The sequence below is a fragment of the Micromonospora sp. NPDC023633 genome, from assembly GCF_040640035.1.
Taxonomy (GTDB): domain Bacteria; phylum Actinomycetota; class Actinomycetes; order Mycobacteriales; family Micromonosporaceae; genus Micromonospora.
The window spans coordinates 1-57227 of record NZ_JBFABB010000033.1 but is presented as its reverse complement, the minus strand read 5'-3'; the positions used below and the strand labels follow the sequence as shown (position 1 = coordinate 57227).

The following is a 57227-nucleotide window of genomic DNA, read 5'->3' as shown; positions in this document are numbered from 1 at the left end:
TACTCCGCGGAGCTGGCGTGCACCTTGACCAGGGTGGTCCGGGAACCAGGCCTTCAGCAGCGGGTTCCACAGCTGTTCGGCCTTCGCCCGGTCGTACCCCTCCCGAGCCGTGCCCGAGACCGACACCCAGGCGTTGCGCCGGGAGTCGGAGAAGGAGACGTTGACCTCCGGGTTCACGCGGATCTGCCGGACCTTGGCGGAGTCGGCGTACGCGAAGAACCACAGGTCCCCGTCGAACTCCGCCTCCTGCAGGCCCATCGGACGGCTCACCATCCGGCCGTCCACCGCGGTCGTGGTCAGCATGCAGATCCGCGCCTCCCGGACCAGCTCGGTGACCCGGCCCCGGGCCTCGGCGGCGCTTGTCGGTTCGTTGCTCATGGGACGCTCCCTCACATCGGCTCGACGTCGCACCGGTGCCCGGGACAGAACCGACCAAACCTACGAACCGGTCATCGCCCGCCACCGGGCCAGGTTGTGTCGGGCGTCGACCAGCGCGTCGTGCCGCGCCGCGTCGGCGTCCGGCAGGGGCGGCCGGCCCCGGTCGTCCCAGAGCTGGCGCAGGTCCTTCGTGAACCGGGGGATCTCCCGGGGCAGCGCCGGCATGGCGCCCCACAGCTGCGCCAGGGCGACGTGGTCGTACGCGGCGTACCAGGCCCAGAGCTCCAGTTGCTCGCCCGGGCGGTCCCGGACCGGCTCGACGAGGAAGTCGTACAGCTCGTCGCGGATGCGCTCGCGGGAGCGCCAGGCACGGTTCGCCGGGGAGGGCAGCTTGTCGAGCACGTTGCGGCGCACCCAGGGCACGGCCCGCGAGTCGTCGAACTCGGTCGAGACGGCGTAGAACTCGCGGCCGTACTCGTCGACGACGCCGATCGACACCAGGTCGACGAGCCGGCCGTCCTCGATGAACTCGCAGTCGTAGAAATAGCGGTAGACCATCACCCGTCATCCTCGCCCACGCCCCCGGCGTCCCGGCGGGCGGGGCGGCCGGATCGCCTCCCACCACGCCGGTCGCCGCAGCTCGGGAGTGTCACGGAAGTGATTTGAGGGGTGTACAGCAAGCGACCGGAGCGTCATGATCTGATGTGTACCGCTACCGGACGCCGAACCGGTGTCAGTTCACCTCGTCGAGGGCCTTCAGGTTCACCCGGTGAGCGAGTTGTGGTCCTTGACCGGGGAGGGGTTGGGCCGTGGAGATGCGCCTACCGGAGCCGGGTGACGCGCTCACGGGTGTGGAGATGTTCGCCGGGCTGGAGCCGGAGGTCCGGCAACGGGTGATCGCCGCGGCGGTCCCCCGCACATACCGCAAGGGTCAGTTGCTCTTCGTCGAGAACGACCCCGGCGAGTCCCTCATCGTCCTGCGCCGGGGCGCGATCGCGGTCTTCCGCACCGCGCCGACCGGCGAGCGCGCCGTGCTGCACGTCATCCGTCCGCCCGACGTGCTGGGCGAGGTCTCCCTGCTCGACGCGTCCACCCGCTCGGCCTCGGCCGAGGCGATCGAGGACAGCGCGGCCCTCGCGCTGTCCCGGGGCGCGTTCATGGAGCTGGTGCATTCCAACCCGCGCATCCTCGACGCCGTGATGCGCTCGCTCGGCGGGCTGATCCGCCGGCTGACCGAGCAGAACGCCGACCACGTCTTCCTGGACCTGCCCGGCCGGGTGGCCAAGACCCTGGTGCGGCTGGCCGGCGAGAGCCAGGCCCCGATGATCACCATCGAGCTCAACCAGAGCCAGCTCGCGGAGATGGCCGGCGGCTCGCGGCAGAGCGTCAACCAGGCCATCGGGTCGTTCGCCAACCGGGGCTGGCTGCGCACGGAGGGCCGGCGGATCGTGGTCACCGACGTGGCGGCGCTGCGCCGCCGCGCCGGGATGAGCGAGCGCTGAGACGTACGCGAAGAAGGGGCCGGAGCGGTTGCTCCGGCCCCTTCCGCGTGTGGGGGTGTCAGGGAGTGGCGCTGCCCGGCCCGACCCAGTTGGTGGTGCTGCCCGGCCCGACCCACTCCGTGCCGTCCTTGCCGCCGCCGGACTGCTCGCTGACGATCCCCTGCGCCTGGAGCGCGGCCAGCGTGGCGGCGTCCACGTCGACGGAGTCGCCCGCGAGGTGGCTCACCCCGTTGCCGTCGGTCCAGTCGCTCTGCAACATCACGTACACCATCGGGAATCCCCCTGTGGTCAATGGTCGAAAATCAGCCGCCTGACTGTAACCGCAGGACCGGCCGGTGGACTGTCCACAAGCCAACAGCCCGGTACCCGACAACTGGACAGACAGCGATACTGACACCTGCACGGTGCCGATCCCGGCGCCGGCGGGATCGCCAGTGGAGGGTGTCATCGCCACGCAGTGTGACCGCTGTGGACGCACGGCCGCCGGGGGCGACCGCTTCTGCGGCGGCTGCGGCAACGAGCTGGGCGCGGTCTGTCCGCACTGCCTCCGCCCGCTCGCGCGGGACGTGGCGTTCTGCACCTCCTGCGGCGCGGCCCGGCCGGGCACCCAGCGGCAGCCGGCCCCGCAGGAGGACCGCCGCCGGGTCAGCGTGCTCTTCGTCGACCTGATCGACTTCACCCCGTACGTCGAGCGGGCGGACCCGGAACTGGTGCGCGGCATGCAGACCGGGTTCTTCTCGGCCGCCCGCCGGGTCGTCGGGCAGTACGGCGGGGTGGTGGAGAAGTACATCGGCGACGCGGTGATGGCCCTGTTCGGCGCGCCCGTGGCGACCGAGACCGACGCGCTGCGCTGCGTCCGGGCCGGCCTGGAGCTGCAACGGGTGCTGACCCGGTTCGCCCCCACCGGCGCGGACGCGCTGCGCTTCCGGGTCGGGGTGGCCACCGGCGAGGCGCTGGTCGACGTGGCCGCCGCCCGCGACGGCGGCCAGGCGATCGTGGCCGGCGACGTGGTCAACACGGCCTCCCGGATGCAGTCCGTCGCGCCGCCGGGCGGGGTGCTGGTCTGCGGCGTGACGCACGGCCTCACCCGGGACGCCATCCGCTACTCCGAACAGCCGCCGGTCACCCTGCGCGGGCGGTCGACGACGACCGAGGTGTGGCTGGCCCTGTCCCCGGTCCGCCGGCAGCCGACCGACCGGCAGCCGGACGTCACGCCGCTGATCGACCGCGAACACGAGCTGGGGATGCTGGTCAACGCCCTGCACCGGTCGCTGCGCGACCGGCGCCCGCAGGTGGTGACCGTCTTCGGCCGGGCCGGGCTGGGCAAGAGCCGGCTGGTGCGGGAGCTGTACCGGCACGTGGACCGGCTGGTCGACGAGCCGCTGACCTGGCGGATCGGGCGGTGCCCGCCGTTCGGCGAGAACGTGACGTTCGCGGCGCTGGCGGACATCGTCAAGTCCGAGGCCGGCATCCTGGACACCGACCCGGCGTCCAGCGCCGCCCAGCGGCTCGCCTCGGCCGTCGGCGAGCTGGTCGGCCCGGGCGAGCGGCAGCGCCTCGTCGACGCCCTGCGGCCGCTGGTGGGCCTGCCGGGGACCGCGCTGCCGGCCGAGGAGACCGAGTCGGCGTGGCGGCGCTTCCTGCTCGCCCTGGCCGCGCGCCGGCCGACCGTGCTGGTCTTCGAGGACCTGCACTGGGCCGACGACGCGATGCTGCGCTTCGTGGAGCTGCTCGGCACCGCCGCCCGGGACGTGCCGCTGCTGCTGCTCTGCACCGCCCGGCCCGAACTCATCGACCGGGACCCGAGCTGGGCGGGGACGATCACCGGCTCGGTGACCATCACCCTGCCCCCGCTGCGGGACACGGGCATCGCCGCGCTCTACGCCCACCTGTTCGGCCGGGCGGCCTTCTCCGCCGACATGCTCACCCCGCTGATCGAGGTCGCCGGCGGCAACCCGCTCTACGCCCACGAGTACGTCCGGATGCTCATCGAGCAGGGCGCGCTGCGTCAGTCCGGGCGGGGCTGGTCGCTGGAGAAGCACCTCGACCTGCCGATGCCGGAGAGCGTGCACGCCGTCATCGCCAACCGCATCGACCTGCTCGACGCCAAGGAACGCACGGTGCTGCTGGCCGCCGCCGTGGTCGGCGTGCAGTTCTGGCCGGGGGCCGTGGCCGCCGCGCTCGGGCAGCCCGTCGAGTCGGTGGAGCGCGCGCTGCGCCGGCTGGAGCAGCGCGACTTCGTGCACGAGCAGGCCGCCTCCACCATGGCCGGGCAGCCGGAGTACCGGTTCCGGCACGTGCTGGTGCGCGACGTCTGCTACCAGCGGCTGCCCCGCACCGAGCGGGTGGCGCGGCACGAGCGGACGGCGCAGTGGCTGGACATGCTCTCGCAGAGCCGGGACACCGACCTGGCCGAGGTGCTGGCCCACCACCGGTGGGCGGCCCACGAGATCGCCCGGACGCTGGGCGTGGAGATCAGTGGCTTCGCCAGCGCCGCCCGGGCCGCGCTGCACCGGGCGGCCCGCCGGGCGTACGCGCTGCACAGCCTCGACGTCGCGGCGAGCCACGCGGGCCGGGCGCTCGGACTGGCCGACGACTCCGACCCGGTCGGCCGGCTCCAGCTGGAGCTGCTCAGCACCGAGATCTCCTTCTACCGGGACGGCAACGGCTTCCTCTCCGGCGGCGGCCCCGAGCAGGTGCAGGCGCTCGCCGACCGGCTGCTGGCGCACGGCGACGACGCCTGCGCGGCACGCGCCTGGACGCTGCTCGGTCAGGCCGCGTGGCTGCGCGCCGACCGGGCCGCCGCCCTGGCCTGCCTGGACCGGGCCGTGCAGCTCTTCGCCCCGCTGCCGGACAGCCCCCAGAAGGCGGACGCCTACGCCGAGCTGGGCCGGCTGCACATGCTGAACTACGAGCGGGATCCGGCGGTGGCCGCGGCCGAACGGGCGGCGGAGATCGGCGAGCGGCTGGGGCTGACCGAGACCCGGACCAACGCCCAGATCACCTCGGCCATCGCCCGCTACCAGGCGGGCGACCGGTCCGGCCTGGACGAGCTGCACGCGATCGTGGAGGTCAGCCGCGCCAACCAGCTGATCGCCCTGCCCCGGGCCATCCAGAACCTCGTCTACGCCGTCTGCGAGGAGGGCGACTGGCTGCGCTCCGACGCGCTGCTCTCGTCGTTGCCGAAGCGCAAGGCCAGCGGGCAGACGCTGACCACGAGCTACTCGGCGGAGGCGATGCGCGCCTGGTTCGAGGGCGACTTCGACCGGCTGCTGGCCGCCGCCGAGGCCTTCGTGGACACCCCGACGGGCAGCTGGGACATGCAGGTCCGTGGCCTGCGTTCCTGCCTGCTGGTGCTGCGGGGCGGGCGGGTGCCGCCGGCCCGCGCCCAGGCCGGCGACGTCGGCGCGTTCCGCGACGACGTGGCGGCCGCGCTCGACGCCGCGCGGCGCAGCGGCTTCCACCGGTTGCACTGGACGATGCTGGGGATGGGCGCGCTCTGCCGGGCGTTGCAGGGGCACCGGGAGGAGGCGGCGGCGCTGATCGACGAACTGGCCGACTCCTGGTCGGCCGTGCCGGCCCTGGCCAGCGGCGAGTGGATCGCGGCGGCCGGGTACGCGGCCAGCCTCGCCGGGCGGGACTCGGCGGCCCGGGTGCGCATGATGCTGGACCAGGTGGGTCACCGCACGCCCTGGTCGGAGGCGGCGCGGCGGACGGTGACCGGCGCGCTGGCCGCCGCGGACGGCGACCACCGGCGGGCCGCGGAGCTGCACCTGGCCGGCGCCGAGATCTACGCCGGCATCCCGGACGTGACCGACCGGATGCTCGCGCTGACCTTCGCGACGGTGGAGCTGGAGCGGGCCGGCGAGCCGACGGCGGGCCGCCCGGAGCTGGCCGAGCTGCGCGCCTTCGCGCTGCGCAACGACGCCCCCGTCCTGCTGGGGCTGACCCGCCCCCCGACGACCTCCACCAACCCCGCCGGCACGGCCGTGGCCTGCTGACACGGCGACGCGGAGGGCAGGCCCGTCAGGCGGGGACCGGTTCGCGGGGGGTGGGGCCGGTGGGCGGGTTCTTGGCCTTCTGGGCGTACATGTCGACGTACTCTCGGCCGGAGAGTTCCATCAGCTCGTACATGATCTCGTCGGTCACCGCGCGCTCGACGAACCGGTCGCCGGCCATCCCCGCGTAGCGCGAGAAGTCCAGCGGCGGGCCGAACCGGATCCGCACCCGGGCGATCTTGGGGATCAGCTTGCCGGGCGGCTGGATCTCGTCGGCGTTGAGCATCGCCGTCGGGACCACCGGGGCGCCGCTCTCCAGGGCCAGCCGGGCCACGCCGGTCTTGCCCCGGTAGAGCCGCCCGTCCGGCGAGCGGGTGCCCTCGGGATAGATGCCGGCGATGCCGCCGCCGCGCAGCACCCGCAGCTGGGTGTCGAGGGCCGCCCGGGCCGCCCGGCCGCCCGAGCGGTCGACCGGGATGGTGCCGGAGCCGACGAAGAACATCTTGGTCAGCCAGCCCTTGACGCCCTTGCCGGTGAAGTACTCGGCCTTGGCGATGAACGTCACCCGCCGCTTCACGACCAGCGGCGTGAAGATCGAGTCGGAGAACGACAGGTGGTTGCTGGCGAGGATCACCGGCCCGGTGTCGGGCACGTGGTGCAGCCCCTCGACCTGCGGGCGGAAGACCAGCCTCAGCAGCGGGCCGAGGAGGACGTACTTCATCAGCCAGTACAGCACCGGCGTCCCTTCACAGAGGTGGTCGCGACGCCACGCGGTCGCCCGCGGGTCGGTCGTGGGCATGAGCCTACGAACCCGATGCCGGCCGCCACAACGTGATCCGGCCCGCGACGCGCTGCCGTCCACCCCGGACGCCGACGATCGGACACCTGGCGGCGAGCGACGGGCGACGGGCGGTGGGCGGCGGACGGCGAGCGACGGATGGCGGACGGCGGACGGCGGACAACGGGAGGCAGCGGCAGCGGCGGGCGGGTGTCGCCTGTCGACGTACCGCCGCCGGCCGTCTATACCGCACCGGGCGACGGCCGGTGGGGACGCCCGTCGGCTCCGCCGGGCGGCCGGCGGGACCTACGCTCGGGGGTGTGCGGGTGGCCGAGGCGCAGCGGGAAGCCGGGACGGCGGCGGGCGGGCTGGTCCGGCTGCGCCGGGCCACGGTGCTGGACCTGCTCATCGGCGTCGCCGTCTCGACCGTCGTGGCGCTGGCGATCACCGCGAACCTGGGCGGCGACCGGGGGCGCGACGTCCCCGCCTACCTGTTCGCCGTCGGGCTCGGCGCGCTCGTGCTCCTCCGCCGCCGCGCGCCGACCACCGTGCTGGTGGTCAGCGCCGCCGGCCTGGTCGCCTACTACGTGGCCGGCTACCCGCCGGTCGGGCTGGCCCTCCCCCTCGCCGCGGCGCTCTACTCGGCGGCCGAGGCCGGGCAGCTGCGCTGGGCGGTGCTCGTCGGGCTCGGCCTGCTCGTCGTCTCCACCGCGTTCCGCGCGATGGACGGCGCGAGCGTCGCGTACCTCATCGGCTTCGAGCTGGCCTCCAGCGTCGCCATCATGGCCGCCGCGATCGCCCTCGGCGACGGGGTCCGGTCCCGGCGGCTGCGGCGCCGCGAGCAACGGTGGCGGCTGCGGCAGCTGGAACGCGACCACGCCTGGGAGGCCGCCCGCCGGGTCGAGGAGGAACGGCTCCGGATCGCCCGGGACCTGCACGACGTGATCGCCCACCACATCTCCGTCATCTCGCTGCACGCCGGCGTGGCCGACGAGGCCCTCGACGACGACCCGGCCGCCGCCCGGGCCGCCCTGGGACACGTCCGCTCGGCCACCACCCAGGTCGCCCGGGAACTGCGCACCACCCTCGGTCTCCTGCGCGACCCGGCCGTGGCCGAGCCCCGGCAACCGGTGGCGGGGCTGGCCGGGCTGGACGCCCTGGCCGCCGGCGCGCGGGCCACCGGGCTGCGGATCGCCGTCCACCGGCGCGGCGAGCTGACCGGTCTGCCCGCCGCCGTCGACTCGACCGCCCACCGGCTGATCCAGGAGGCGCTGACCAACACCCTGCGCCACGCCGGCGCGAGCAGCGTCGAGATCGACGTCGTCCGCGGCCCCCGCACCCTCGCCGTCGCCGTCCGCGACGACGGCCGTGGGCAGCGCGAGGACGCCCCGCGCGGGTACGGGCTCGGCGGCATGCGGGAGCGCACCGCCCTGCTCGGGGGCACCGTCACCGCCGGCAACCGACCCGGCGGCGGGTTCGAGGTACGCGCCGAACTACCCCTGGGAGGGACCACGTGATCCGGGTGGGACTCGTCGACGACCAGCACCTGGTCCGCGCGGGGCTGCGTGCGCTGCTGAACCGGGCGCCGGACATCGAGGTCGTCGGCGAGGCGGGCGACGGCGACGCGGCGTACCGGCTGGCGGTCACCGAGCGGCCGGACGTCCTGCTGATGGACGTCCGGATGCCCGGCACGGACGGCATCGAGGCCACCCGCCGGATCGTCGCCGACGAGCGGCTCGCCGACGTGCGGGTCGTCGTGCTCACCACGTTCGACACCGACGAGTACGTCTTCGAGGCGATCCGGGCCGGCGCGGCCGGCTTCCTGCTCAAGGACACCGGCCCCGACGAGCTGCGGGGGGCGGTGCGCGTCGTCCGGGCCGGGGACGCCCTGCTCTCCCCCGCGGTGACCCGGCGGGTCATGGCCGCGGTGCGCTCCGGCGGCCGGGAGCCGGACCCGGCCCGGCTGGGGTCGCTGACCGCCCGGGAGCGGGAGGTGCTGGCCGAGGTCGCCGCCGGCCGGTCGAACGACGAGATCGGCGCGGTCCTGCACATCAGCCCGGCGACCGCCCGGACGTACGTGAGCCGGCTGCTGGCCAAGCTGCACGCGCGGGACCGGTCGCAGCTCGTCGTGGCGGCGTACGAGAGCGGCCTGGTGCGGCCGGGAGCGTCGCCCGCCCCGGACTGACCGGCGGTCGGCCCGCGCGCCGGCGTCCCGGGCGGCACCGCCGACGGGGCTCCGTTGAAAAGCATTCAGCAAGAACGGACATAAATCCCCTGTCGCCACCTGCGGCAGGGGCTCTGACTTCGTACGCCGCGCCACAAGGCACTCCCGGAACCGGGTCCGGACGTGTCACGATTCAAGGCACGGCGTGCGGGTCGGCGCCGAGGGGGCTCAGGCGGCCGCGCCGCGGGCGCGTGATGAGGAGGATGTCCGGTGTCAGCGGGTGGGGCCCGCCGGGGACGGCGGGACAACGGGCTCGACGCGAGCGAGTACGCCGTCGCCGGCGACGTGGATCCGCGCGTCGGTGAGCACCTGCTCGACGTCCTGGCCGCCGGCGGGATCGCCGCCTACCTCCAGCCCTCGGCCGACCTCAACCCGGTCACCCGCACCACCACCGTCCCGCCCCGCCCCGTCGACCGGCTCTACGTCGACCGGTCGCACCTGAGGACCGCGCGGGACTACCTGACCCAACTCGCGGACGAGACGGCCCCCGAGAAGCCCCGCGACGACGAGCCGGACATCGAGGCCGAGTGGGCCCGCATCGTCGCCGGCTTCCACACCACCGCTCCCCGCGGCGGTGACAACCCGTGGCCCGCCGCCGAGGACGTGGACGACACGCCCGGCCCCGCCGGCGGTCCGGTGACCCTCGGCACGGCCGACGAGCCCGCCGGACCGACCGCCACCGACGTGCGCCGGCTGCCCTACGCGGCCGACATCTCGGGCGTCTCCCTCTCCCCGGGCCGGCAGGACGAGCCGTCGCTGCTCGACGGGCTGGACACCTTCGGCGCGGACCTGCCCGACGACGAGTCGGAGGACGAGCGCTACACCCCGCCGCCACCCCCGCCCCTGCCCCGCTTCTCGAAGTACGCGGTGGTCGGCGTGCTGGCCATCGTGCTCGGCTTCGTGCTCTTCCTGTTCCCCTCGGTCTTCCCGGTGGCCGACCCCTCGGTGGTCAACCTGTTCGGCTTCACCGGCATCCTGGCCGGCTTCGTCGCGCTGATCTGGCGGCTGCGGCCCGGTGACGACGACGAGCGCGACCCGGACGACGGCGCGGTCGTCTGACCGGCGGTCCATCCACCGGCGTTCCTGCCCGCATCCCGGGACGACAGACGCCCCGCGCCGGGGGAGCGACACTGGTGTAACTTACTGTCAGTAGGAATACCGCTGTCCGTCACATCCCCTCGCTGACTGCCCGGTTGTTCCTCCGCTGCGGCGGTCACTCCCCTGCTGATCGGAATGCCCGAGATGCGACAGAGTTCCCTCGTGGTGGTAGCCAACCGCCTGCCCATCGACGACAGTGTGGCGCCCGACGGCGCCTGCGAATGGCGCCGCAGTCCCGGCGGCCTCGTCAGCGCCCTCCATCCCCTCCTGCGGCACACCCCGGCGACGTGGGTCGGGTGGGCCGGCGGCACCGGTCCGGCGCCCGCGCTGCCCGACGTGGACGGCGTCCGCATGCACACCGTCGCGCTGAGCGCCGACGACCTGCGCGACCACTACGAGGGGTTCGCCAACGCCACCCTCTGGCCGCTCTACCACGACTCGGTGGAGCAACCGGAGTACCACCGGCGCTGGTGGGAGGCGTACCAGCGGGTCAACCAGCGGTTCGCCGAGGCCACGGCCGACGTGGCCGAGCCCGGCGCGGTGGTCTGGGTGCAGGACTACCACCTGCAACTGGTGCCCGGCCTGCTCCGGGAGCTGCGGCCGGACCTTCGGATCGGCTTCTTCCTGCACGTGCCCTTCCCGCCACCCGAGCTGTTCATGCAGCTCCCGCGCCGCGCCGAGCTGCTGCGCGGGATGCTCGGCGCCGACCTGATCGGCTTCCAGCGCTCCCAGGCCGCGCACAACTTCGCCCAGCTCGTGGCGAAGGTGCTGGAGGTCCCCGCCACCGATCGGCGGATCGCCGTCGACGACCGGGTGGTCCGGATCGGCGCCTTCCCCGTCTCCATCGACACCGTGGAGATGGCCGCGCTGGCCACCCGGCCCGACGTGGTCGACCGGGCCGCCCGGCTGCGCCGCGACCTCGGCAGTCCCGAGCAGGTGGTCCTCAGCGTCGACCGGATGGACTACACCAAGGGCATCGAGCAGCGGCTCAAGGCGTACAGCGAGCTGCTCGCCGACGGGCACGTCAAGGTGCGCGACACCGTGCTCGTGCAGGTGGCGGTGCCCAGCCGGGAACGGGTCGGGCAGTACCAGATCCTCCGCGAGCGGGTGGAACGGGAGGTCGGGCGGATCAACGGCGAGTTCGGCCGGGTCGGCGAGCCGGCCATCCACTACCTGACCCAGCCGTTCGACCGCGCCGAGCTGGCCGCGCTCTACCGGGTCGCCGACGTGATGGCGGTGACCCCGCTGCGCGACGGGATGAACCTCGTCGCCAAGGAGTACGTGGCCGCCCGGGTCGACGGGACGGGCGCGCTGCTGCTCAGCGAGTTCGCCGGCGCCGCCGCCGAGCTGCCGCAGGCGTACCTGGTCAACCCGCACGACCTGGAGGGGCTCAAGCAGGGGCTGCTCGCCGCGCTGCGGGGCAGCCCCGACGACCTCGGCGCGCGGATGCGGACCATGCGGGCGCACCTGCACCGGCACGACATCCGGGCGTGGGCCCGCTCCTACCTCTCCGCCCTCGACGACAGCGGCTCCCTGCTGACCCGGCTGGGGGCCGCCGGCTGACGCCGGCGACGCGGCCCGGGTCGGTCAGGGCCGGCCGGTCGGTGCCGGGTCCTTCTCCAGCCAGTCCAGGATCGCGTCGACCGGCTCCCGCCACCGGGCGTCGAGCATCATGTCGTGCCCCATGCCGGGGAAGAGCAGCGGGGCCGAGCCGTACCGCCGGGCCGCCCGGGTCAGCGCCCCCGCCGGGACGACCCGGTCGTCGGGGCTGCCCAGCACCAGCACCGGCGGGTCGCCCACCGCCGGCTCCGCGGCCCGCCCGGTCAGCAGCTGCCACTGGGCCCGCCGGCCGGCCCGGCCCAGCCGGGCCACGTACCGCCGGGACTCCGCCTCGGGCAGCTCCCGGCTGAACAGCTGGCGGCGGTGCAGCCGCAGCGGCCCGCCGAACACCGCCGGCAGCGTGCCGAGCGGGTTGCGGCGCAGCGCCGCCCCGAACGTCGCCCAGCCGCCGAGCACCGGCGCGACCAGCACCGCGGCCCGGGCCGGGTAGCGGGCCAGGGCGTGGGCGACCACCAGGGCCCCGGCACCGTGCCCCACCAGCACCGCCTGGCGCGGCAGGCCCGCCGCCACCTGGGTCACGTCGTGGGCGTACGTCCGCAGCGTCGCCTCCGGCGCCGGCCCGCTGTCGCCGTGCCCCCGCAGGCTGAGCGCGTACGCCGGGAAGCCCCGGGACGCGGCGTGGCCGAGCCAGTGCTCGGCGAACGCCCAGGCGCCGTGCCCGAAACCCGGTACGAAGAGCAGCGGCGGACGCCCCTGTTCCACCTCGGGGGCCGCGCTGAGCACCTCACGCCGGACCGGGCGGACCGGGCGGGCCCACTCCCGCCCCCGCATGACCCGCACCTGACTCACTGTTCCGGCCTTTCGTTCGCGACTGCGGGGCTCCGCTGCGCTGCACTCCTCGCGCTCACCGGGCCCGGCCTTTCGTTCGCGACTGCGGGGCTCCGCTGCGCTGCACTCCTCGCGCTCACCGGGCCCGGCCTTTCGCTCGCGACTGCGGGGCTCCGCTGCGCTGCACTCCTCGCGCTCACCGGGAGCCCTCCAGGTCGTGCAGCGCGCGCTGCACGGCGCGCAGGTAGTCGGCGTGGCCCACCTCGAACCAGTGCCGGCTGCTGTCCTTGACGGGCCCGGCGTACCGCTCCCCCGCCTTCGCCGACACCCGGGCGGCGAAGGCGGCCGCCCGGTCGGGACGGGTCACGCGCAGCCGCAGCAGCCGGGCGAAGAGCACCGTCTGCCAGTGCGACAGGGGGAAGATGCCCGAGTCCGGCTGCACCAGCCCGGCCACGGCCAGCGTCGGGCGGTCGGGGACGAAGGCGTTCAGCCAGAGCCTCGGGCGGCCCTCCCCCGCGTCGTCGCCGAGCACCTTCGGGTCGAGGAACTCGAAGCGCGGCAGGTAACCGGTGGCGAAGACGACCAGATCCGGGTCGATCTCCCGGCCGTCGGAGAGCTCGACGGCGTACGGGTGGAAGCGGACGACGTCCGGCACCGGCGCGATCTCGCCGTGGCCCACGTAGTAGACGAGCTGGCTGTTGGCGATCGGGTGCGTCTCGTAGACCCGGTGGTCCGGCTTCGGCAGGCCGAAGCGGGTCAGGTCGCCGACGGTCAGCCGCAGCGTCCAGTGGTAGAGCCACTGCCGCACCCGCAGCGGCACGCGCAGCGCCAGCAGCGCGTCGTTGACCTGGTCGGCGGGGCGGCCGAGGACGTACTTCGGGGCGTACCAGTAGCCCCGGCGGGTGGAGTGCCAGCAGCGCGACGCCTGCTGGGCGGCCTCGACGGCGATGTCGCAGCCGGTGTTGCCGGCGCCCACCACCAGCACCCGCTTGCCGCGCAGCTGCGCCGGGTCCTTGTAGGACGAGGCGTGCATGACCTCGCCCCGGAACTCCTCCAGCCCTTCGTAGCGGGGCAGCTTCGGCGACCAGTTGTGGCCGTTGGCGACCACCACGGCCGCGTAGCGCGAGGTGCGTTCCGGGCCGTAGCCGCCGGTGCTGCGGGTGGTCACGTCCCAGCGGTCGCCCGCGACGGGCTCCACCCGGACGACCTCGGTGCCGAACCAGATGTGCCCGCGCAGGTCGAAGTGGTCGGCGTACCGCTCGAAGTACGACAGCAGCTGGCTGTGGTGCGGGTAGTCCGGCCAGTCGTCCGGCATCGGGAAGTCGGGGAACTGGGTGAACGGCCGCGACGAGATCAGGTGCGTGCTCGCGTACACCGGGCTGCGGTCGTGCCGCCAGTTCCAGGCGCCGCCGACGCCGGTCTCCCGCTCGTAGCAGTCGACGCCGAAGCCGTGCTCCCTGAGGTTCTTGATGGCCGTGAGACCGCTGGCCCCGGCCCCGACGACGCAGACGGTGTCGCCCCGGTCGGAGACCGGCCGGCCGTCGCGGGTCAGGGCGAGAGTGCTCGCCTCCGGGTCGGGCCGGCCGTGGTCGGTGGAGGTGGACACCGGGATCTCCTTTTGTGCGGCACGAGTGCCGGGTCGCGCAGCATCCTCTCCACAACGGAGCGGGTTGTCCAGCCCCGAACGCGGCGGACGGTCAGTCGGCGGCGGGCAGCAGCAGGTCGACCAGGACCGGGAAGTGGTCGCTGGCGCGACGGGTCTGCGGGGTGTCCACCACGTCGTAGTCGGCCACCGTGATCCGCGGGTCGACGAAGAGGGCGTCGATCCGCCGCCGGGGGTTCGCGCAGGAGTAGGTGAGCCGGTCGGCCCGGTCCATCGCCACGGCGGCGTCGGTCAGGCCGCGCGCCACGGTGGCCCACGCCGGCCCGTCCGGCCCCTCGTTCAGGTCGGCCGCGGCGACCACCGGCGTGCCGGCGGCGTCCAGCTCGCGCTTGAACAGCGCGGCCTGCGCGGGCCGCTCGGCCGGGTCGGTGGACAGGTGCGACCCGGCCAGGGTGAACCGGGCCGCGCCGGCCACCACGCACTCGGCGTACGCGGCGCCGCGCAGGTGCCGGCCGGGGGTGAGCGGAAAGCGCTGGCACCTCTCGGCCACCACCCGCACCCGCAGGCTGGTCAGCAGCAGGTTGCCCAGCGCGGGCAGCCCGCCGGCCGCCACCACCAGGCCGAACGACTCCGCCAGCGCCGCCGACTTCTGCCGCCATCGGAACCGGCGCGGCCCCTCCTGCACGATCACCACGTCCGGCCGGACGTCGCGGACCACCGCCGCCAGCGCGGCCGTGTCGTCCCGCTGGCTGTGGATGTTGTACGACACGACGCGCAGCGGCACGCCCGGGTTCTGCGTCACGGTCGCCGCCTCAGACCCGGCGGGCCAGATCGGCGGCGCCGATGACGCCGGCGGTGTTGCCCAACTCGGCCGGACGGATCTCGGCGACCGGGAGGCGGCTGCGCTGGGCGAGGGCGTCGGCGAACGACCGGCGCGTCGGGCCGAGCAGCAGGTCCCCGGCGTCGATCACCCCGCCGCCGACGACGAGCACCTGCGGGTCGAGAATCTGCGCCATGTCGGCCAGGCTGGTGCCGAGCCAGCGCCCGACCTGCGCGAACGCCTCGGTGGAGACCGGGTCGCCGGCCTGCGCGGCGGCGGTGACCATGGGTCCGGTGACGGCCTCGGCCTCGCCGCCGGCCAGTTCCAACAGGGCGCCGGCGCGGTGCGGCTCCTGCCGGGCGGCGGCGCGGGCGAACCGCACCAGGGCGCTGCCGCTGGCGTACTGCTCGATGCAGCCGAGCCGGCCGCAGCCGCACTGGTGGCCGTCCGGCACCGTCAGCATGTGGCCCAGTTCGGCGGCGATGCCGTTGGCGCCGCGCAGCAGTTCCCCGCCGAGCACGATGCCGCCGCCGACGCCGGTGCCGATGGTGAACATGACCATCGAGTCGTCGGCGTCGCGGGCCGCGCCGTGGCGGAACTCGGCCCAGGCCGCCACGTTGCCGTCGTTCTCCACGATCACCGGCAGGCCGGTCGCCGCGCTCACGTAGTCGCGCAGCGGCTCGTCCCGCCACGCCAGGTTCGGTGCGAACAGCACGGTCGAGCGGCTGGCGTCGATCCAGCCGGCCGCGCCGATGCCGACCGCCGCGACCGCGTGCCCCGCCGCCAGGTCGCGGACCAGTTCGGTGATGACGTCCCGGGTCTTGGCGACGTCGTCGGCGGGGGTGTCCCGTCGGGCCTGCACGAGGACCGTGCCGGCGGCGTCCACGACACCACCGGCCACCTTCGTGCCACCGACGTCGACTCCGATGGTCAGCGTCACCGCCGCCACTCCCCTCTGCTGTGCTGCCCGCACCGGCGCCGGCGGACGACCGGCGCGTGGTCGGGATGTGCGTTGGTCAGGCCCCGTCGCCCGGGGGTTGCTCGCCCTCGTCGCCGGGTGCCCGGGACGCGGGAACCACGGGCCCGTCGGTGGACGTCCGGACGGTCACCGCAGCGGCCGGCCCGGCGACGTCGACGGGCGGCACGGCGGCCGGGGCGGCCTCGTCCTCCGCCCGCGTGGCGGCGGACCAGACGTCCCGCTCCGGTGCCGGCTGAGAATCATGCCCGCTACGGGTGGCCTCGCGCCACACGTGGTCGTCCCCGCCATCCGGGCCGGGGGTCGTCGCCGGTCCGGCGGAGGCGTCGGCGGGGGCTTCGGCCGGGGCGAAGGCGCGCAGCAGGCTGGCCACCCCGGCGGCCAGGTCGCCCGCGCCGGTGGCGAGGCGCTCGGCGAATTCGGGACTCGGATCGCGCAGGGCCGCGATGCCCCGGCAGACCGGACAGACGCAGCACTCGGCCGCACCGGTGGCGAAACCGCCCACGGTCGGCCCGGCCGACCCGCCCGGGCTGCCGCTGTGACCGAGGACACTCGACACGATCCCACCGAGCGGACCCCACTGGCCGCCCTTCGAGCCGGCCGCGGCCAGCCGGGCGGCGGCCAGCGCCGTGGCGACCAGACGTTCGGCCTCTTCCCGGGCCGAACCCGGATCCGTTGCACCCACGTTCGGCTCCCCTACCCTGCCGCCGGAGGCGTCACTGCGCCGCACCGGATGCTTCTACCCGGCGCTTGAGCTGCTTCAACGCCGTATCCATGATCATTTTTTCGGCCTTGCGGCGGAACATGCCGAGCATCCCGACGGAGAGCTCGACCTCCAGGGTGTAGGTCACCGTCGTGCCGCCGTCCGGGTTGCCGTCCAGGTCGTACGAGCCGCGCTGGAACTTCTGCATCTTCGAGGGCGCCACCAGGTGCCACTCGATGCGGGAGAGGTCCTCGGCGTACTCGTAGGCCAGCACGTACTCGTCGGCCATCACGCCGGCGTCGATGGTGAACCGGACCTGGCTGGCGTAGCCGTCCTCGTACTCCTCGATCACCTCCACCCGGCGCACCGCCTCGGTCCACTCGGGGTAGCTCGGGAAGTCGCAGATGACCGCCGCCACCTGCTCCGGTGACGCGCCGATGACGATCGACTGGGTGGAGGTGTCCGCCATGGGGGGAGGCTACCCGGCACCGGCGGCGCGCACGCCGCGCCGCCCCCGGCACGCCGGATCGGGCGTCCGGCGGCGGGCCGCGGGCAGCCTGGACGGCCTGCCTTTTCACCCCCGGCACCGGGGCGGGTAGGTTCGACAGAGCCGACCAGTGGTGGCGGCCCGCCCGGCCAGTGAGCACGAGGGAGTGCAGGTGCGCGAGTTCTCCGTCCCGCCGATCGTCACCGTCGGCGACGCGGCCAACCTCACCGACCCGGTCTGGGACAACGCCGAGGCCGCCCCGGACGAGGTCCAGTTCGTCCGCCCCGCCGGCGGCGCCTGGGCCGACGTCACGTGCCGGCAGTTCCGCGACGAGGTCGTCGCGGCGGCCAGGGGCCTGGTCGCCGCCGGCGTCCAGCCCGGCGACCGGGTCGGCCTGATGAGCCGCACCCGCTACGAGTGGACCCTGCTGGACTACGCGATCTGGGCGGCCGGCGCGGTCACCGTGCCGATCTACGAGACCTCCAGCGCCGACCAGGCCGCCTGGATCCTGTCCGACTCCGGCGCGGTGGCCTGCGTGGTGGAGAGCAACGCGCACGCCACCCTGGTCGCCGGTGTCCGGGACCGCCTGCCCGACCTGCGCGACGTCTGGCAGATCGACCTGGACGCCGTGGCCGAGCTGGTCCGCTCCGGCGCGGCGGTCGACCCGGCGGAGATCGACCGGCGGCGGGCCGCCGTCCGCGCCGACGACCTCGCCACCATCATCTACACCAGCGGCACCACCGGCCGCCCCAAGGGCTGCGTGCTGACCCACCGCAACATGTACGCCGACATCGCCAACGCGGTGCCGGTGCTGCCGAACCTGTTCGGGCGGGGCGCCTCGACCCTGCTCTTCCTCCCGCTGGCGCACGCCTTCGCCCGGCTCATCCAGATCGGCGTGGTGCAGGCGCGGGCCACCATGCGGCACTGCGCGGACCCCAAGAACCTGGTCGCCGAGCTGCAGGAGTTCCGCCCCACCTTCGTGCTCTCGGTCCCCCGGGTGTTCGAGAAGGTCTACAACGGCGCCAAGCAGAAGGCCGAGGCCGACGGCAAGGGCAGGATCTTCGCCCGCGCGGAGCAGGTCGCCATCGCGTACAGCGAGGCGCTGGAGACCCGCGGCGGTCCCGGCCTGGCGCTGCGCGCCCAGCACGCGCTCTTCGACAAGCTGGTCTACCGCAAGCTGCGGGCGGCGCTCGGCGGCCGGTGCCGGGACGCCATCTCCGGCGGCGCCCCGCTCGGCGCCCGGCTGGGCCACTTCTTCCGCGGCATCGGCGTCAACGTGTGCGAGGGCTACGGCCTGACCGAGACCTCCCCCGCCGCCGCCGCGAACCTGCCCGACGCCACCCGGATCGGCTCGGTCGGCCGGCCGCTGCCGGGGGTCACCATCCGGATCGACGACGACGGCGAGATCCTGATCGCCGGCGACCTGATCTTCCAGGGCTACTGGCGCAACGAGGCGGCGACCGCCGAGGCGCTCAGCGCGGACGGCTGGTTCCGCACCGGCGACCTGGGGCAGCTCGACGGCGACGGCTTCCTCAGCATCACCGGCCGGAAGAAGGAGATCATCGTGACGGCCGGCGGCAAGAACGTCGCCCCCGCCGTGCTGGAGGACCAGGTCCGGGCCCACCCGCTGGTCAGCCAGTGCGTGGTGGTCGGCGACCGGGCGCCGTTCATCGCCGCGCTGGTCACCATCGACGAGGAGGCGCTGCCGCGCTGGCTCGCGTCGGCCGGCCTGCCGGCGGACACCCCCGTCGAGAAGCTGCGCGACCACGAAGGGTTGCGGGCCGAGATCCAGGGTGCCGTCGACGCCGCCAACCAGGCGGTCTCCAAGGCCGAGGCGATCAAGGTGTTCCGGATCCTGCCCCACGACTTCACCGAGGCGACCGGCGAGCTGACCCCGTCGCTGAAGGTCAAGCGGCAGGTGGTGCACACGTCGTACGCGGCGGAGATCGCCGACATCTACCGAGGCTGACTACCATCCGTCACGTGCCCGCCTCGACGCTCCCCCGGCCCCAGCCGCATCCCCTCGCCGCCGCCGCGCGCGTGGTCATGCTGGCGCTCGTCGCCGTGCTGACCCTGTTCGCCACGCACGACCCCGGCCAGCTCTGGTGGATCGCGCTGCTGGCGGTCGCCGGGCTGCCCGCCCTGCTGGCGCCCGAGCACCGGCCGATCGGCCCGCTCAGCCGGGTGGCCGAGGTGGTGGTGCTGGGGCTGGCCGCGAGCCAGGTCGCCGCCGTGTCCACCGTCGGCGGGGACGTCGGCGGGCTGGGCGCCTCGGCGGTGCTGCCCTACCTGGCGGTCCCGGTGACCGTCACCGCGCTACGCCGCCGGTTCCGCGAGGGCGTCGCCCTGCTCGCGGTCGCCGCGGCCACCCTGCTGGTGGCCGGTGCGCTCACCGAGGTCGACGGCGACCGGCAGATCGCCGAGCTCGGCTACCTCGCCGTCTGCGCCCAGTGGCTGATCCTGGCCGGGCTCGGGCTCACCGCCGCCAGCACCCTGCACCGCGTCATGCAGGTCCGCAACGAGGGCAAGCCCCAGCCGTACGCCGAGGCGACCCGGCTGCTCACCCAGCTGCGCACGGTGGCCCGGCAGCTGCCCGGGGCCACCCTGGACCCGGGCGGCATCTCCGAGCACCTGCTGGAGGAGCTGCGCACGGTGGCCCGGGCGGACCGGGCGGCCGTGCTGTCGGCCAGCGGCGGCGGCCGGCTGGTGGTGCTCGCCCAGGTGGGCGTGGAACGGGTCGACTGGGAGACGACGCTGGACGCGGACTCGGCCATCGCCGACGCGTGGGCCAGCCAGCAGCCGCACACCGCCGCCCGGTCGCAGGCCCGGTCGCACCGTGGCGGTGACGTCTCCGCCCTGATCGTGCCGCTGGTGGCCGGGGTGCGCACCGTCGGGCTGGTGGTGCTGGAGGCGGACGCGGCGCAGGCGTACCCGCCGCCGGTGGTGTCCCGGGTGACCGGGCTGACCCGGCCGGCCGCGCTGCGCCTGGAGGCGGCGCTGCTCTTCGACGAGGTCCGCTCGCTGGCCACCAACGAGGAACGCCAGCGGCTGGCCCGGGAGATCCACGACGGGGTGGCGCAGGAGCTGGTGATGGTCGGCTACGGCATCGACAACGCCCTGGCGTACGTCGACGAGGACCCGCAGGAGACCGCCGAGGCGCTGCGCACGCTGCGCGGCGAGGTGACCCGGGTGATCACCGAGCTGCGGCTGAGCCTCTTCGAGCTGCGCAGCGAGGTGGACCGGCACGGCGGCCTGGCCGCCGCGATCGCCGAGTACGCCCGCACGGTCGGCGCCTCCGGCGGGCTGCGGGTGCACCTGTCCCTGGACGAGTCCACCGCCCGGCTGCCCGCCGCCACCGAGGCCGAGTTGCTGCGCATCGCCCAGGAGGCGGTCACCAACGCGCGCAAGCACGCGGGCGCGTCGAATCTCTGGGTCACCTGTGAGGTCGACCCGCCGTACGCGCAGATCGAAGTGTCGGATGACGGTCAGGGGATCGCTGACCAGCGTTCCGACGGGCACTACGGTCTTGCGATCATGGCCGAGAGGGCGGAACGTATCCGAGGCCGGTTGGAGATCAGGCCGCGGCAACCGAGCGGCACGACCGTGGCGGTGGTGCTCGGCTCCTCGCCCCGGCGCGATAACGTGCGCGGTAGCGCAGCGGCAGCAGAAGGGGAGTAACCCGAGGATGACCACAAGTCCGACACCGGCCACCCGTACCAAGGTCCTCCTTGTCGACGATCACGACCTGATCCGCAAGGGCCTGCGGCACGCGTTCGAGCGCGACCGGCAGTTCGAGGTCGTCGGGGAGGCCGCCACGGCGGCGGAGGGCGTACGCCAGGCCGGTGCGCTTCAGCCGGACGTGGTGATCATGGACCTGCGGCTGCCCGACGGCAGCGGCCTGGAGGCCACCCGGGCGCTGCGCAAGTCGAGCGCCTCGATGGGCATCGTCGTGCTCACCATGTACGCCGGCGACGACCAGCTCTTCGGCGCCCTGGAGGCCGGGGCCAGCGCCTTCGTGCCGAAGACCGCCCCGGCCGACGAGGTGGTCGCCGCCGCCCGGCACGCCGCCTCCTCCCCCAGCGCCTTCACGGCCGCCGACCTGGCCGAGGCGATGAAGCGCCGGCTGGCCCCGTCCGGGCCGCAGCTCTCGCCCCGCGAGGGCCAGGTGCTGCGGCTGCTCGCCGACGGGATGAGCGTGGCGGGCATCGCCAAGCAGCTCTTCGTCAGCGAGTCCACCGCCAAGACACACATCTCGAAGCTCTACGAGAAGCTGGGCGCGGCCAACCGGGCCCAGGCGCTGATGACCGCGCTGCGGCTCGGTCTGCTCGAGGCTCCCGACGCCCCGAAGTTCTGACCGGCTCCCCCGGGAGCCCGACGACGTACCACCGACGGGTCCGCGACCGCCGACGGGCGGCGCGGGCCCGTCGTCGTCGCATCGAGCGGCGGCGGCGAAGGGTTCGCGGCGCGCTATGGTCTCCCGGGCGACAAGCCGGCAGAATACCGGCGCGGGCAACGGTTTCCCGCGCGCCGACAGGAGGGGTGAACGCATGCAGCGGCCGGACTGGGCACCCGACGAGATCGACATCGAGCGCCCCAGCGTGGCCCGCATGTACGACTACTACCTCGGCGGCTCGCACAACTTCGCGGTCGACCGGGCGGCGGCCCAGGCGATGGTGGCGGCGGTGCCGGAGGCCCCGCTGATGGCGCAGGCGAACCGGGCGTTCCTGCGCCGCGCGGTGCAGTTCCTCCTCGACGCCGGCGTCCGGCAGTTCCTGGACGTCGGCTCGGGCATCCCGACGGTCGGCAACGTGCACGAGATCGCCCAGCGCGACGCCCCCGACGCCCGGGTGGTCTACGTCGACGTGGATCCGGTGGCGGTGGCCCACAGCCGGGAGATCCTGGAGGGCAACGACCGCGCCGTGGTGGTGCAGGAGGACCTGCGCCACCCCGAGCGCATCATCGCCCACCCCGACGTCCGTCGGCTGCTCGACTTCGACCAGCCGATCGCCGTGATGATCGTGGCGGTGCTGCACTTCGTGCCGGACGACGACCGGCCGGCCGAACTGCTGCGGACGCTGCGCGAGGCGCTCGCGCCGGGCAGCTACCTGGTGCTCTCGCAGGCCAGCGGCGACGGCCGTGGCGACGACGAGCGCGCCGACGCCGAGCGGGTCTACCGGCGGACCGACAACCCGCTGTGGATCCGCAGCCGCGGCGAGCTGACCGCCCTCTTCGACGGTTTCGAGCTGGTCGACCCCGGCGTGGTCTGGGTGCCGCAGTGGCGTCCGGAGTCCCCCGACAGCGCCGAGGACGCCGAGCGGGCGGCCTTCATCGGCGGCGTCGGGCGACTCGGTGGGTGAGCCACCCGGGGCGACCGCGGTCGCCCCGACCGGCACCACCGAGGGGCACCCGTCCCGCCCGGGGACGTTCGCCCGGGCGTGGGCCAAGGCCGTCTCCGGCACCAGTTACCTGCCGATGACCCATGCCCAGCTCGAGGCCCTGCTGCAACGCCTCACCGAGGAACTCGCGGCGGCGCTGCTGGCCGAGCCCATCGACCTGCGGGTGGGGCACCGGGTCGGCACCGAACTGGTGGCCGCCCACATCGCCTCGGCCGAGGCGCTGGGCCGCACGGTCGAGGTCGTCCAGCTCCGGCTGACCCGCGACCTCGGGCTGGTCGAGGAGGAGGTCGAGGACCGGCTGGCCCGGCTGCTGGCCGCCGTGACAACCGGGTACGCCCGCGCGCTGCGGGACCGGACGCTGGACGAGCAGGAGACGATCCGCCGGGCCGCGATGACCGCCCGGGCGGAGGCGGAGCGGGCGCTGCGCAGCAGCGAGGCGCGCTTCCGCCACCAGGCCACCCACGACCCGCTGACCGACCTGCCCAACCGGACGCTGTTGACGGAGCGCCTCCGCGCGGCCATCGACTCGCCCACCGGGGGCACGGCGCGCCTCGGCGTCTGCTTCCTCGACCTCGACCGGTTCAAGGTGGTCAACGACTCGCACGGGCACCAGGTCGGCGACGGGCTGCTGGTGGCCGTGGCGGACCGGCTCCGGCGGGCCCTCGACGGGCACCTGGTCGCCCGGCTCGGCGGGGACGAGTTCGTCGTCCTGGTCGAGGGCACCACCGGCACCGACGACGCCGTCGCCGTGGCCGAGGCCGCACTCGCGGCGGTACGCGAGCCGGTGCTGGTGGACGGGCACGAGCTGAGCGTCTCGGCGAGCATCGGCATCGTCGAGCGGGAGGTGGCCGGCACCTCCCCCGGTGACCTGATGCGGGCGGCCGACAGCACGCTGCACTGGGCGAAGGCCGCCGGTGGCGACCGCTGGGCGCTCTACGACGCCGACCGGGACCGCCAGGACCTCGCCCGGTACGCGCTCTCCGCGGCCATCCCCGCGGCGCTGGAGCGGGGCGAGTTCTATCTCGACTTCCAGCCGCTGACGTCGCTGCGCGACGGCCGGGTGCTGGGCATGGAGGCCCTGGTGCGCTGGCGGCACCCGCAGCTGGGCGTCCTGCGGCCCGACAGCTTCATCGGGCTGGCCGAGGAGACCGGGCTGATCGTCCCGCTGGGCGGGTGGGTGCTGGCCGAGGCGTGCCGGCAGGCCGAGAGCTGGTCCGTCGACGCCGGGCCGGCCCCGTTCGTCAGCGTCAACCTGGCCGTGCGGCAGGTGCGCCGCGCGGGCCTCGTCCAGGAGGTACGCGCGCTGCTGCGGCACACCGGGCTGTCGCCGGAGCGGCTCCAACTGGAGATCACCGAGAGCACCATGATGAGCACCGCCGAGGAGCCGGTCCGGGCGCTGCGGGTGCTCGCCGACCTCGGCGTCCGGATCGCCATCGACGACTTCGGCACCGGCTACTGCAACCTGGCGTACCTGCGGGACCTGCCGGTGACCGAGCTGAAGGTGGCCGGGCAGTTCGTGGCCGGGCTGCGGGCACCGGAGGCCCGGGCCGACGAGCGGATCCTGGCCTCGCTCGTCTCGCTGGCGCACGCGCTGGACCTGACCGTCACCGCCGAGGGCGTGGAAACGGCCGGGCAGGCGGAGCGGCTGCGGGCGATCGGCTGCGACGCCGGCCAGGGCTGGCACTTCGGCCGCCCGGACTCCGCCGAGCGCGTCCTGGCCCGCCTGCGCTGACCCCTCGCCCGCCGCCGCCCGAGCTACTTCCACCCGGCTACGCAGGACGATGTCAGCCGGCGAGCAGGGCGGCCATCCGCTGCGCCTGCGCCTCCCAGCGCCACTCCCGCTCCACCCACGCGCGACCGGCCGCGCCGAACTGGCGGGCCAGGTCCCGGTCGGCGAGCAGTGTGGCCACCCGGTCGGCGAGCTGGGCGACGTCCCGGCCCCGGACCACGAACCCCGTCTCGCCCTCGCGCACCGCGTCCGGCGCCCCGCCGGAGTCGCCGGCGACCACCGGCAGGCCGGTGGCGGAGGCCTCCAGGTAGACGATCCCGAGCCCTTCGACGTCCAGACCCCGGTTGCGGGTGCGGCAGGGCATCGCGTAGACGTCGCCGGCGGCGTAGTGGGCCGGCAGCTCGGCCGACGGCACCGAGCCGGTGAAGACCACGTCCCGCTCGACGCCCGCCTGCCGGGCCAGCTTCTCCAGCGTGGCCCGGTAGGGCCCGCCCCCGACCACCAGGAGCGCGGCGTCGGGGACCCGGCGACGGATCTCGGGCAGCGCCCGGATCAGCATGTCCTGCCCCTTGCGCGGCACCAGCCGGGACACGCAGACCACCACCGGGCGGTCGGCCAGCCCGAGCCGGAGCCGGACCGGTTCGCCGTCGACCGACGGGTGGTAGGCGTCCACGTCCACCCCGGGGGCGAGCCGGTGCAGCTCGGTCACCCCGTGCAGCGCCCGCTCCAGCCGCACCCGGGTGTACTCGCCCAGGTAGGTCGTCACGTCGACGCCGCGCCCGATACGCCGCAGCGCGGCCCGGGCGGCCGGCAGCGCGGCCCAGCCGACCTCGTGCCCGTGGGTCTGCGCCACCGCCCGACGGATGCCCGTCCGGCGGCGCAGGCCCGCGGCGAGCAGGCCGAGGGGGGCCGCCGCGCCGAACCACACCGTGTCGCAGTCGTACGCGCGCGCCAGGCGGGCGGCACGGCGGGCCACGAGCGGGGTGGGCAGCAGCACCCGGGTACGTTCCCGGACCACCTCGAACGGCTGGTCGGCGTCGAACTTCTCCGCGCCCCGCCACGTCGAGGCGTAGACGACCACGGACCCGGCGGGCTGGCGCACCGCGAGGTTGTGCACGAAGGACTGGATCCCGCCGGGGCGGGGCGGGAAGTCGTTGGTGATCAGCAGCGTGCGGCTCATCGGCCGGCCTCCCTGGCGTGGGCGCGGGCGGCGGCCATCCGCTCGACCGTGGACGGGTGCGTGGCGGAGTAGAGGTACTCCCAGCGTGGTGGATCCGGGTCGGCGAGGTTGATGCCGGCGAGCCGCCGCTGCATCGCCTCGAAGGCGGCCGGGTCGCCGGTCAACGCGAGCGCGTGCGCGTCGGCGCGCGCCTCCACCCGCCGCGACATCAGCGCCTGCGCCGGTGCCGAGACCAGCCCGGCCACCGTTACCAGGGCGACCAGCAGGGGGAACGCGCGCGGCTGGGCGACGGAGTCGACGCCGGCCAGCCGCAGCAGCGGGCCGGAGGAGCCGAGCAGGTAGAGCGCGACCACCGCGGCGGCGGCGCCCAGCGCCCCGGTCAGCGTGCCGACCGCGACGTCCCGGTCCCTGGCGTGCCCCAACTCGTGCGCCACCACGGCGGTCACCTCGGCCGGCGTCGCCTCGCGCAGCAGCGTGTCGTAGACCACCACCCGCCGGGTCGGCCCGAGCCCCGAGACGTAGGCGTTGACCGCCCGGGTGCGTCGCGACGCGTCGGCGACCAGCACGTCGCGCACCGGGACGCCGTCGCGGGCCGCCATCTGCATCAGCTGGGTGCGCAGCGGTCCCTGCTCCAGCGGGGTGAACCGGTTGAAGACCGGCTCCACGAGCACCGGCAGCACGAAGGAGAGCAGCACCACCAGGGTCGCCGCACCGGCCGCGCCGAACGCCCACCACCAGCGCGGCGACAGCCGGATGACGGTGTAGAAGCCGAGCAGCGCCACCGCGCCGATCACCGCGCTGACCGCGTACGACTTGAGCAGGTCGGCCGCCCAGCCGCTCCAGCCGTTGGTGCTCAGCCCGTAGCGGGTGAGCACGGCCTGCCGCCAGGCGGCGAACGGGAGGGTCACCAGGTCGGCGACGAGCACCACGGCGAGCCCGCCGAGGACGGCCTGGGCGGCCCAGTGGCCCCCGAACGGGCGGCCGGCCAGCTCGACGAGCCGGCTGCCCAGCGGGGTCAGGCCGAGCAGCAGGGCCACCAGCAGGCCGATCGCGATCGCGGCCCAGCCGGCGGGGCGCAGCGCGGAACGGAACTCCCGGCTGCGGGCCACCTGGTCGGCGGGGAGGTCGCCCAGCGCGGCGAGCTGGTCTGCCCGGGGAGCCGGCGGCCGGTGCCACGGGATCAGCAGCGCCGCCGCGACGAGGAGGGCGAGGGTCAGCCCGGCGAGGGTCAGCAGCGCCCAGCCGCGCGGGCTCACCGCAGCCGTCCTGACGCCGCGTGGCCACCGATCGCGGCCGGGCTGTCGCCACCGCGCCGTACCCGCGTCATGCCGCCGCTCCCTCCGCCGTGACCGCCCATCCTATTGCCCGCCGCGCCGCCGCCCGCGCGGTGCCGGCCGCCGCCGTCCCGGCGACCGCTCCGCCCCTCCTGACATCACCTGTCGCCACTATGACCAGCCCTTCACCCCCATCATCGAGACCCTGCGCGGCCCGTTGACCGGCGGGCCGGTGGGGACGAACGCCGCTCTCGCGGTGGCCTGGTGCGCCGCCATCGCGCTGGTCGGCTATCTCTGGGCGAAGAAGCTGTTCAACCGGGACCCGTCCCGCTGACCGTCGTCCCCCGGCGCCCGTTCCCCGAGCCACCGGCCCGGGGAACGGGCGCCGTCGGGGCAGCGGCCACGGCCCGTCACGCGACGCGGCGGCGCCGGGTGAGCCGCCCGGCCGGCCGGGGCGCGGGCAGCACCTCCACCTCGAACCCGGCCCGGGCGAACACCTCGATCGCCCGGGCCTCGGGGCCACCCAGCCCGGCGGCCGGGGAGGAGTCGTCGAACAGCGCGGTCACCAGGCAGTCGGCGCAGCCGTCGCCCCGGGCACCGCACCCGTCGCAGTCGATGAGCATCTCGCCTCCTGATGCGCTGCGGCGGCGGGCGGGGAACCTCCGTCGCCGCCCGACCACCATCGGTCACCACGACGTTAGGCTCGGGGTACGACAGAAAAGGGACAACCGGGTCGCGGACGGCCCGAAAGCGATCAAGCGCCCCGATCAGGACCGGGAGAGCCGGCGCAGCAGCGAGTCGGCGCCGAGCGGGTACGCGCCGTGCCGGCGTACGCCGTCGGCGACCTCGCGGTCCGAGGAGACCACCACCACCGGGCGGCCCGACGGCTCGGCGCGCACCAGGCGCCGGATCAGCTCGTCGGCGGTCTCCCCCTTGCGGGAGAAGAGCACCCGCACGCCGCGCGGCGAGGGCGGCAGCCCGTGCATCCGCTCGGCGCCGTCGAAGACCACCGTGACCTCGTCGCCGGTCTGCGCGGCGATCCCGCCCAGGCCCGTGATCAGCCGCTTGCGCTGCTGCTCCAGGGACATCTCGCCGAAGCCGCGCTTGGTCACGTTGTAGCCGTCGACCACGAGGTGCGCCCGGGGCAGGGCGAGCAGCTGGTCGAGGCGGGCCGGGTCGTCGGTGTCCCGGGCCCGGGCGGCGGTGCCGGCCGCCGTGGTGCCGGACTGGTCGGCGAAGGCGTCGGCCACGAAGTCCGCGGGCAGCTTGTCGACCGGATCGAGCGCCAGCTCGCGACGCAGCCCGACGGCGGCCTGCCCGATGGTCTCCAGCAGCAGCCAGAGCCGGGCGTCGTCGACCGAGCGGGCCTCCTTGGCGCTGGCCCGGGCGACCCCCGCCGCCGCCTCGGCCTCGGCCAGCCGGGCCCGGACCCGGCGCAGCTCGGCGTCGGCGTCCGCCGCCGCCCGGGCGGCCCGGCCCCGCTCGGTCGCGAGCAGCTCCGTGGCCTTGCGCTCGCGGGCCTGCGTCTCGCGCAGCGACCGGGTCAGCTGCCGGCTCTCCTCGCGCAGCTGGCCGAGCTCCTCGCGGACCCGGGCCAGCTCGTCGCGGAGCTTCTCCGCCTCGACCCGGGCCACCGCCCGGTCGTGCTCGGCGCGGGTGGCCCGCTGCTCGGCCTCGCGGACCAGCTCGGCGACCACCGCGCTGTCGGCCTCGGCGCGGACCGCCGCGCCGCTGGCCTCGATCAGGTCCCGCCAGCCCCGGGGCCGGGCCAGGTAGGCCAGCGCGGCCACCTCGACCGGGTCGGCGGCGGCCGGCGCGGTGCCCTCCAGCACCGCGGCGCCCAGGTCGCCGCTGTCGGCGAGGACCCGGGCGGTGATCCGCTGGCGGAACAGCGGGTCCGCCGTGAGCTGGGCGGCGATCGCGGGGGCACCGAGCCGCGCCCGGCGGTTGGGGGCGAACTTGGCGACCCGGCGCAGCGGCACCGGCACCTCGTCGGCGGGCAGCCCGGGCAGCACCGTCGCGGTGAGCGTCACGATGCGCTGCCGGACCGGCTCGGGCAGCACGGGCTCCGGCTCGGACACCGCCGCCTCCGCCTCGGGCCCGGACGTCGCAGCCGCGGGCTGGCCGGCCTCGTCGGGGGCGCCCTCACCGGCGTCGCGCGCAGCGTCGACCGGATCCTCCTGCCGGAGGCGGTCGTCGTGCGGCTCGGTGAGGGGCATGTGGCAAGTCTCCCACCGCGACCGGGCCCACCGCCCGGTGAGTGAGCCGATCTCTCATCCTAGACCGGTGGTGACGTCTGGTGCCGATGGGACGGGAGTGTCGGACCGGACCGCTAGCGTGCCGCCGATGGCAGAGACCGAGTACGTCCAGGAGCCGCTGGCCGGTTTCGACCCGGGCGCGGGCGGGATCGACCCGGCGCTGCCGCTGTACGCGACGACGTTCGTGGTGGTCGACCTGGAGACCACCGGCGGCGCGCCGGACGGCGGCGGCATCACCGAGATCGGCGCGGTGAAGGTGCGCGGCGGCGAGGAGCTGGGCGTGCTGGCCACCCTGGTCAACCCCGGCGTGCCCATCCCGCCGTTCATCACCGTGCTCACCGGCATCACCCAGGCCATGCTGGTGCCGGCCCCGCCGATCGAGCAGGTGCTGCCGAGCTTCCTGGAGTTCATCACCGACGCCGTGCTGGTCGCCCACAACGCCCCCTACGACGTGGGCTTCCTCAAGGCCGCGTGCGCGAAGCACGGCTACCGCTGGCCCAACCCGCGGGTGCTCGACACCGCCGCGCTGGCCCGCCGGGTGCTGACCCGCGACGAGGTGCCCAACCGCAAGCTCGGCACCCTCGCGGCCTACTTCCGCACCGCCACCCAGCCGACCCACCGGGCGCTCGACGACGCCAAGGCCACCGTCGACGTGCTGCACGGGCTGATCGCCCGCCTGGCCGGGCACCGGGTCGACACCGTCGGCGACGCCATCGAGTTCGCCCGGGCGGTCACCCCCACCCAGCGGCGCAAGCGGCACCTGGCCGAGGGGCTGCCGAAGGCGCCGGGGGTCTACATCTTCCGGGCCGCCGACGACCGGCCGCTCTACGTCGGCACCTCCGGCGACATCGCCACCCGGGTGCGCAGCTACTTCACAGCGGCGGAGAAGCGGGCCCGGATCTCCGAGATGCTCGCCGCGGCGGAGCGGGTGGAGGCGCTGGAGTGCGCCCACTCGCTGGAGGCGGAGGTCCGCGAGCTGCGGCTGATCGGGGCGCACGCCCCGCCGTACAACCGGCGGTCGAAGTTCCCGGAGCGGGTGCTCTGGCTGAAGCTGACCGACGGACCGTACCCCCGGCTGTCGGTGGTCCGGGCCATCTCCCCCGGCGACGCCGCCTACCTCGGGCCGTTCAGCTCGCGTCGGGCGGCGGAGCTGGCCGCCGCCGGCTTCCACGACGCCGTGCCGCTGCGCCAGTGCACCCACCGGCTCTCGCTGCGCACGGTCACGCCGGCCTGCGCGCTGGCCGAGCTGGGTCGCTGCCCGGCGCCCTGCGAGCACCGGATCTCCCCCGAGGAGTACGACGCCCGCGCGGTCGCGCCGTTCCGCACCGCCACCGCCAACGATCCCCAACCGGTGGTCGACGCCCTGCTCGCCCGGATCGACGCGCTCTCGGGCGCCCAACGCTACGAGGAGGCGGCGGTGGCCCGGTCCCGGCTCGCGGCGGTGCTGCGGGCGACCGTGCGGATGCAGCGGCTGACGGCGCTGACCGGGATCGCCGAGCTGGCCGCCGCCCGCCCGGCGGCCCGCGGCGGCTGGGAGCTGGCGCTGGTGCGCCACGGCCGGCTGGCCGGGGCGGGCGTCTCACCCCCCGGTGTCCACCCCCGACCGACGATCGCCGCGATCCGGGCGACCGCCGAGACCGTCCTGCCCGGCCACGGCCCGGTCCCGCGCGCCTCGGCCGAGGAGACCGAACGCATCCTGTCCTGGTTGGAACGACCGGAGACCCGGCTGGTGGAGATGACGTCCGGTTGGGCGTCCCCGGTGGCCGGCGCGGCCCGCTTCCGCGACCTGCTGGGCAAGGCCGAGAACGCCGCGTCCCACCAAAGCTCGACCGAACGCCCATGACCAAGTGACCGATCGGACTACCTCGACTCCCTTAGGCTGTTAGAGAAGTGCAGTCCTGCCCGTTTCGTGGGCCTGCTCCCGGTTGCCGGGTGTCGGCGGCCGTGGAGCCGGGGTGAGGAGGTGTCCCACGTGGACGTCGACGCCGGACGCGGCGCCGCCCTGGGGGGCGCCCTGCCGACCCAACCGGGCGAGCTACCGCTGGCCCGCCGGCTGCGCTCGCTGCTGAGCTGGCCCACCGCCGACACCGACCCGGTCAGCCAGCTCGTCCGCACCCACCGGACGATCCACCCCGGCACCGAGCCCTCCGTGCTGCGCCGGGCCTACACCATCGCGGAGAACATGCACCGCGGGCAGTTCCGCAAGAGCGGCGAGCCCTACATCACCCACCCGCTGGCGGTGGCGCAGATCTGCGCCGAGATCGGCATGGACGCCATCACCCTGGTCGCCGCGCTGCTGCACGACACCGTGGAGGACACCCGCTACACCCTCCAGGCCCTCGCGGAGGACTTCGGGCCGGAGGTGGCGCACCTGGTCGACGGGGTGACCAAGTTCGACAAGGCGTTCTACGGCAAGGCCGCCGAGGCCGAGACGATCCGCAAGATGATCATCGCGGCCGGCAAGGACGTCCGGGTCCTGATCATCAAGCTGGCCGACCGGCTGCACAACATGCGCACCCTGGGCGTCCGGTCCGCCGCGTCGCGCGAGCGGATCGCCCGCAAGACGCAGGAGGTCCTGGTCCCGCTCTGCGACCGGCTGGGCATCCAGACGCTCAAGCGCGAGCTCGACGACGTGGTGCTGCTGCACCTGGAGCCGGAGGAGCACGCCCGGATCGCCCGGCACGTGCACGACCGGCCGGGCTGGGACGCGTACCTCGACGAGGTGGTCACCCGGGCGAAGTCGGCCCTGCGCCGCAGCCGGGTGGACGCGGCGGTGACCCCCCGCCCCCGGCACCTCTACTCGATCTGGAAGGACACCGTGGCCGGTGGCCACAGCGCCCCCTTCGACCTGCCCCGCATCGCGATCGTGGTGGACGGCCCGGCAACGGACTGTTACGCGGCCCTCGGCGCGATCCACGGCCTGTGGCGGCCGATCCCCGGCCGGTTCAAGGACTTCATCGCCTCGCCCAAGAACAACCTCTACCGCTCCCTGCACACCAGCGTCTGCGGGCCGAAGGACCGCACCGTCGAGGTGCTGATCCGCACCGAGGAGATGCACCGCTCGGCGGAGTACGGGGTCGCCGCCGACTTCCGCTTCCCGCGCTCCGGCGCCGGCACGGCCGCGGCCCGCGCGGAGCAGCTCGACTGGCTGCGCCGGGTGCTCGACTGGGAGCAGGACACGGCCGATCCGGCCCAGTTCCTCGAATCGCTGCGCTGCGACCTCGCCGAGGCGCAGATCCAGGTCTTCGCCGACGGGCGACAGATCGTGCTGCCCGCCGGGGCGACCCCGGTCGACCTCGCGTACGAGCTGGGCACCGAGCGGGGCGACCACTGTCTCGCGGCGCGGATCAACGGCCGGCTGGCCCCGCTCTCCTCCGAGCTGGACGAGGGCGACGTGGTGGAGATCTTCACCGAGACCGACGCGGCGAACGGCTTCGACGCCGACGTCGCCCCGCGCGGTCCCCGCCGGGAGTGGCTCGGCTTCGTCAAGTCCCCGCAGGCGCAGATGCAGATCAGCCGGTGGTTCGCCGAGCACACCGAGCCCGGCATCTCCATCACCGACAAGGTCCGCCTCGGCCGGGCCACCATCGGGCTGGCCCTGCGCAAGCACGACCGGGGCCTCGCCAGCGACCTGCCGCTGCTGCGGCTGTCGGAGGAACTCGGCTACCCCGACCTGGAGACCCTGCTGGTCGCGGTCTTCGACCGGGTGATCCAACCCGACACGGTCGTACGCCAGCTCATCGACCTGGTGGACCATCGGCAGTGACCGCTCCGGCCCGGGTGGTCCGAGCCTTCCTCGCGGCCACTAGCCTGGACGCATGATCCCCCGCTCCCGCGCCACCGGCCGGGCCATCGCCTACCAGGTCTTCTATCGGCTGCCGTTGCCGGTACGCCGCCGCCTGGTCCGGCTGGCCGTGCCGAAGTACATCGTCGGCGCGGTCACCCTGGTCCGGGACAGCGAGGCCGAGGGGGCGGGCCGGCTGCTGCTGCTGCGCCAGCCGCCCGGCAAGGGCTGGGGACTGCCCGCCGGCCTGTTGCAGAAGGGCGAGGCACCGGTGGTGGGCGCCGCCCGGGAGCTGCACGAGGAGTCCGGCATCCGGCTCTCGCCCCGGCAGCTGAGCCCCGCGGTCCCGAACGCGGTGGTGCACGCCAAGGGCTGGGTGGACGTCGTGTTCACCGCCGAGGTGCCGGCGTCGACCACCGAGCTGAAGGTCGACGGGGCCGAGGTCTTCGAGGCCGCCTGGCACCCGCTGGACGACCTGCCCAAGCTGACCTGGCCGACGGCCCGGCTGCTCGCGTACTACGACATCGGGCCGCTGGCCGGGCAGTTCCCGCCACCGGTGCCCGACACGACGCCGTGAGCGCCGGTCGCGCCGCCGACGGCGGGACCGACGCCGCCCGTACCGGCCGCGGCGCGACCGTGGACGCCGCCCGGGCCGGGGTCTGCGCGGTGGTGCTCGCCGCCGGGGAGGGCACCCGGCTGCGGCCGCTGACCGAGCGGCTGCCCAAGGCGCTCTGCCCGGTGGGCAACGTGCCGCTGCTCGACCGGGCGCTGCACCGGCTGGCCGGACTCGGCCTGGTCGGGCCCGGCCGGGTCGCCGTCAACGCCTGCTACCTCGGCGACCAGGTCGTCGCGCACGTCGGGGACCGCGCCCACCTCTCGGTGGAGCCGGGCGACCCGCTCGGCACCGCCGGCGGGGTGGCGAACCTGCGGGAGTGGATCGCCGGGCGCGGGGTCCTGGTCGGCAACGCCGACGCCTACCTCGCCGACCCGGCGCGGCCCCCGGGCCCCGACATCGCCGCGCTGCTGCGCGACTGGGACGGCGACTCCGTACGCCTGCTCGGCCAGCCCGCCGCCGACCCGGCGGCACCGGGCACCTTCGACGGCCACGTCTTCACCGGCTTCTCGCTGCTGCCGTGGCGGCTGGTGCGGGAGCTGCCGGTCGGGTTCGGCGACCTCGTCCGGGCGCTCTGGCGCCCGGCGGAGGCGGCCGGCGCGCTGACCGTCGTGCCGTACGCCGGCACGTTCTTCGACACCGGCACCCCGGCCGACTACCTGGCGGCCAACCTGCACGCCGCCGGCGGCGGCAACCTGGTGGACCCGACGGCCACGGTGACCGGCCGCTGCCGGGCGGCGGTGATCGGCGCGGGCGCGGTCGTCCACGGCGACGTGGAGCGGGCGGTCGTCTGGCCCGGCGCCACCGTCGTCCCCGGCGAGCGCCTGCGCGACGCGGTGCGCGCCGGCACCGCCCTCACCGTCCCCGGCACACCACCGGCCCCGGGCCGGGGAAACCTCTAGCATGGGCGACGACGCCGACGAACGGAGAAATGTCCCGTGATCACCGCGATCGTGCTGATCGACTGTGCCACCGACTCGATCCCCGAGGTGGCCGAGAACCTGGCCAACCTGCCCGGCGTCAGCGAGGTCTACTCGGTGGCCGGCCACGTCGACCTGATCGCGATGGTCCGGGTCCGGGAGTTCGAGCAGATCGCCCAGGTGATCGCCGGCAGCATCTCGAAGGTGCCCGGGGTGCTCAACACCGAGTCGCACATCGCCTTCCGGGCGTACTCCCAGCACGATCTGGAGGAGGCGTTCGCGATCGGCCTCGCCAACGCCGACTGACGCGGACGCCGGGCCGCGGGTCGCGGCCCGGCACGCACGCGAGCGGCCGGCCCACCCCTGGGGATGGACCGGCCGTCGTGGTGCGCGGACGTCAGCTCTGCGTGGGAGCCGGCGTCTCGAAGGTGCCGCCCGGAGCCGGCGACTCGGTCGTGCCGCCCGGAGCCGGGGTCCCGGTGGTGCCACCCGGAGCCGGCGTCGTGCCGCCCGGGCTCGGGGTGCCGCTGGCGCTGGTCTGCGGCACCGGGATGCCCAGCTGCTCCGCCAGCTGCACCAGCGCGTCGTAGTGCGCCTGCAGGGTCGGCAGGGCGGTCTGGGCCAGCTGGACCACCGACTGTTCGGAGCCCTGCGAGATCTCCGTCTGGGTGGCCTGGATGGCCTGGACGTGGCCGGCCAGCTCGCTGGTCACCCAGAGCCGGTCGAACTCCTCGCCGCTGGCGTTGTTGAGCTGGTCGATGACGGACTGCTGATCCGCGGTGGGCTCACTCGGCAGCTCCACACCGAGCTGCGACGCGGTCTGCTGCACCGTCTGGTCGAGCTGGGTGTGGTCCGTCTTGAACCGGGCACCCAGGTCCTTGACCCCCTGGTTCTGGCCCTTCTGCTGGGCCAGGTCACCCGCGGTGATCTCGAACAGGTTGACCTGGTGCACGGCCTGCAGGTACTGCGTGTCCTGCGCCGACGGCTGCACCGCGGCCTGTGCCGCCGCGGCCGGCGCGACCCCCACCAGCACCAGCGCGGCCAGCAGGCCGAGGCGTTTGATACCCAACATGCTTCCCCCCCTTGAGACGTTGGATCGCACGGATACCCGGCTGACCGGGGTTATTCCTGCGATCCCCCGTCGGGGAGGCGACCGACCGACACGCCCGTGTCGACCCGTCGGAGGGCGGAAACGGACGTGGCGCCCGCCGGAGGACTCCGGCGGGCGCCACGTCGAGGTGTCGCGGGGTCAGCGGCGGCTCTCGCCGCTGGCGATCTCCTCCCGCTCCGGTCGGGCCTCGACCGGCGGGTGCCCCGGCGAGACCGGCGCCTCGGCCGGCTTCTCGATCGGGTAGAAGAAGCCCCGGATGGCCGGGCCGAGGGCGCCGAGCCGGTTCATCTTCTTCGGCACGACCCAGCCGGCGTACGGCAACGCGCCGTGGCCGTCGCCGTGCCCGTCCGCCGCCGCGAGCGGCTGGTGCACCTCTTCGAACCGGCCGTCCGGCAGGCGTCGGATGATGCCGGTCTCGACGCCGTGCGCGAGCACCTCCCGGTCGTGCTGCTGGAGACCCAGGCAGATCCGGTAGGTGACGTAGTACGCCAACGGCGGCACGACGAGCAGACCGATCCGGCCGGCCCAGGTCATCGCGTTCAGGCTGATCTGGAACTTGTCGGCGATGACGTCGTTGGCGCCGGAGAGGGTCAGCACGATGAAGAACGCGACCGCCATGGCGCCCAGGGCGGTCCGGGCCGGCACGTCCCGGGGCCGCTGGAGCAGGTTGTGGCTCCTGGTGTCCTTGAGACGCCGGGCCTCCAGGAACGGGTAGAGCGTCGACAGGCCGACCAGGATGCCCGGCAGCACGACCGTCGGCCAGAACAGCGGCGGGATCACGTACCCGTCGCCGATCGGGATGTTGATCTCCCAGGCGGGCATCAGGCGGGTCGAGCCGTCGAGGAACATGACGTACCAGTCGGGCTGGCTGGCGGCCGAGACCACCCACGCCTCGTACGGGCCGAACAGCCAGATCGGGTTGATCTGGAACAGGCCGCCCATCAGCGCGATCACGCCGAAGACGACCATGAAGAAGCCGCCCTGCTTGATGGCGTAGCGGGGGAACATCCGCTCGCCGACCACGTTGCCGTTGGTCCGGCCGGGGCCGGGCCACTGGGTGTGCTTCTGCTTGAAGACCAGGCCCAGGTGGGCGCCGATCAGCGCGAGCAGCAGGCCCGGGACGAGCAGCACGTGGGCGATGTAGAACCGGCTGATGATGATCGTGCCCGGGAACTCTCCGCCGAAGATCGACGAGGTCACCCAGGAGCCGATCACCGGGATGGAGAGCATGATCGCCGAGGCGATCCGCAGGCCGGTGCCGGAGAGGCCGTCGTCCGGCAGCGAGTAGCCGGTGAAGCCGGCGAGGAAGCCGACCCAGAACAGCAGCGAACCGATGATCCAGTTGGTCTCACGCGGCTTGCGGAACGCGCCGGTGAAGAAGACCCGGAGCATGTGCACCACGATGGCCGCCATGAACAGCAGCGCCGACCAGTGGTGCATCTGCCGCATGATCAGGCCACCGCGGACGTCGAACGAGATGTCCAGGCTGGAGGCGTACGCGGCCGACATCGGCGTGCCCCGCAGCGGGGCGTAGCTGCCGTTGTAGACCACCTCGGTCATCGCCGGCTCGTAGAAGAACGTCAGGAAGACGCCGGTCAGCAGCAGGACGACGAACGAGAAGAGCGCGATCTCGCCGAGCAGGAAGGACCAGTGGTCCGGGAAGACCTTGTTCAGCAGCCGGCGCAGCGGGGTGGCGACCTGGAAGCGGTCGTCCACTCCCCGGGCGACGTTCCCCGGGACTGCTGCCTTGTCAAACTTGCGCCGCTTCACGGCCGCTCCCAGAAGTCGGGCCCGACGGTCTCGGTGTAGTCGGACTTGGCCACGAAGTAGCCCTCGGAGTCCACCTCGATCGGCAGCTGCGGCAGCCGTCGGCTGGCCGGGCCGAAGATGGGCCGGGCGTTGTCGGTGATCAGGAACTGCGACTGGTGGCACGGGCAGAGCAGGCGGTTGGTCTGCTGCTCGTAAAGGCTCGCCGGGCAGCCGGCGTGCGTGCAGATCTTCGAGTAGGCGGCGTAGTTGCCCCACATGTAGTCGCCGTGCCCGACCCGCTCGTTGGCCCGGCGCGACTCCTGCGCGTCGGAGTCCCGCAGGTGGATCAGCAGGGTCGGCGAGTCCGCGTGCAGGTTGCTCACGCCGTGGTCGATGCCGGGGAAGACGGTGATCTGGCCGCCCGCGCTGACGTCCGCCGGGCGCACCGGCCGGCCGTCCTCGCGGACCAGCCGGACCTTCTCGCCGCCCTCGGCCGGGGCGAACCCGGTCGTGAACATCTGGTTGTTCTTGTGCGGCTGGGAGATCAGGCCGCCGACCAGGGGTGCCGCGGCGACCGCGCCGACCGGCGCGAGACCGGCCAGCAGCGAAATGCCGAGCAGCGGCCGGCGCTTCACGCCCAGCTCGTCGGCCATGTAGAGCATCGTCTGGCCGGTGATGATCCGGTCGTCGGAGGCGACGGCACCCTCGTGCCGGTCCTGGATCGAGACCTCCTTCGGCAGCAGCTTCTTGCCCCAGGTCAGGATGCCGAAGCCGATGCCGAGCAGGGCCACGCCGAGGGTGACGCCGAGCAGCGGGGTGTACCACTTGTCGCCGCCGCTGCCGGGGGCGTACTTCCACGGCCACCAGATGTAGACGACCAGGAAGGCGGTCGCCGCCAGGCCGGTCAGCAGGAAGAACGACGCGACGGTACGGGTCAGCCGGCGCTCGGCCTTGCTGCCCGGCGCCACCTGCGGCTCGTAGTGGACGATCTCGATGTCGTCCCGGCGCGCGCCCTCGCGGACGATGTCGAACTGGCTGAGCCCGGGGGTGTTCACGTCGAGCGGCTCCCGGCCCTGCTGGACCTGGTGCTCGGTGTGCGTGGTCATGCCGTCACCTCGCTACGGGCGGTGCCGCGCTGCGGCACCACGGCACTGAATCGGATGAGCCGCCCGGTCACGACTTGCCCGCGATCCACAGGCTCGCGAAGACGAGCGCGACGATGCCCACCAGGAAGATGGCCAGGCCCTCGGTGGACGGCCCGTACCGACCGAGGTTGAAGCCGCCCGGGTCCTGGTCGTGCTTCAGGGTCTCCTGGATGTAGGCGATGAGGTCCGCCTTCTGGTCCGGGGAGATCTGGTTGTCGCCGAAGACCGGCATGTTCTGCGGGCCGCTCAGCATGGCGGCGTAGATCTGCCGGTCGGTGGCCGGGCGCAGGCTCGGCGCGTACTTGCCGGAGGAGAGGGCGCCGCCGCCACCGCCGAAGGCGTGGCACTGCGCGCAGTTGATCCGGAACAGCTCGCCACCGGCGGCGATGTTGCCGTCGGAGTGCAGGTCGTCACCGTTGGGCACCACCGGGCCGCCGCCGAGCTCCTGGACGTACTGCGCGAGCTGGCGGACCTCCTCGTCGGTGAAGAGCTCCGGCTTGCGCTGGGCCTGGGCCTCCTGCCGGGCCATCGGCATGCGGCCGGAGCCGACCTGGAACTCGACCGAGGCCGCGCCGACGCCGATCAGGCTCGGCCCGCGTCCCTCGACGCCCTGGGCGTTGCGACCGTGACAGGTCACACAGCTCACGTCGAACAGCGCCTTGCCCTCCGCGGCGGCACCGGTGAGCGGGGTGTCCTGCGCCTGCACGCCGGGGGCGAAGACGGTGTAGGCGCCGCCGGCCAGCATCAGCGCGGCGAACAGCCGGACCGCGGCACCCAGCCGGCGGCGGCCCCTGCTGCGCGCCGCGGGCCGCTCGCGCAGCCGCGCGAGCAGACCGCGTCGGCGGTCGTTGTCAGAAGTCATGACCTGTGTCCTTAACCGGTTGGACCTTGTCTCGGGGGACGGAGCAGCGGCGCGGTTCGTGACGCGCCAAGATCACTGAAGCCAGTAGATCATGGCGTAGAGCCCGATCCACACGACGTCGACGAAGTGCCAGTAGTAGGACACGACGATCGCCGACGTGGCCTGCGCCGGCGTGAACCGGCCCATGGTGGTGCGGATCATGAAGATGACGAAGGCGACCAGACCGCCGGCCACGTGCAGGCCGTGGAAGCCGGTGGTCAGGTAGAACATCGACCCGTAACCGTCTTCGTTGATCTTGATGCCCTCGTGCACCAGCTCGCGGTACTCGTTGAGCTGGCCGAGGACGAAGATCAGGCCCATCACGAAGGTGATCGTGAACCAGCGCCGCAGCGCGTGGACGTCACCCTTCTCGGCGGCGAACACACCGAGCTGGCAGGTCACCGAGGACAACACCAGGATCACCGTGAAGGTGGTCGCGTAGGGGATGTTGAGGTGCTCGGTGTGCTTCGCCCACTGCTCCGGCGCCGCCGCGCGGATGGAGAAGTACATCGCGAACAGCGCCGCGAAGAACATGAGTTCGCTGGAGAGCCACACGATCGTCCCGACGCTGACCATGTTGGGTCGGGTCAGGGAGTGGATCCGGCTCTTGTCAATGGCTGGGGCCGCAGTCACGCGGTCATTATTGCCCTTGACCGGGGCCGGCGATCAGCGGGGGGCCAAACCCGTGGCATCCACAGCCCGATCGGGGCAGTCCGGTTCGCCTGACCTAGGCTGAAAAGCGTGCTGCACGCCGATCCGATCTCCGCCGCAGCCGCCGTCGCCGCACCGGCGGTGACCGCGGCCACCCCGCCGCCGTTCACCGTGACCTCGGTGTTCACCGAGACGAAGCTGGACAGCTGGCTCGCCGTCGGCCTGGTGCTGGCCGCCGGCGTCTACCTCTACGGGGTGCACCGGCTGCGGGTCCGGGGCGACCGGTGGCCGGTGGCCAGGACCGTCTTCTTCCTCGGCCCCGGCCTCGGCGGCATCGCGGCGGTCACCGTCAGCGGCCTGCACGCGTACGACACGGCGCTGCTGTCGGTGCACATGGTCCAGCACATGGTGCTCTCCATGATCTCGCCGATCTTCCTCGCGCTGGGCGCGCCCGTGACGCTGGCCCTGCGCACCCTGCCGCCGCGACCGCGCAAGCGGCTGCTGGCGGTCGTGCACAGCCGGATCGCGCGGATCTACAGCTTCCCCCTGGTGGCGTTCGCCATCTTCGTGGTGAACCCGTTCGCGCTCTACTTCACCGACCTGTACCGCTACACGCTGGAGCACGTGTGGGCGCACGAGGTCGTGCACGCGCACTTCATCATGACCGGCTGCGTGTTCTTCTGGCCGCTGCTCGGCCTCGACCCGCTGCCGGGCCGCTGGCCGTACCCGGCCCGGGCGCTGCTGATGCTGCTCTCCGTGCCGTTCCACACCGTGCTCGGGCTCACCATCATGCAGAGCAGCACGCTGTTCGGCGGCGACTGGTACCCGTCGCTGGGGCTGACCTGGTCGGACCCGTGGCAGGACCAGGTGGTCGCCGGGGGCATCCTCTGGGCTGGCGGCGAGTTCGTCAGCGTGACCATGCTGGCCGTGCTGGTCGTGCAGTGGATGCGGCACGCCGAGCGGGAGGCCCGCCGCGTCGACCGCGACCTGGACCGCCAGGAGGCCCGGCAGCGCGCCGCGGAGGCCACCGCCTGAGCCGTGCCGGCGGTACGCCCCGACCCCGCCCCGGCCGGACGTCGCACACCTCACACCGACCGGTACCATCAGCGGGCGGCCGCGAGGCGGGAGCCAGTCCCGCCGACGAGCGCGCAGCGAACGAATCATCGAGCTCAGTGTGATGGTGCCGCACGACGGCACGGAGCGAAGCGGAGTGCCGGCATGAGCGATCGTCTTTGCACCGTCCTGCTCTACAGCGACGACCCGGAGGTCCGCGACCGGATGCGGCTCGCCGTCGGGCCGCGCCCCGCGCCCGGTCTGCGGATCGAGTTCGTCGAGGCGTCCACCTACGCCGAGTGCGTCCGGCTCGTCGACGACTACGAGATCGACCTGCTGGTGCTCGACGGCGAGGCGAGCCCGGGCGGCGGCATCGGCATCGCCCGGCAGATCAAGGACGACCGGGACGACGCCCCCCCGACCTGCGTGGTGATCGCCCGCGCCGCCGACCGGTGGCTCGCGGCCTACGCCGAGGTCGACGCCACCCTGGTGCACCCGCTCGACCCGGTGACCACCGGCACGACGGTGGCCGAGCTGCTGCGGACGCACGCACCCGCCTGACGTCCCCCGCTCCGGCCGCCACGGCGCCGGGCCGACCGGTGCCGGTTCCATCCCACCCCGCATCTCGCACGCTCGGGAGGCCCGCCATGGGCGATCGGACCTGGCCACACCTGCTCAACGCGCTGCTGCGCGGCGAGGAACTCGCCACCGCCGACACCGCCTGGGCGATGGGCGAGATCATGGCCGGCTCGGCCGCCCCGGCGCAGATGGCGGGCTTCGTCGTCGCGCTGCGGGCCAAGGGCGAGACCCCGGCCGAGCTGGCCGGCCTCGTGGAGGCGATGCTGGGCCGGGCCGTTGCGGTGGAGCTGCCCGACGAGCTGCGCGCCACCGCCCTCGACGTGGTCGGCACCGGCGGTGACCTCGCGCACACGGTCAACATCTCGACCATGGCCTCGCTGGTGGTGGCCGGCGCCGGGGTCCGCGTGGTCAAGCACGGCAACCGCGCGGCCTCCTCCTCGTGCGGCACCGCCGACGTGCTGGAGTTCCTCGGCGTGCCGCTCGACCTGGGCCCGGAGGGGGTGGCCCGGTGCGTCGCCGAGGTTGGCATCGGCTTCTGCTTCGCGGCCCGTTTCCACCCCGGGATGCGGCACACCGGCCCGGTGCGCCGGGAGCTGGGCGTGCCCACCGTGTTCAACTTCCTCGGCCCGCTGACCAACCCGGCGCGGCCCCGCGCCGCCGCGGTCGGCTGCTTCGACCGCCGGATGGCCTCGGTGGTGGCCGACGTCTTCGCCGCCCGCGGCGATTCGGTGCTGGTGATGCGCGGCGAGGACGGGCTGGACGAGTTCACCACCGCCGCGCCGACGCGCGTCTGGGCGGCCCAGGGCGGCGTCGTCAGGGAGTCGCTGCTGGACGCGGTCGACCTCGGCGTACCCCGGGCCACCCTGGCCGACCTGCGGGGTGGTGACGCCGCCTTCAACGCCGACGTGGTCCGCCGGCTGCTGGCCGGCGAGACCGGCCCGGTGCGCGACGCGGTCCTGGTCAACGCGGCGGCGGCGCTGGCCACGCAGGGCCCGCTCGACGGCGATCTCACCGAGGCGCTGCGGGCCGGGATGGCACGGGCGGCCGAGTCCGTCGACTCCGGGGCCGCCGCCCGCGTCCTCGAGCGCTGGATCGAGGTCGCGCGCGCCCTCTGAGCGCCGGGCGTCGCCGGGTGCCGCCGGAGGTTGTCGGACCCCCGTGGGAAACTACAGCTGAGTAGTTCCCACCACCGTCCTGCGCCGTCGAGCGCGGCATTCCCGTCGGGCGTGTGCCACACACCCCGCGGGACCGGAGCGAGAGGAGACGCCCGTGTCGGAGCGCGAGCTCTACTGCGACACCTGTGAGGGCGTCGAGCCGTTCGAGGCGCCACCGTGCGCCGACGGCCACGGCGCCGACTGCCCCGAACTGCTCTGCACGGGCTGCGGCGCGGCCGTGCTCGTCGCCACCGTCACGTTCCACCTGGCGCGCCCGGCCGACCGGCGGCGCCCACCGGCCCACCGCCGCGCCGCCTGAGGCCATGGCCGCCGCGCTGCCTGAGCGCCATGGCCGCCGCGCCGCCTGAACCGCCGCGGCGACCGTGGCGCTCCCCCAGCCGCGGCGTGCTCGCGGCGCCGCACCGGGCACCGCGCCCGTCCGCTGCGCGGGGGCGTCCGACCCGTACATCACCCCGTCACGACCGAAGGCCCGCCTCCCGAGGGAGGCGGGCCTTCGTGACGTTCGCGGGTCGCCGTCGGTGCGACCGACGGATCAGTGCTCGGCGGTGCGCCGGGTGCCGCTGTAGTACTCGAACAGCAGGCCACAGACGGAGAACGTGACCGCCACCATGCCGAGGCCGAGCAGCCAGAACTGCCAGAACGCGAGGCCGAAGCCGGCGAGCCCGACGGCCAGCGCCAGGCCGAACGGCCAGTAGCTGCCCGGGCTGAAGAAGCCGATCTCGCCCGCGCCGTCGGCGATCTCACCGTCCGGCCGGTCCTCCGGCCGCAGGTCGATCCGGCGGGAGACGAACCAGAAGAAGCCGCCGCACATCGAGCAGAGCAGGAAGCTCAGCAGCAGGGCGACCGTGCCCACCCACTCGACCTGACCGCCGGCGTCGGCGGCGGTCCACCCGCCGTAGAGGGCGGTGGCGAAGAGCAGGAACCCGGCGATGACCAGGAAGATGCGCCACTCGGTCTTCATGCCCGATCCCTCAGCTTCCCGCGCCGGCCGGCGCGTCGTCGGGGTTGAAGTTGGCCTCGGTGCGGCGGGTCTCGAACGGCTTCGTGGTCTTCGCGTACGGGTCCTCGCCGATGGCCGTCAGCGCCTCCTGCGTGGACTTGCCGTCCCGCTTGGCCGCCAGGAACTGCTCGTACTTCTCCGGGGAGACGACCCGCAGCTCGAAGTTCATGAAGGCGTGGTAGCTGCCGCAGAGCTCCGCGCAGCGGCCGACGTAGGCGCCCTCGGCCTCCAGCTTCGAGACCTCGAAGACGTTGCGGATCTTGCCCGGCATGACGTCGCGCTTGAAGAGCAGCTCCGGCACCCAGAACGAGTGGATGACGTCGCGGCTGGTCTCCTCGAACCGGATGGACCGGTCGGTCGGCAGCACCAGGATCGGGATGACCTCGCTGGTGCCGAGCACGGAGGCGACGGTGTTGGCGTCCTGGCCCTGGCCGTCGCGGTAGTTGAACTGCCAGTTCCACTTGAACGCGACCACCTCGACCGTGACGTCGGGGTTCTTGGTCGTCCGCACCACGTCGGTCTGCACGATCGCCGTGTAGTAGAAGAGCACGGAGACGATCAGGATCGGCGCGATGGTGTAGAGGAACTCCATCGGCATGTTGTAACGGGTCTGCACCGGCAGTTCGTTGCCCCGCTTGCGGTAGCGCACGACGCACCAGAAGATCAGGCCCCACACGAAGACGCCGACCGCGAGCGCCGCGATGCACGAGGCGATCCACAGGTCGTACATCCGGTGCGACTCGGGGGTGATGCCACCCTGAGGCCAGCCGAAGCCGCCGAACGCCGCGCCGACGTCGCAGCCCGTGAGCAGGACCAGCAGCGCCGCTCCGCCGAGACCGAGCCCGGCGATCCGACCGGCACCACGTCCCCGGCGCCCACCGGCTCCTGGGGAAGCGCTGTGCCGTACGGCCGACGGCCGTACCTCCGAACTCCTTGCGACCACCTGGTCCTGCCTCCCTAGCGCGCCGCGGTGTCTTGTCCCTGCCCTCCGCCTGCGGAGCGACAGCACCAGCGGCAAAGGCGTCACCGACGGTCGCAGATTACTCGACCATGACGGGCTGGACCGTGTTGGGGTCGCTGTCGGCCCCCATCGGGGGGATCTTGGGCATACCGGCGCGATACGTTGGCATGCGTGAGCGCATCCCCGGTCTACCTGGACGCGGCGACCGCCGCGCCGCTGCACCCGGTCGCCCGGCAGGCGCTGCTGGCCGCCCTCGACGACGGCTGGGCCGACCCCGGCCGGCTCTACACGCAGGCACGCCGCGCCCGCCAACTCCTCGACGCCGCCCGCGAGGCCTGCGCGCAGACGCTCGGCGTCCGCGCCGACGAGCTGTCCTTCACCCCCAGCGGTACGACGGCCGCGCACTCCGCCGTGCTGGGCGGCCTGGCCGGCCGGCGGCGGGTCGGTCCCGCCCTGGTGCACTCCGCGATCGAGCACTCGGCGGTGCTGCACGCCGCCGAGCAGCACGTCGCGGCGGGCGGCACGGCCACGTCCGTACCGGTGGACCGGCTGGGCCGGCTCGACCTGGACGGCTGGGCGGCGGCGGTCCGGGCGCCGGGGGTGGCGCTGGCCGCGCTGATCGCCGCCAGCCACGAGGTCGGCACGCTACAGCCGGTGACCGGGGCCGCGCGGGAGTGCGCCGAGGCCGGGGTGCCGCTGTACGTGGACGCCGCCCAGGTGGTGGGCCGGGCCCCGGTGCCGGCGGGCTGGTCGGTGCTGACCGCCAGCGCGCACAAGTGGGGCGGGCCGCCCGGGGTGGGGCTGCTGGTCGTGCGCAAGGGCACCCGCTGGGAGTCGCCCTGGCCGGCCGACGACCGGGAGGCGGGGCGTACGCCGGGAACGCTCAACCTGCCGGCGGTGGTGGCGGCGGCGGCGAGCCTGCGCGCGGCGGCGGCCGACGCCCCGGCCGAGGCGGCCCGGCTGGCGCCGCTGGTGGCCCGGATCCGGGCCCGGGTGGCGGCGGAGGTGCCCGACGTGGAGGTGGTGGGTGATCCCGACCACCGCCTGCCGCACCTGGTGACCTTCTCCTGCCTCTACGTCGACGGCGAGGCCCTGCTGCACGCGCTCGACCGGCGCGGGTTCGCCGTCTCCTCCGGTTCCTCGTGCACGTCGTCGACGTTGCGGCCCTCGCACGTGCTGGAGGCGATGGGCGTGCTCTCGCACGGCAACGTACGGGTCTCGCTGCACCGGGAGACGACGGAGGCCGACGTCGAGAGGTTCCTCACCGAGTTGCCCGGCATCGTGGCGGACCTGCGCGCCGAGGCCGGGGTGGTGGGGCTGTGACGGCGCCGGCGGAGATCCTGGACTGCCGGGGGCAGCGCTGCCCCCTGCCGGTGATCGCGGTGGCCCGGCGGCTGCCCGAGCTGCCCGTCGGCACGGTGGTGCGGGTGCTCGCCGACGACCCGGCGGCGGCGGTGGACATCCCGGCCTGGTGCCGGATGCGCGGCCAGGAGTTCCTCGGCACGGTCACGGGCCCCGACGGCCCCGCCTTCGACGTCCGCCGCCGCCACTGAACCGGGCCGCCGGGGGGGGTGTTCCCGCCACTCCCCCGGCAGCCCGGCGAACGCGACCAGCGGCGGTGTTACGGCACGAGGTGCGGGCGGACGTCCTCGGCTGCCACGTCGCCGTACGACTCGGCCAGGCGCTTGACGAACAGGTCGCGACGGACCTCGTACTCCTGCGTGCCGACGGTTTCCAGCACCAGCGTGGCGAGCAGGGAGCCGACCTGGGCGGCCCGCTCCAGCCCGAGCCCCCAGGAGAGCGCGGTGAAGAAACCGGCCCGGAACCCGTCGCCGACGCCGGTCGGGTCGACCGCCTGGGTCTCCCGCGCGATCGGCACGTGGATCGGGTCGAAGTCCCGCCCGGCGATCTCCACCCCGTGCTTGCCCAGCGTCGTGACCCGGACCTTGACCCGGTCGAGCAGCTGCGCGTCGGTCAGCCCGGCCTTGCTCTGCAGCAGCGACTTCTCGTAGTCGTTGGTCATCAGGTACTCGGCGCCCTCGATCAGCGCGACGACGTCCTCGCCCTCCATGCGGGCGAGCTGCTGGGACGGGTCGGCGGCGAACGGGTAGCCCCGCTCCCGGCACTCGGCGGAGTGCCGCAGCATCGCCTCCGGGTCGTTCGCGCCCACCAGGACCAGGTCCAGCCCGTCCAGGCGGCGGGCCACCGGCGCCAGCTCGATGTTGCGGGCCTCGCTCATCGCCCCGGCGTAGAACGAGGCGATCTGGCACATGTCGGTGTCCGTGGTGCAGACGAAACGGGCGGTGTGTGCCACCTCGCTGACGTGCACCGAGTCGCAGTCGACGCCGTGGCGCTCCAGCCAGGAGCGGTAGTCGGCGAAGTCCGCGCCGACCGCGCCGACCAGGACCGGGCGCATGCCGAGCTGCCCCATGCCGAAGGCGATGTTGGCCGCCACCCCGCCGCGGCGCAGCACCAGGTCGTCCACCAGGAAGGAGAGCGAGACCTTGTGCAGCTGGTCGGCGAGGAACTGGTCGGCGAAGCGACCGGGGAAGCTCATCAGATGGTCGGTGGCGATCGAGCCGGTCACGGCGATCTTCATGTCAACCTCGGGGTCGGGAGCAGGGCGCCGGTCAGCCTACCGGCCCGGCCTTCTCAGGATGACCTGTCGGTCGGCCCCAAATCATCTTCCCGACAGCGCATTCCCGAGCGCAAAACGACGGCGGGGCCGCCCCGGAGGACGGCCCCGCCGTGGTCAGCGGAGGTCTGGCTCAGTTGAACGAGTCGCCGCAGGCGCAGGAGTTGCCCGCGTTGGGGTTGTCGATGGTGAAGCCCTGGGCGTCGATCCGGTCGGCGAAGTCGATGGTGGCGCCGGCCAGGTAGGGGGCGCTCATCCGGTCGACGACGACCTCGACACCGTCGTAGTCGGTGACGACGTCACCGTCGAGCGACCGCTCGTCGAAGAAGAGCTGGTACCGCAGGCCGGAGCAGCCACCCGGCTGCACGGCGACCCGGAGCCGCAGGTCGTCGCGGCCCTCCTGCTCGATCAGGGCCTTGACCTTCTGCGCCGCGACGTCGGTGAGGACGACGGACGTGGGGGCCTTGGCCTCGGTCGACTCGGTCTGCGCTGGCGTGGTCACGTGAAATCTCCCTGCGCGGTTGGGTCCGGACGCACTGGCCAACATCTCGTGTCGCCCAGCCATTCCCGGTGTGGTCCAGATCCGATGGTACGCCGCCGCGGCCGGTCCCACCCGTTCGGCGTGACCTGGGCCGCCGCCCGGTGCGCGGGGAGCGGGTCAGCGGCTCCACTGCCGGGCCAGCCGGGTGCCGAGCGCCCGCAGCCCCTCGGCCGGGCGCTCCATCGCGGCGGCCAGACCGCCGTGTTCCTCGCCCCCGAAGTGCTCCACCAGGCTGTACGCGTCGGTCACCCCGGCCGCCCCGGCCTCCCGCCGGCCGGTGCTCACCTGGCCGGCGAGCACCACGCAGGGCACGCCCCGGTCCCGGGCGGCGCCGGCGACCCCGGCCACCACCTTGCCGCGCAGCGACTGGTGGTCGAACGAGCCCTCCCCGGTGATCACCAGGTCGACCTCGTCGAGCGTGGCGTCCAGCCCGATCGCCCGGGTCACCAGGCCGATGCCCGACTCGCAGTGCCCGCCCAGCGCCAGGACGGCCGCGCCCAGCCCGCCGGCCGCGCCGCCGCCGGGCAGCGCGCCCAGCCGTTCGGGGCAGCCCGGCAGGTCCCGCTCCAGCACGGCGGCGAAGCGCTCCAGCGCGGTGTCGAGCAGCAGCACGTCGGCCCGGTCGGCGCCCTTCTGCGGGCCGAACACGTTGCTGGCGCCGTGCAGCCCGAGCAGCGGGTTGTCCACGTCGGTGGCGGCCACCAGGCGGGCGTCGCGCAGCCGGGGCGCGCCGTCGAGGGCGTCCACCGCGCCGAGCGCGCCGCCGCCGTACGGCAGCGCCTGGCCGGTGGCGTCCAGCGGGGTCACGCCGAGCGCGGTGAGCATGCCCGCGCCGCCGTCGTTGGTGCCGGATCCGCCCAGCCCGATCACGACCGTCCGGGCGCCGGCCTCCACGGCGGCGGCGACCAGCACTCCCAGCCCGTACGAGGAGGTGACCTTCGGGTCCCGCTCGGCGCGGTCGAGCAGGTGCAGTCCGCACGCCTGGGCGCTCTCCAGCCAGGCGGTCGTCCCGCCGTCGGTGAGCAGGATCTCACCGGCCGCCGGGCGGCCCAGCGGGTCGACGGTCGGCACCGGGACCCGGCGCCCGCCGAGGGCGTCGGCGAGGACGTCGAGGAAGCCCGGCCCACCGTCTGACAGGGGCCGGACGAGCAGGTCGTCGCCGGGCGCGACCTCCCGCCAGCCGGTGGCCACGGCATCGGCGACCTGCGGGGCCGGCAGGGTGCCGGCGAACTTGTCCGGACAGAGCAGCACGCGCATGCCGAGCAGTGTGGCAGCACACACCGGTGCGGGCTGCGGTGCGGCCGCACTGTGGGACCATGGGGCACGTGACTTCGACCTGGGTGGAACCCTCCAACACCGCGACGGCACTGCTGCTGCTCGGCCGGGGCAGCGACCCCGCCACGGAGCGCGGCGTCGAGTGTCCTGGTGACCTGCCGGCGCCCAGCGACCCGGACCTGGTGGCCCGGGCGACGGCGGCGAAGGCGGAACTGGGCAGCAAGGTCTTCGTGCTGGGCCACCACTACCAGCGCGACGAGGTGATCCAGTTCGCCGACGTGACCGGCGACTCGTTCAAGCTGGCCCGCGAGGCGGCGGCCCGGCCCGACGCGGAGTACATCGTCTTCTGCGGCGTGCACTTCATGGCCGAGAGCGCCGACATCCTCACCTCGGACGCGCAGAAGGTCATCCTGCCCGACCTGGCCGCCGGCTGCTCGATGGCGGACATGGCGGTGCTGTCGCAGGTCGAGACCGCCTGGGACGTGCTCACCGAGCTGGGCGTCGCGGCGGAGACCGTCCCGGTGACGTACATGAACTCCTCGGCGGACATCAAGGGCTTCGTCGGCCGCAACGGCGGCGTGGTCTGCACCTCGTCGAACGCGAAGCGGGCCCTGGAGTGGGCGTACCAGCAGGGGTCGAAGGTCTTCTTCTTCCCCGACCAGCACCTGGGCCGCAACACGGCGGTGCTGGAGATGGGCTTCTCGCTCGACGACTGCGTCCTCTACGACCCGCACAAGCCGAACGGCGGGCTCACCCCGGAGCAGCTGCGCGACGCGCGGATGATCCTGTGGCGCGGGCACTGCTCGGTGCACGGCCGCTTCACCCTCGACAGCGTCAACGACGTGCGGGAGCGGGTGCCGGGGGTGAACGTGCTGGTCCACCCCGAGTGCCGGCACGAGGTGGTCACCGCCGCCGACTTCGTCGGTTCGACGGAATACATCATCAAGGCCATCGAGGCGGCCCCGGCCGGCTCGGCCTGGGCGGTCGGCACCGAGCTGAACCTGGTCCGCCGGCTCGCGCTGGCCCACCCGGACAAGCAGATCATGTTCCTGGACAAGGCCGTCTGCTACTGCTCGACCATGAACCGGATCGACCTGCCCCACCTCGTCTGGGCGTTGGAGGAGCTGGTGGCCGGTCGCCTGGTCAACCAGATCACCGTCGACCCGGACACCGCGCACCACGCCCGGGTGGCGCTGGACCAGATGCTCGCGCTGCCCGGGGCCGACACTCCGCCGCCGGCAGCGAGCTAATCACACTCCGTAGTGACACTGGCACAGAAAAGGGTCGGATCGCCGATTAGTACCCTCAGGGGCGATGTGCCCGGGTCCATGATCGTCACCGAGGGCTATGCTGCCGGTGCGACAACTCACGCGGGCCGTTTCGACATGGCCGCATCCCGGGTAGCGATGACAATCGTGAGCCCCACCATCAACACGGCAGCACCTGACGCGCTGGAGGTTGCGTTGACCGACGACGTCCTGGTCGTACACGGAGGTACTCCGCTCGAGGGGCGGATCCGCGTGCGCGGCGCGAAGAACCTGGTTTCGAAGGCGATGGTCGCCGCGCTGCTGGGTGACAGCCCGAGCCGACTGTTCGACGTGCCGAAGATCCGCGACGTCGAGGTGGTCCGTGGCCTGCTCGGCCTGCACGGGGTCAAGGTCACCGACGGCGAGGAGGACGGCGAGCTCGTCTTCGACCCGGCGAACGTGGAGAGCGCCAGCACGGACCAGATCAACGTGCACGCGGGCTCCAGCCGGATCCCGATCCTGTTCTGCGGGCCGCTGCTGCACCGCCTCGGCCACGCGTTCATCCCCGACCTGGGCGGCTGCCACATCGGGCCCCGCCCGATCGACTTCCACCTCCAGGCGCTGCGGGAGTTCGGTGCGACGGTCGAGAAGACCCCGGAGGGGCTGCACCTGTCGGCGCCGAACGGGCTGCACGGCACCAAGTTCGCCCTGCCGTACCCGAGCGTCGGCGCGACCGAGCAGGTGCTGCTGACGGCCGTCATGGCCGAGGGCGTCACCGAGCTGCGCAACGCGGCGGTGGAGCCGGAGATCATCGACCTGATCTGCATCCTGCAGAAGATGGGCGCGATCATCAAGGTGCACACCGACCGGGTCATCGAGATCCAGGGTGTGCCGAAGCTGCACGGCTACACGCACCGGCCGATCCCGGACCGGATCGAGGCGGCGAGCTGGGCGGCGGCGGCACTGGCCACCCGTGGCCACGTCGAGGTGCTCGGCGCGCAGCAGGCCGACATGATGACCTTCCTGAACATCTTCCGCTCCGTCGGCGGCGAGTACGAGGTCACCGACGCCCGGCCGCCGAAGCTGGGCGACCCGGGCCAGGAGGGCGGGATCCGGTTCTGGCACCCGGGCGGCGAGCTGCGGTCGGTGGCCCTGGAGACCGACGTGCACCCGGGCTTCATGACCGACTGGCAGCAGCCCCTGGTGGTGGCGCTGACCCAGGCCCGGGGCCTTTCGATCGTCCACGAGACGGTCTACGAGCAGCGGCTGGGCTACACCGAGGCGCTCAACTCGATGGGCGCCAACATCCAGGTCTACCGGGACTGCCTGGGCGGCACCCCGTGCCGCTTCGGCCGGCGCAACTTCAAGCACTCCGCGGTGATCGCGGGACCGAGCAAGCTGCACGCCGCCGACCTGGTCATCCCCGACCTGCGGGCCGGTTTCAGCCACCTGATCGCCGCGCTGGCCGCGGAGGGCACCTCCCGGGTCTACGGCGTGGACCTGATCAACCGGGGCTACGAGGACTTCGAGGCCAAGCTGGCCGACCTGGGCGCGCACGTCGAGCGTCCGTAACGTCGACCACTCCCGTCCGCGCCCGGTGCACCGCGATGTGCACCGGGCGCCGTCGTTTGGCTACCCTTTCCGCGTGCCGTCGCTGTTTCGCCGCAAGTCCTCCGACCTCGTCGACGAGGCCGTCACTCCGGTGACCCCCGACGAGGAGTCCACGCCCGCCCAGCCCCGGGGCTACACCCCGAGCAAGAAGGAGCTGGGCAAGGCCACCCCGAAGCGGCCGACCGCCGGCCGCCGGCCGGCCGCGGCCAGCAAGCCGTTGACCAAGGAGGAGCAGCGGGAGCGCAAGCGCCAACTGCGCGCCGAGGCGGCGGAGGAGTTCCGCCGCGAGGGCGGCCCCCGCGACCGGGGCCCGGAGCGGCTGCTGGCCCGCAACGTGGTCGACTCCCGGCGTACGGTCGGCACCTGGTTCTTCGGTGGGGCGCTGATCGTGCTGATCGGCTCGAACGCCGCGATGCCCCCGGTCGTCCGCCTGGTCTCCAACATCCTCTGGGGCGCGCTCGCCCTGGGCGTGGTGGTCGACTCGGTCCTGATCTCGCGCAAGATCCGCAAGCTGGTGCGGGAGCGTTTCCCGAACACCGGGCAGCGGATGGGCTCGCTCTACCTCTACGCGATCATGCGGTCGATCACGTTCCGCCGGATGCGCGCCCCCGCGCCCCAGGTGAACATCGGCGACCCGGTCTGAGCCTGTCGCGCCGACGGCCCCTCCCGCACGGCGGTGAGGGGCCGTCGCCGTCCCGGCCTCAGCGGCTGCGGTAGAGCCGGGCCACCACGTCCTCGATGTCCGGCTCGACGATCGAGACGTCCCGCAGCGCGCCCAGCCCGGCCAGGGCCGCCACCACGCCGGCCACCCCCGCCGACTCCAGTGCGAAGACCAGCCGGTGCCCGTCGGCCTCCTGCCGGTGCAGCGGCGCGCCGGGCAGCACCGGCGGCGCGGGCAGCGGGGCGTCCAGGTCGGCGACGAGCAGGCGGCGCGAGCCGTACCGCTCGTGCAGCGCGGCGATCGACCCGTCGTGCACCACCCGCCCGTGGTCGACCACCACCAGGCGCCGGCAGAGCCGCTCGATGTCGGCCAGGTCGTGCGTGGTGAGCACCAGTGTCGTGTCCCCGGCGCGGCCCAGCTCGCCGAGGAAGCCGCGGACCGCCTGCTTGCTGACCACGTCGAGGCCGATGGTGGGCTCGTCGAGGAAGAGCACCTCGGGGCCGTGCAGCAGGGCGGCGGTCAGTTCGCCGCGCATCCGTTGCCCGAGGGAGAGCTGTCGGACGGGGGTGTCCAGGAACGGATCCAGGTCGAGCAGGCTCCGGCAGCGGCGCAGCCGGGCGGCGTGCGCGTCGGCCGGCACCCGGTAGACGTGCCGCAGCAGCGCGAACGAGTCCCGCAGCGGCAGGTCCCACCAGAGCTGCGAGCGCTGGCCGAAGACCACGCCGACGCGCAGCGCGAGTTGGGTCCGCTGGGCCACCGGGCGCAGCCCGCACACGCGTACCTCGCCGGCCGAGGGCGTCAGCACGCCGGTGAACATCTTGAGCGTCGTCGACTTGCCGGCGCCGTTGGGCCCGATGTAGCCGAGCATCTCGCCGCGGGGCACCCGCAGGTCGATGCCGTCGACGGCGGTGACCCGCCGCTTCTCCCGCCGCAGCCGGCCGGCCCGCACCCGGACGGTGAACTCCTTGCGCAGCCCGTCGGCCACGATCACGTCGTCGCTCATGACCCCGTACTCCGATAGTGGCGGACCCCGGTGCGCCAGGCCGCCGCCGCGCCGACGGCCGCGACCAGCGCGACGGCCGGCGCGGCCCAGCCGACCCACGCCGGCAGGCCGAGCGGGTCGGCGCGGCCGAGCAGCGTCAGCGCCGGGTGGTAGCTGACGAAGGCGAAGCCCAGGCCGTACGCGAACAGCGCGCGGAACCAGCTCTCGAAGACGGTGACCGGGTACGAGGTGAAGTCCCGGCCGCCGTAGGTGACCGAGTTGGCCAGCTGACCGGAGTCGACCCACCAGAACGAGACGGTGGCGGTGGCCACGAAGACCGACCCGAAGAAGACCACGCCGGCCAGTGGGGCGAGGACCACCAGCAACGCCCGCGCCGGGGTCCACTCGACACCGGCCGAGCCGACGGCGACGACCAGCACGGCGAGCCCGAAGACCGCGCGCGACACCTTGCGCAGCGGCAGGTCCATCAGCAGCAACTGGGGCAGGGCGCCGAGCGGGCGGACCAGCACGGCGTCGAAGAGCCCGGTGCGCACGTACCCGGGCAGCCGCTCGATGTTGCCCACCAGCAGGTCGGCGACGGCGAAGGCACAGGCCGAGAGGCCGACGATCACCAGCGTCTCGCGCAGCGTGAAGCCGCCCAGCTCCCGGGTGACCCCGAAGATCACCAGCACGGTGAGCACGTCGAGGACGGTGGAGCCGACGTTGCCGACCAGGTCGATCGCGAACGAGGTCCGGTACGCCGTCTGCGCGCGGGCCTGCGCGCCGAGCAGCGCCCGGTACGCCGCCAGCGCCCCACCCGACGCCTCAGCCACCCTGCACCACCAGGCGGCGCTCGGCGCGGCGCTGCACCAGCCGGCAGGCGGCCAGGATCAGCACCGCCCAGGCGAGCTGGAGGCCGACCAACCCGAGCTGGACGCCGGTCGGGTCGCGCTCGACCAGCACGTCGAGCGGGGTCTGCAACAGGCTCGGGAAGGGGGTGCCCAGCCACAGGACGAGCTGGAGCCACTCCGGCAGGAAGCGCAGCGGAAAGTTGAGCCCGGCGAGCACGCCCGAGGCGAGGGTCCAGAGGATCAACGGCCCCCGGACGTCCTGCAACCAGTACGCGGTCGCGTTGACCAGGAACCGGCAGCCGAAGCAGAGGACCACGGCGGCGACGACGGAGACCACGAAGATCGGCGGGGTGGACCAGCGGCGGGGCACGTGTACCTCGAAGAAGATCGGCCCGACCAGCACCGGCGGCAGGAACCGGACCAGCGCGGCGTGGCCGGCGCGACCCAGGTCGGCGGCGAGATGGCTGGTCACGGGGTGCACGGGCCGGAGCAGGTCGCTGGCGACGTCGCCGGTGCGGATCCGGTCGGCCAGCTCGGTCCAGCCCCAGAGGAGGACCACCGCCAGCAGGCCCTGGCCCACCCAGACGAAGGTGGCGAGCTGCGCCCGGTCGTACCCGGCCACCGTGCCGGCCGCGCCGGCCACCGCGAGCAGGACGTAGCACCGTAGGAAGCCGAAGACCGTGTTGGTCACGACGCCCGCTACGGACGCCTGCCGGTACGTGGCGTAACGTCGAAAGCCTGATCCGGTTATAGCCTTAAATGTCCGGAACCATAGGATAACGTTTGGGGCGGTGGACGGTGCCACAGTGGCGGTGACCGAGCCCACGCCGCTACCCTCCATCCGCAGCCAAGCCGTACCGGAGGGGGCGACTCTACCGGCACGTGGAGCGCCCAGCGCGACAATTTTGCAACGAGGTGACATCGCCGTGAGCGAGCGGACGCGGGCCGGGCACCGGGGCGCCGCCGTGAGCGGACGGACGCCAGCCGGGCACCCGGGCGCGCCCACGCGCCGACGGCACCCCGCGGGCGTCGCGCCTACCCTCCGTGGCGACGGGTCGACCGGATGAGCCGCTACGCCGACCACTGGCACGACTCCGCCGAGCCGGCCTGGATGATCGAGCCGACCACCGAGTGGCACCCGCAGTTCCCGGGCCAGCGCTACGCGGGCGACAACGGCGTCGGACACGCGCCGCCCGCGCCCCGGAGCCGCTCGGCCGTCGGCCGGGCCGAGGTGCCCCCGCTCGCGCCGACCCGGCCGGACGGGACCTACATCGGCCGGTCGTGGGACGACCTGCCCGACGGGCGGCCCGGTCGGCAGGACGCCTGGAACGGCCGGCCGGACGGCCCAGACCCGCGACGGCACGGTGACGAGTCGTACCGCCACCCGCAGGCCGATCCGCGCCGGCAGGACGACCGACAGTGGCCGCCCCGGCAGGAGCCGCCGCACCGCAACGACCGGGGCGGATTCGACGCCCCCGGCCGGCCCGTCGACTCCCCCCGACAGCGCGACCACGCCGGGCCCGACCGCTACGACACCCGCCCGCCCCGGTACGAGCCGGCCGGGCGGGACCGCCCCGTCTCCCCCGCCGGAAGGTCGGAGCCGGGCTGGCTCCCGGAGCCCGACGAGGACGCGGCGCGCCGCCGCTCGCCGGCGTACGAGCACCCGAACACCGGCTACGACCATCGACCGGACCTGGGCCACGACCGCCGGGCCGAGCGCGGTCCCGACCGGCCGACGACGTCCGGACCCGACCGCCGACCGGAGACCGTGGACGACCGCCAGGCGGGCGGAGACGGGCGCCGGCCCCGCTACCAGTACGGCGCCCCGGCCCCGGAGCCCCGCCCGTCCGACGGGCAGCGGGAGCGCACCTCCGACGGCCACTGGGAACGCTCCTCGGGCACCCAGTGGGAGCGTTCGTCCGCCCCGCAGTGGGAGCGCTCCGCCGACCCGCAGTGGGAGCATGGCCCCGGCGACCCGCAGTGGGAGCATGGCCCCGGCGGGCGGGGCCGTGAGCCCGGCGTACCCGTCGACGGCTGGCCACGCCCCGAGCGGGCCCCCGCCGGGCAGCAGCCGCGTCCCGACGGGCAACGGCGGCAGCAGGAGCCGGACGAGCACCGGCGGGCGCACGAGCCGGCGCGTGCCGAGACGTACCCCGAGCGGGGTCCACACGGAACCGCCCGGCCGGATGCCCATCGGGAGGCCGAGGCGTACCGAGGAGAGCACCCGCGGCAGGACGGCGGCCTGCCCTGGCCACCGCCCGGCCCCGCGCGGCCCGGTTCCGACCGGGACGCGGCGCGGCGCGCCGAGCTCCGCCCCGAGCACCGGCGACCGGACGACCGCCCCCGCCCCAAAGACGCCGCGATTCCGCCGCTCCCGCCCGGGTACGACCACCGGCCCTTCCCGACCTACGGTGCCCCGACCTCCGGGCCGGCGGCCCCCGGACCGGCGGGTTTCCGGACCCCGGCCGGGGACGTCCCGGTCCCGGGCCGGCCCGTCTCCCCCGCGCCGACGCGCGACCTGCCGCGCTCCGACCGGCCCGACCCGACCTTGCCGGTGCACGGCCGGCCGGCGTCGCCCGCCGGTCCCCCGGCCGTGCCCGTCTCGCCCGCCGGTCCGGTCGCCGGACCCGTGTCACCCGCCGGCCCCCTTTCCGGGCGGACGCCGCCGGCAGGCCCCGTCCCGACCCCGGCGTCGCCCGCCGGCCCCGTCCCGACCCCGGTGTCGCCCGCCGGCCCGGCCGTGAGCCGCCCGATCTCGCCAGCGGGCCCGGCAGACCAGGTGGTCGGCCGGCCGATATCACCGGCGGGCCCGGCCGTCAGTCGCCCGATCTCGCCAGCGGGCCCGGCAGACCAGGCGGTCGGCCGCCCGACGTCGGCCCCCGACCGCCCGACGGCCCCGGCGAATCCGGGCACCGGCCGCCCCGTGTCGCCCGCGAGCCCGACCACCGCCCGCCCGGCGGGCCCGGTGGCTGGCGCGCCGGTGTCGCCCG

Annotated in this window: 51 protein-coding genes and 2 pseudogenes (1 of these 53 running past the window's edge); 26 read left to right on the top strand and 27 right to left on the bottom strand. The window is 74.2% G+C overall.

All coding sequences use genetic code 11. The features are described 5' to 3' along the window. Window positions 1-303 (bottom strand): annotated as a pseudogene (locus AB0G13_RS13330) (pyridoxamine 5'-phosphate oxidase family protein); it reaches 106 nt to the left of the window's first position. 135 nt (window positions 304-438) lie between these two features. Next, complete coding sequence (locus AB0G13_RS13325; protein ID WP_089003323.1) at window positions 439-936, bottom strand: polyadenylate-specific 3'-exoribonuclease AS; 498 nt, start codon at window positions 934-936, stop codon at window positions 439-441. A 251-nt stretch (window positions 937-1187) separates the two neighbouring features. On the opposite strand from AB0G13_RS13325, the gene AB0G13_RS13320 reads away from it, so the two are divergent. Beyond that, window positions 1188-1880: a Crp/Fnr family transcriptional regulator gene (locus AB0G13_RS13320; protein WP_357873177.1), complete on the top strand. Its 693-nt coding sequence runs from the start codon at window positions 1188-1190 to the stop codon at window positions 1878-1880. 58 nt (window positions 1881-1938) lie between these two features. Here the strand turns inward: AB0G13_RS13320 and AB0G13_RS13315 are convergent, their stop codons facing one another. After that, the gene (locus AB0G13_RS13315; RefSeq protein WP_357873175.1) at window positions 1939-2151 is read right to left on the bottom strand and encodes a hypothetical protein; all 213 of its coding nucleotides are present in this window, start codon (window positions 2149-2151) and stop codon (window positions 1939-1941) included. A 163-nt stretch (window positions 2152-2314) separates the two neighbouring features. On the opposite strand from AB0G13_RS13315, the gene AB0G13_RS13310 reads away from it, so the two are divergent. Then, window positions 2315-5881: an adenylate/guanylate cyclase domain-containing protein gene (locus AB0G13_RS13310; RefSeq protein ID WP_357873173.1), complete on the top strand. Its 3567-nt coding sequence runs from the start codon at window positions 2315-2317 to the stop codon at window positions 5879-5881. 25 nt (window positions 5882-5906) lie between these two features. Here AB0G13_RS13310 and AB0G13_RS13305 read toward each other — a convergent pair whose 3' ends face one another. After that, window positions 5907-6614, bottom strand: coding sequence for a lysophospholipid acyltransferase family protein (locus AB0G13_RS13305; protein WP_357873171.1), 708 nt, complete (start codon window positions 6612-6614; stop codon window positions 5907-5909). A 362-nt stretch (window positions 6615-6976) separates the two neighbouring features. Between AB0G13_RS13305 and AB0G13_RS13300 the strand changes: the two genes are divergently transcribed. The 4 genes from AB0G13_RS13300 (at window position 6977) to AB0G13_RS13285 (ending at window position 11541) form a co-directional block, all read left to right on the top strand. Next, window positions 6977-8173, top strand: coding sequence for a histidine kinase (locus tag AB0G13_RS13300; protein ID WP_357873169.1), 1197 nt, complete (start codon window positions 6977-6979; stop codon window positions 8171-8173). Next, a complete protein-coding gene (locus AB0G13_RS13295; protein WP_357873165.1) occupies window positions 8170-8841 on the top strand; it encodes a response regulator transcription factor in 672 nt (223 codons plus the stop codon). Before AB0G13_RS13300 ends, AB0G13_RS13295 begins: the two co-directional genes overlap by 4 nt. A 249-nt stretch (window positions 8842-9090) precedes the next feature. Continuing rightward, on the top strand, window positions 9091-9939 hold the full coding sequence (locus tag AB0G13_RS13290; RefSeq protein ID WP_357873162.1) for a DUF308 domain-containing protein: 849 nt from the start codon (window positions 9091-9093) through the stop codon (window positions 9937-9939). Between the two features lie 183 nt (window positions 9940-10122). Continuing rightward, window positions 10123-11541: a trehalose-6-phosphate synthase gene (locus tag AB0G13_RS13285; protein WP_357873160.1), complete on the top strand. Its 1419-nt coding sequence runs from the start codon at window positions 10123-10125 to the stop codon at window positions 11539-11541. A gap of 24 nt (window positions 11542-11565) precedes the next feature. On the opposite strand, the gene AB0G13_RS13280 is transcribed toward AB0G13_RS13285, so the two are convergent. The 6 genes from AB0G13_RS13280 to AB0G13_RS13255 all read right to left on the bottom strand — a co-directional run bounded on the left by AB0G13_RS13280 (window position 11566) and on the right by AB0G13_RS13255 (window position 16937). Continuing rightward, window positions 11566-12369 (bottom strand): alpha/beta fold hydrolase, encoded by an 804-nt coding sequence (locus AB0G13_RS13280; RefSeq protein ID WP_357873185.1) that lies wholly within the window; start codon window positions 12367-12369, stop codon window positions 11566-11568. Window positions 12370-12562: 193 nt separating this feature from the next. Further along, a complete protein-coding gene (locus AB0G13_RS13275) occupies window positions 12563-13972 on the bottom strand; it encodes an NAD(P)-binding domain-containing protein (protein ID WP_357873158.1) in 1410 nt (469 codons plus the stop codon). 91 nt (window positions 13973-14063) lie between these two features. Beyond that, window positions 14064-14771, bottom strand: a complete 708-nt coding sequence (locus AB0G13_RS13270) for an endonuclease/exonuclease/phosphatase family protein (RefSeq protein ID WP_357873156.1) — start codon at window positions 14769-14771, stop codon at window positions 14064-14066. A 10-nt stretch (window positions 14772-14781) separates the two neighbouring features. Next, window positions 14782-15729 carry an ROK family glucokinase gene (locus tag AB0G13_RS13265; protein WP_357873154.1) on the bottom strand — a complete coding sequence of 316 codons (948 nt, stop codon included), beginning with the start codon at window positions 15727-15729 and terminating at the stop codon, window positions 14782-14784. Window positions 15730-15805: 76 nt separating this feature from the next. After that, window positions 15806-16450, bottom strand: a complete 645-nt coding sequence (locus AB0G13_RS13260) for a hypothetical protein (RefSeq protein ID WP_357873152.1) — start codon at window positions 16448-16450, stop codon at window positions 15806-15808. 31 nt (window positions 16451-16481) lie between these two features. Beyond that, window positions 16482-16937 carry an SRPBCC family protein gene (locus AB0G13_RS13255; protein ID WP_357873150.1) on the bottom strand — a complete coding sequence of 152 codons (456 nt, stop codon included), beginning with the start codon at window positions 16935-16937 and terminating at the stop codon, window positions 16482-16484. A 190-nt stretch (window positions 16938-17127) separates the two neighbouring features. Between AB0G13_RS13255 and AB0G13_RS13250 the strand changes: the two genes are divergently transcribed. From AB0G13_RS13250 to AB0G13_RS13230, 5 genes are all read left to right on the top strand, one after another. Continuing rightward, on the top strand, window positions 17128-18924 hold the full coding sequence (locus AB0G13_RS13250) for a long-chain fatty acid--CoA ligase (RefSeq protein WP_357873147.1): 1797 nt from the start codon (window positions 17128-17130) through the stop codon (window positions 18922-18924). 14 nt (window positions 18925-18938) lie between these two features. Next, window positions 18939-20633, top strand: a complete 1695-nt coding sequence (locus AB0G13_RS13245) for a GAF domain-containing sensor histidine kinase (RefSeq protein ID WP_357873145.1) — start codon at window positions 18939-18941, stop codon at window positions 20631-20633. A gap of 7 nt (window positions 20634-20640) precedes the next feature. Continuing rightward, a complete protein-coding gene (locus AB0G13_RS13240; protein ID WP_007072219.1) occupies window positions 20641-21309 on the top strand; it encodes a response regulator transcription factor in 669 nt (222 codons plus the stop codon). Between the two features lie 193 nt (window positions 21310-21502). After that, on the top strand, window positions 21503-22312 hold the full coding sequence (locus tag AB0G13_RS13235; RefSeq protein ID WP_357873143.1) for an SAM-dependent methyltransferase: 810 nt from the start codon (window positions 21503-21505) through the stop codon (window positions 22310-22312). Between the two features lie 115 nt (window positions 22313-22427). After that, the gene (locus AB0G13_RS13230; protein WP_357873183.1) at window positions 22428-24083 is read left to right on the top strand and encodes a bifunctional diguanylate cyclase/phosphodiesterase; all 1656 of its coding nucleotides are present in this window, start codon (window positions 22428-22430) and stop codon (window positions 24081-24083) included. A gap of 52 nt (window positions 24084-24135) precedes the next feature. On the opposite strand, the gene AB0G13_RS13225 is transcribed toward AB0G13_RS13230, so the two are convergent. The 4 genes from AB0G13_RS13225 to AB0G13_RS13210 form a co-directional block, all read right to left on the bottom strand. Next, window positions 24136-25260 carry a glycosyltransferase family 4 protein gene (locus AB0G13_RS13225; RefSeq protein ID WP_357873141.1) on the bottom strand — a complete coding sequence of 375 codons (1125 nt, stop codon included), beginning with the start codon at window positions 25258-25260 and terminating at the stop codon, window positions 24136-24138. Beyond that, window positions 25257-26516, bottom strand: a complete 1260-nt coding sequence (locus tag AB0G13_RS13220; RefSeq protein WP_357873138.1) for a M48 family metallopeptidase — start codon at window positions 26514-26516, stop codon at window positions 25257-25259. Before AB0G13_RS13220 ends, AB0G13_RS13225 begins: the two co-directional genes overlap by 4 nt. Window positions 26517-26944: 428 nt before the next feature. Further along, complete coding sequence (locus tag AB0G13_RS13215) at window positions 26945-27157, bottom strand: hypothetical protein (RefSeq protein ID WP_357873135.1); 213 nt, start codon at window positions 27155-27157, stop codon at window positions 26945-26947. A 144-nt stretch (window positions 27158-27301) separates the two neighbouring features. Then, the gene (locus tag AB0G13_RS13210; protein ID WP_357873133.1) at window positions 27302-28753 is read right to left on the bottom strand and encodes an NYN domain-containing protein; all 1452 of its coding nucleotides are present in this window, start codon (window positions 28751-28753) and stop codon (window positions 27302-27304) included. A gap of 127 nt (window positions 28754-28880) precedes the next feature. Here AB0G13_RS13210 and AB0G13_RS13205 point away from each other — a divergent pair, with 127 nt between their 5' ends. From AB0G13_RS13205 to AB0G13_RS13185, 5 genes are all read left to right on the top strand, one after another. Further along, on the top strand, window positions 28881-30635 hold the full coding sequence (locus AB0G13_RS13205; RefSeq protein ID WP_357873131.1) for a DEDD exonuclease domain-containing protein: 1755 nt from the start codon (window positions 28881-28883) through the stop codon (window positions 30633-30635). A 129-nt stretch (window positions 30636-30764) separates the two neighbouring features. Continuing rightward, window positions 30765-32558, top strand: coding sequence for a RelA/SpoT family protein (locus tag AB0G13_RS13200; protein WP_357873128.1), 1794 nt, complete (start codon window positions 30765-30767; stop codon window positions 32556-32558). A gap of 52 nt (window positions 32559-32610) precedes the next feature. Further along, complete coding sequence (locus AB0G13_RS13195) at window positions 32611-33153, top strand: NUDIX domain-containing protein (RefSeq protein WP_357873125.1); 543 nt, start codon at window positions 32611-32613, stop codon at window positions 33151-33153. 59 nt (window positions 33154-33212) lie between these two features. Beyond that, window positions 33213-34091 (top strand): sugar phosphate nucleotidyltransferase, encoded by an 879-nt coding sequence (locus AB0G13_RS13190; RefSeq protein ID WP_357873180.1) that lies wholly within the window; start codon window positions 33213-33215, stop codon window positions 34089-34091. Between the two features lie 36 nt (window positions 34092-34127). Then, window positions 34128-34415: an Lrp/AsnC ligand binding domain-containing protein gene (locus AB0G13_RS13185; protein WP_088999172.1), complete on the top strand. Its 288-nt coding sequence runs from the start codon at window positions 34128-34130 to the stop codon at window positions 34413-34415. 91 nt (window positions 34416-34506) lie between these two features. Here AB0G13_RS13185 and AB0G13_RS13180 read toward each other — a convergent pair whose 3' ends face one another. From AB0G13_RS13180 to AB0G13_RS13160, 5 genes are all read right to left on the bottom strand, one after another. Then, window positions 34507-35181 (bottom strand): DUF4142 domain-containing protein, encoded by a 675-nt coding sequence (locus AB0G13_RS13180; RefSeq protein WP_357873122.1) that lies wholly within the window; start codon window positions 35179-35181, stop codon window positions 34507-34509. A gap of 177 nt (window positions 35182-35358) precedes the next feature. Then, window positions 35359-36990: a cytochrome bc complex cytochrome b subunit gene (locus tag AB0G13_RS13175; protein WP_357873119.1), complete on the bottom strand. Its 1632-nt coding sequence runs from the start codon at window positions 36988-36990 to the stop codon at window positions 35359-35361. Beyond that, window positions 36987-38075: a Rieske 2Fe-2S domain-containing protein gene (locus AB0G13_RS13170; RefSeq protein ID WP_357873116.1), complete on the bottom strand. Its 1089-nt coding sequence runs from the start codon at window positions 38073-38075 to the stop codon at window positions 36987-36989. Before AB0G13_RS13170 ends, AB0G13_RS13175 begins: the two co-directional genes overlap by 4 nt. A gap of 67 nt (window positions 38076-38142) precedes the next feature. Next, a complete protein-coding gene (locus tag AB0G13_RS13165) occupies window positions 38143-38976 on the bottom strand; it encodes a cytochrome c (protein WP_357873113.1) in 834 nt (277 codons plus the stop codon). Between the two features lie 72 nt (window positions 38977-39048). Continuing rightward, window positions 39049-39648, bottom strand: coding sequence for a heme-copper oxidase subunit III (locus AB0G13_RS13160; RefSeq protein WP_357873110.1), 600 nt, complete (start codon window positions 39646-39648; stop codon window positions 39049-39051). Between the two features lie 108 nt (window positions 39649-39756). Between AB0G13_RS13160 and AB0G13_RS13155 the strand changes: the two genes are divergently transcribed. From AB0G13_RS13155 to AB0G13_RS13140, 4 genes are all read left to right on the top strand, one after another. Then, a complete protein-coding gene (locus AB0G13_RS13155) occupies window positions 39757-40701 on the top strand; it encodes a cytochrome c oxidase assembly protein (protein WP_357873107.1) in 945 nt (314 codons plus the stop codon). Between the two features lie 183 nt (window positions 40702-40884). Next, window positions 40885-41280: a hypothetical protein gene (locus AB0G13_RS13150; protein ID WP_357873104.1), complete on the top strand. Its 396-nt coding sequence runs from the start codon at window positions 40885-40887 to the stop codon at window positions 41278-41280. A gap of 86 nt (window positions 41281-41366) precedes the next feature. Beyond that, window positions 41367-42413 carry an anthranilate phosphoribosyltransferase gene (trpD, locus tag AB0G13_RS13145; protein WP_357873101.1) on the top strand — a complete coding sequence of 349 codons (1047 nt, stop codon included), beginning with the start codon at window positions 41367-41369 and terminating at the stop codon, window positions 42411-42413. A 154-nt stretch (window positions 42414-42567) separates the two neighbouring features. After that, window positions 42568-42771 (top strand): hypothetical protein, encoded by a 204-nt coding sequence (locus AB0G13_RS13140; RefSeq protein WP_357873098.1) that lies wholly within the window; start codon window positions 42568-42570, stop codon window positions 42769-42771. A gap of 234 nt (window positions 42772-43005) precedes the next feature. Here AB0G13_RS13140 and AB0G13_RS13135 read toward each other — a convergent pair whose 3' ends face one another. Then, the gene (locus AB0G13_RS13135) at window positions 43006-43434 is read right to left on the bottom strand and encodes a cytochrome c oxidase subunit 4 (protein ID WP_357873095.1); all 429 of its coding nucleotides are present in this window, start codon (window positions 43432-43434) and stop codon (window positions 43006-43008) included. A gap of 10 nt (window positions 43435-43444) precedes the next feature. Continuing rightward, the gene (gene coxB / locus AB0G13_RS13130; protein ID WP_357873092.1) at window positions 43445-44416 is read right to left on the bottom strand and encodes a cytochrome c oxidase subunit II; all 972 of its coding nucleotides are present in this window, start codon (window positions 44414-44416) and stop codon (window positions 43445-43447) included. Between the two features lie 189 nt (window positions 44417-44605). On the opposite strand from coxB, the gene AB0G13_RS13125 reads away from it, so the two are divergent. Together AB0G13_RS13125 and AB0G13_RS13120 are read left to right on the top strand one after the other, a co-directional pair. After that, window positions 44606-45757: an aminotransferase class V-fold PLP-dependent enzyme gene (locus AB0G13_RS13125; protein WP_357873089.1), complete on the top strand. Its 1152-nt coding sequence runs from the start codon at window positions 44606-44608 to the stop codon at window positions 45755-45757. Next, a complete protein-coding gene (locus AB0G13_RS13120) occupies window positions 45754-45987 on the top strand; it encodes a sulfurtransferase TusA family protein (protein WP_357873086.1) in 234 nt (77 codons plus the stop codon). The genes AB0G13_RS13125 and AB0G13_RS13120 overlap by 4 nt, the downstream gene beginning before the upstream one ends. Window positions 45988-46055: 68 nt before the next feature. On the opposite strand, the gene AB0G13_RS13115 is transcribed toward AB0G13_RS13120, so the two are convergent. The 3 genes from AB0G13_RS13115 to AB0G13_RS13105 form a co-directional block, all read right to left on the bottom strand. Next, window positions 46056-47033: a carbohydrate kinase family protein gene (locus AB0G13_RS13115; RefSeq protein ID WP_357873083.1), complete on the bottom strand. Its 978-nt coding sequence runs from the start codon at window positions 47031-47033 to the stop codon at window positions 46056-46058. A gap of 169 nt (window positions 47034-47202) precedes the next feature. After that, window positions 47203-47571, bottom strand: a complete 369-nt coding sequence (erpA, locus tag AB0G13_RS13110) for an iron-sulfur cluster insertion protein ErpA (RefSeq protein WP_357873081.1) — start codon at window positions 47569-47571, stop codon at window positions 47203-47205. Window positions 47572-47727: 156 nt separating this feature from the next. Continuing rightward, on the bottom strand, window positions 47728-48867 hold the full coding sequence (locus AB0G13_RS13105; RefSeq protein WP_357873079.1) for a glycerate kinase: 1140 nt from the start codon (window positions 48865-48867) through the stop codon (window positions 47728-47730). A 68-nt stretch (window positions 48868-48935) separates the two neighbouring features. Here AB0G13_RS13105 and nadA point away from each other — a divergent pair, with 68 nt between their 5' ends. The 3 genes from nadA to AB0G13_RS13090 all read left to right on the top strand — a co-directional run bounded on the left by nadA (window position 48936) and on the right by AB0G13_RS13090 (window position 52386). After that, window positions 48936-50135 carry a quinolinate synthase NadA gene (gene nadA, locus AB0G13_RS13100; RefSeq protein WP_357873077.1) on the top strand — a complete coding sequence of 400 codons (1200 nt, stop codon included), beginning with the start codon at window positions 48936-48938 and terminating at the stop codon, window positions 50133-50135. A 135-nt stretch (window positions 50136-50270) separates the two neighbouring features. Next, a complete protein-coding gene (gene murA, locus AB0G13_RS13095) occupies window positions 50271-51704 on the top strand; it encodes a UDP-N-acetylglucosamine 1-carboxyvinyltransferase (protein ID WP_357873074.1) in 1434 nt (477 codons plus the stop codon). A 73-nt stretch (window positions 51705-51777) separates the two neighbouring features. Further along, on the top strand, window positions 51778-52386 hold the full coding sequence (locus AB0G13_RS13090; RefSeq protein WP_357873072.1) for a DUF3043 domain-containing protein: 609 nt from the start codon (window positions 51778-51780) through the stop codon (window positions 52384-52386). A 58-nt stretch (window positions 52387-52444) separates the two neighbouring features. Here AB0G13_RS13090 and AB0G13_RS13085 read toward each other — a convergent pair whose 3' ends face one another. The 3 genes from AB0G13_RS13085 to AB0G13_RS13075 are packed head-to-tail and all read right to left on the bottom strand — an operon-like array spanning window position 52445 to window position 55063. After that, the gene (locus AB0G13_RS13085) at window positions 52445-53407 is read right to left on the bottom strand and encodes an ATP-binding cassette domain-containing protein (RefSeq protein ID WP_357873069.1); all 963 of its coding nucleotides are present in this window, start codon (window positions 53405-53407) and stop codon (window positions 52445-52447) included. Continuing rightward, window positions 53404-54219, bottom strand: coding sequence for an ABC-2 family transporter protein (locus AB0G13_RS13080; RefSeq protein WP_357873067.1), 816 nt, complete (start codon window positions 54217-54219; stop codon window positions 53404-53406). The genes AB0G13_RS13085 and AB0G13_RS13080 overlap by 4 nt, the downstream gene beginning before the upstream one ends. Further along, window positions 54212-55063 (bottom strand): ABC-2 family transporter protein, encoded by an 852-nt coding sequence (locus AB0G13_RS13075; RefSeq protein ID WP_357873065.1) that lies wholly within the window; start codon window positions 55061-55063, stop codon window positions 54212-54214. The genes AB0G13_RS13080 and AB0G13_RS13075 overlap by 8 nt, the downstream gene beginning before the upstream one ends. Window positions 55064-55300: 237 nt before the next feature. Here AB0G13_RS13075 and AB0G13_RS13070 point away from each other — a divergent pair. After that, a pseudogene (locus AB0G13_RS13070) lies at window positions 55301-57227 on the top strand (hypothetical protein); the annotation flags it as partial.

Coding starts and splice junctions, on each gene's coding strand:
- AB0G13_RS13325 (WP_089003323.1), bottom strand. CDS start 936: ATGGTCTACCGCTATTTCTACGACTGCGAGTTCATCGAGGACGGCCGG.
- AB0G13_RS13315 (WP_357873175.1), bottom strand. CDS start 2,151: ATGGTGTACGTGATGTTGCAGAGCGACTGGACCGACGGCAACGGGGTG.
- AB0G13_RS13285 (WP_357873160.1), top strand. CDS start 10,123: ATGCGACAGAGTTCCCTCGTGGTGGTAGCCAACCGCCTGCCCATCGAC.
- AB0G13_RS13280 (WP_357873185.1), bottom strand. CDS start 12,369: ATGCGGGGGCGGGAGTGGGCCCGCCCGGTCCGCCCGGTCCGGCGTGAG.
- AB0G13_RS13255 (WP_357873150.1), bottom strand. CDS start 16,937: ATGGCGGACACCTCCACCCAGTCGATCGTCATCGGCGCGTCACCGGAG.
- AB0G13_RS13240 (WP_007072219.1), top strand. CDS start 20,641: ATGACCACAAGTCCGACACCGGCCACCCGTACCAAGGTCCTCCTTGTC.
- AB0G13_RS13235 (WP_357873143.1), top strand. CDS start 21,503: ATGCAGCGGCCGGACTGGGCACCCGACGAGATCGACATCGAGCGCCCC.
- AB0G13_RS13230 (WP_357873183.1), top strand. CDS start 22,428: ATGACCCATGCCCAGCTCGAGGCCCTGCTGCAACGCCTCACCGAGGAA.
- AB0G13_RS13225 (WP_357873141.1), bottom strand. CDS start 25,260: ATGAGCCGCACGCTGCTGATCACCAACGACTTCCCGCCCCGCCCCGGC.
- AB0G13_RS13215 (WP_357873135.1), bottom strand. CDS start 27,157: ATGCTCATCGACTGCGACGGGTGCGGTGCCCGGGGCGACGGCTGCGCC.
- AB0G13_RS13210 (WP_357873133.1), bottom strand. CDS start 28,753: ATGCCCCTCACCGAGCCGCACGACGACCGCCTCCGGCAGGAGGATCCG.
- AB0G13_RS13205 (WP_357873131.1), top strand. CDS start 28,881: ATGGCAGAGACCGAGTACGTCCAGGAGCCGCTGGCCGGTTTCGACCCG.
- AB0G13_RS13195 (WP_357873125.1), top strand. CDS start 32,611: ATGATCCCCCGCTCCCGCGCCACCGGCCGGGCCATCGCCTACCAGGTC.
- AB0G13_RS13180 (WP_357873122.1), bottom strand. CDS start 35,181: ATGTTGGGTATCAAACGCCTCGGCCTGCTGGCCGCGCTGGTGCTGGTG.
- AB0G13_RS13170 (WP_357873116.1), bottom strand. CDS start 38,075: ATGACCACGCACACCGAGCACCAGGTCCAGCAGGGCCGGGAGCCGCTC.
- AB0G13_RS13165 (WP_357873113.1), bottom strand. CDS start 38,976: ATGACTTCTGACAACGACCGCCGACGCGGTCTGCTCGCGCGGCTGCGC.
- AB0G13_RS13150 (WP_357873104.1), top strand. CDS start 40,885: ATGAGCGATCGTCTTTGCACCGTCCTGCTCTACAGCGACGACCCGGAG.
- trpD (WP_357873101.1), top strand. CDS start 41,367: ATGGGCGATCGGACCTGGCCACACCTGCTCAACGCGCTGCTGCGCGGC.
- AB0G13_RS13135 (WP_357873095.1), bottom strand. CDS start 43,434: ATGAAGACCGAGTGGCGCATCTTCCTGGTCATCGCCGGGTTCCTGCTC.
- AB0G13_RS13115 (WP_357873083.1), bottom strand. CDS start 47,033: ATGAAGATCGCCGTGACCGGCTCGATCGCCACCGACCATCTGATGAGC.
- AB0G13_RS13105 (WP_357873079.1), bottom strand. CDS start 48,867: ATGCGCGTGCTGCTCTGTCCGGACAAGTTCGCCGGCACCCTGCCGGCC.
- murA (WP_357873074.1), top strand. CDS start 50,271: ATGGCCGCATCCCGGGTAGCGATGACAATCGTGAGCCCCACCATCAAC.
- AB0G13_RS13085 (WP_357873069.1), bottom strand. CDS start 53,407: ATGAGCGACGACGTGATCGTGGCCGACGGGCTGCGCAAGGAGTTCACC.